The 57,671-nt window shown below is 70.0% G+C and carries 37 protein-coding genes and 4 pseudogenes (1 of these 41 running past the window's edge); 20 read left to right on the top strand and 21 right to left on the bottom strand.

Annotated features, from left to right (window positions below; all coding sequences use genetic code 11):
- Positions 1–1,013: 1,013 nt before the first annotated feature.
- The 5 genes and pseudogenes from ACFYW5_RS33495 to ACFYW5_RS33515 all read right to left on the bottom strand — a co-directional run bounded on the left by ACFYW5_RS33495 (position 1,014) and on the right by ACFYW5_RS33515 (position 8,438).
- Positions 1,014–1,541 (bottom strand): aspartate carbamoyltransferase, encoded by a 528-nt coding sequence (locus ACFYW5_RS33495; RefSeq protein ID WP_389420906.1) that lies wholly within the window; start codon positions 1,539–1,541, stop codon positions 1,014–1,016.
- Positions 1,528–1,977 (bottom strand): MarR family winged helix-turn-helix transcriptional regulator, encoded by a 450-nt coding sequence (locus ACFYW5_RS33500; RefSeq protein WP_389420907.1) that lies wholly within the window; start codon positions 1,975–1,977, stop codon positions 1,528–1,530. Before ACFYW5_RS33500 ends, ACFYW5_RS33495 begins: the two co-directional genes overlap by 14 nt.
- A 122-nt stretch (positions 1,978–2,099) precedes the next feature.
- Positions 2,100–2,468 (bottom strand): annotated as a pseudogene (locus tag ACFYW5_RS33505) (TSUP family transporter); the annotation flags it as partial.
- Positions 2,469–3,629: 1,161 nt separating this feature from the next.
- A pseudogene (locus ACFYW5_RS33510) lies at positions 3,630–4,799 on the bottom strand (esterase-like activity of phytase family protein).
- Between the two features lie 780 nt (positions 4,800–5,579).
- A complete protein-coding gene (locus ACFYW5_RS33515; RefSeq protein ID WP_389420908.1) occupies positions 5,580–8,438 on the bottom strand; it encodes a CHAT domain-containing protein in 2,859 nt (952 codons plus the stop codon).
- A 182-nt stretch (positions 8,439–8,620) separates the two neighbouring features.
- Between ACFYW5_RS33515 and ACFYW5_RS33520 the strand changes: the two genes are divergently transcribed.
- Entirely contained in the window at positions 8,621–9,013 is a 393-nt protein-coding gene (locus tag ACFYW5_RS33520) for a hypothetical protein (RefSeq protein WP_389420909.1), read from the top strand.
- Positions 9,010–9,909 carry a hypothetical protein gene (locus ACFYW5_RS33525; RefSeq protein ID WP_389420910.1) on the top strand — a complete coding sequence of 300 codons (900 nt, stop codon included), beginning with the start codon at positions 9,010–9,012 and terminating at the stop codon, positions 9,907–9,909. Before ACFYW5_RS33520 ends, ACFYW5_RS33525 begins: the two co-directional genes overlap by 4 nt.
- 123 nt (positions 9,910–10,032) lie before the next feature.
- On the opposite strand, the pseudogene ACFYW5_RS33530 reads toward ACFYW5_RS33525, so the two are convergent.
- A pseudogene (locus ACFYW5_RS33530) lies at positions 10,033–10,107 on the bottom strand (hypothetical protein); the annotation flags it as partial.
- Between the two features lie 14 nt (positions 10,108–10,121).
- On the opposite strand from ACFYW5_RS33530, the pseudogene ACFYW5_RS33535 reads away from it, so the two are divergent.
- A pseudogene (locus ACFYW5_RS33535) lies at positions 10,122–10,527 on the top strand (transposase); the annotation flags it as partial.
- A 157-nt stretch (positions 10,528–10,684) separates the two neighbouring features.
- Here ACFYW5_RS33535 and ACFYW5_RS33540 read toward each other — a convergent pair.
- Together ACFYW5_RS33540 and ACFYW5_RS33545 are read right to left on the bottom strand one after the other, a co-directional pair.
- Positions 10,685–10,975 (bottom strand): cupin domain-containing protein, encoded by a 291-nt coding sequence (locus ACFYW5_RS33540; protein ID WP_389420911.1) that lies wholly within the window; start codon positions 10,973–10,975, stop codon positions 10,685–10,687.
- A gap of 295 nt (positions 10,976–11,270) precedes the next feature.
- A complete protein-coding gene (locus ACFYW5_RS33545) occupies positions 11,271–12,086 on the bottom strand; it encodes a hypothetical protein (RefSeq protein WP_389420912.1) in 816 nt (271 codons plus the stop codon).
- Between the two features lie 1,000 nt (positions 12,087–13,086).
- On the opposite strand from ACFYW5_RS33545, the gene ACFYW5_RS33550 reads away from it, so the two are divergent.
- The gene (locus ACFYW5_RS33550) at positions 13,087–13,365 is read left to right on the top strand and encodes a GlsB/YeaQ/YmgE family stress response membrane protein (protein WP_310431078.1); all 279 of its coding nucleotides are present in this window, start codon (positions 13,087–13,089) and stop codon (positions 13,363–13,365) included.
- 489 nt (positions 13,366–13,854) lie between these two features.
- Here the strand turns inward: ACFYW5_RS33550 and ACFYW5_RS33555 are convergent, their stop codons facing one another.
- Positions 13,855–14,187 carry a hypothetical protein gene (locus ACFYW5_RS33555; RefSeq protein WP_389420913.1) on the bottom strand — a complete coding sequence of 111 codons (333 nt, stop codon included), beginning with the start codon at positions 14,185–14,187 and terminating at the stop codon, positions 13,855–13,857.
- Positions 14,188–14,543: 356 nt separating this feature from the next.
- On the opposite strand from ACFYW5_RS33555, the gene ACFYW5_RS33560 reads away from it, so the two are divergent.
- Positions 14,544–14,855: a trypco2 family protein gene (locus tag ACFYW5_RS33560; RefSeq protein WP_389420914.1), complete on the top strand. Its 312-nt coding sequence runs from the start codon at positions 14,544–14,546 to the stop codon at positions 14,853–14,855.
- Between the two features lie 84 nt (positions 14,856–14,939).
- Positions 14,940–19,154, top strand: coding sequence for a trypsin-like peptidase domain-containing protein (locus ACFYW5_RS33565; protein WP_389420915.1), 4,215 nt, complete (start codon positions 14,940–14,942; stop codon positions 19,152–19,154).
- A 453-nt stretch (positions 19,155–19,607) separates the two neighbouring features.
- Here the strand turns inward: ACFYW5_RS33565 and ACFYW5_RS33570 are convergent, their stop codons facing one another.
- The 4 genes from ACFYW5_RS33570 to ACFYW5_RS33585 form a co-directional block, all read right to left on the bottom strand.
- The gene (locus tag ACFYW5_RS33570) at positions 19,608–20,846 is read right to left on the bottom strand and encodes a PP2C family protein-serine/threonine phosphatase (protein ID WP_389420916.1); all 1,239 of its coding nucleotides are present in this window, start codon (positions 20,844–20,846) and stop codon (positions 19,608–19,610) included.
- Positions 20,847–21,043: 197 nt separating this feature from the next.
- Positions 21,044–21,841 (bottom strand): hemolysin III family protein, encoded by a 798-nt coding sequence (locus tag ACFYW5_RS33575; protein WP_389420917.1) that lies wholly within the window; start codon positions 21,839–21,841, stop codon positions 21,044–21,046.
- A gap of 60 nt (positions 21,842–21,901) precedes the next feature.
- Entirely contained in the window at positions 21,902–22,234 is a 333-nt protein-coding gene (locus ACFYW5_RS33580; protein WP_389420918.1) for a MerR family transcriptional regulator, read from the bottom strand.
- 786 nt (positions 22,235–23,020) lie between these two features.
- Entirely contained in the window at positions 23,021–23,449 is a 429-nt protein-coding gene (locus tag ACFYW5_RS33585) for an ATP-binding protein (protein ID WP_389420919.1), read from the bottom strand.
- A 916-nt stretch (positions 23,450–24,365) separates the two neighbouring features.
- Between ACFYW5_RS33585 and ACFYW5_RS33590 the strand changes: the two genes are divergently transcribed.
- The 5 genes from ACFYW5_RS33590 to ACFYW5_RS33610 all read left to right on the top strand — a co-directional run bounded on the left by ACFYW5_RS33590 (position 24,366) and on the right by ACFYW5_RS33610 (position 29,418).
- Positions 24,366–25,328, top strand: a complete 963-nt coding sequence (locus ACFYW5_RS33590) for an NAD(P)/FAD-dependent oxidoreductase (RefSeq protein ID WP_389420920.1) — start codon at positions 24,366–24,368, stop codon at positions 25,326–25,328.
- A 191-nt stretch (positions 25,329–25,519) separates the two neighbouring features.
- A complete protein-coding gene (locus ACFYW5_RS33595; protein ID WP_389420921.1) occupies positions 25,520–26,911 on the top strand; it encodes a serine hydrolase domain-containing protein in 1,392 nt (463 codons plus the stop codon).
- A gap of 79 nt (positions 26,912–26,990) precedes the next feature.
- Complete coding sequence (locus ACFYW5_RS33600; RefSeq protein ID WP_389420922.1) at positions 26,991–27,524, top strand: EF-hand domain-containing protein; 534 nt, start codon at positions 26,991–26,993, stop codon at positions 27,522–27,524.
- Positions 27,525–27,573: 49 nt separating this feature from the next.
- Positions 27,574–27,777 carry a hypothetical protein gene (locus ACFYW5_RS33605; RefSeq protein ID WP_389420923.1) on the top strand — a complete coding sequence of 68 codons (204 nt, stop codon included), beginning with the start codon at positions 27,574–27,576 and terminating at the stop codon, positions 27,775–27,777.
- A gap of 45 nt (positions 27,778–27,822) precedes the next feature.
- The gene (locus tag ACFYW5_RS33610) at positions 27,823–29,418 is read left to right on the top strand and encodes a radical SAM/SPASM domain-containing protein (protein WP_389420924.1); all 1,596 of its coding nucleotides are present in this window, start codon (positions 27,823–27,825) and stop codon (positions 29,416–29,418) included.
- 100 nt (positions 29,419–29,518) lie between these two features.
- Here the strand turns inward: ACFYW5_RS33610 and ACFYW5_RS33615 are convergent, their stop codons facing one another.
- Positions 29,519–29,899, bottom strand: a complete 381-nt coding sequence (locus ACFYW5_RS33615; protein ID WP_389420925.1) for a hypothetical protein — start codon at positions 29,897–29,899, stop codon at positions 29,519–29,521.
- A 283-nt stretch (positions 29,900–30,182) separates the two neighbouring features.
- Between ACFYW5_RS33615 and ACFYW5_RS33620 the strand changes: the two genes are divergently transcribed.
- The 6 genes from ACFYW5_RS33620 (at position 30,183) to ACFYW5_RS33645 (ending at position 36,911) form a co-directional block, all read left to right on the top strand.
- Complete coding sequence (locus tag ACFYW5_RS33620; protein WP_389420926.1) at positions 30,183–31,118, top strand: ArsR/SmtB family transcription factor; 936 nt, start codon at positions 30,183–30,185, stop codon at positions 31,116–31,118.
- Positions 31,119–31,712: 594 nt separating this feature from the next.
- Positions 31,713–32,834 (top strand): hypothetical protein, encoded by a 1,122-nt coding sequence (locus ACFYW5_RS33625; RefSeq protein WP_389420927.1) that lies wholly within the window; start codon positions 31,713–31,715, stop codon positions 32,832–32,834.
- A 595-nt stretch (positions 32,835–33,429) separates the two neighbouring features.
- Positions 33,430–34,050 carry an ABC transporter ATP-binding protein gene (locus ACFYW5_RS33630; protein ID WP_389420952.1) on the top strand — a complete coding sequence of 207 codons (621 nt, stop codon included), beginning with the start codon at positions 33,430–33,432 and terminating at the stop codon, positions 34,048–34,050.
- Positions 34,047–34,853 carry an ABC transporter permease gene (locus ACFYW5_RS33635; protein WP_389420928.1) on the top strand — a complete coding sequence of 269 codons (807 nt, stop codon included), beginning with the start codon at positions 34,047–34,049 and terminating at the stop codon, positions 34,851–34,853. Before ACFYW5_RS33630 ends, ACFYW5_RS33635 begins: the two co-directional genes overlap by 4 nt.
- 64 nt (positions 34,854–34,917) lie before the next feature.
- Positions 34,918–35,577 carry a hypothetical protein gene (locus ACFYW5_RS33640; RefSeq protein ID WP_389420929.1) on the top strand — a complete coding sequence of 220 codons (660 nt, stop codon included), beginning with the start codon at positions 34,918–34,920 and terminating at the stop codon, positions 35,575–35,577.
- Positions 35,529–36,911 (top strand): wax ester/triacylglycerol synthase domain-containing protein, encoded by a 1,383-nt coding sequence (locus tag ACFYW5_RS33645; RefSeq protein ID WP_389420930.1) that lies wholly within the window; start codon positions 35,529–35,531, stop codon positions 36,909–36,911. The genes ACFYW5_RS33640 and ACFYW5_RS33645 overlap by 49 nt, the downstream gene beginning before the upstream one ends.
- Positions 36,912–36,916: 5 nt before the next feature.
- Here the strand turns inward: ACFYW5_RS33645 and ACFYW5_RS33650 are convergent, their stop codons facing one another.
- Both ACFYW5_RS33650 and ACFYW5_RS33655 read right to left on the bottom strand, forming a co-directional pair.
- Complete coding sequence (locus ACFYW5_RS33650) at positions 36,917–38,005, bottom strand: polyprenyl synthetase family protein (protein ID WP_389420931.1); 1,089 nt, start codon at positions 38,003–38,005, stop codon at positions 36,917–36,919.
- A gap of 72 nt (positions 38,006–38,077) precedes the next feature.
- The gene (locus ACFYW5_RS33655) at positions 38,078–39,580 is read right to left on the bottom strand and encodes a polyprenyl synthetase family protein (RefSeq protein ID WP_389420932.1); all 1,503 of its coding nucleotides are present in this window, start codon (positions 39,578–39,580) and stop codon (positions 38,078–38,080) included.
- A gap of 307 nt (positions 39,581–39,887) precedes the next feature.
- On the opposite strand from ACFYW5_RS33655, the gene ACFYW5_RS33660 reads away from it, so the two are divergent.
- Positions 39,888–41,042, top strand: a complete 1,155-nt coding sequence (locus ACFYW5_RS33660) for an oxygenase MpaB family protein (RefSeq protein ID WP_389420933.1) — start codon at positions 39,888–39,890, stop codon at positions 41,040–41,042.
- Positions 41,043–41,109: 67 nt separating this feature from the next.
- On the opposite strand, the gene ACFYW5_RS33665 is transcribed toward ACFYW5_RS33660, so the two are convergent.
- Entirely contained in the window at positions 41,110–41,475 is a 366-nt protein-coding gene (locus ACFYW5_RS33665) for a MerR family transcriptional regulator (RefSeq protein ID WP_389420934.1), read from the bottom strand.
- 58 nt (positions 41,476–41,533) lie between these two features.
- Here ACFYW5_RS33665 and ACFYW5_RS33670 point away from each other — a divergent pair, with 58 nt between their 5' ends.
- Positions 41,534–41,863, top strand: coding sequence for a putative quinol monooxygenase (locus tag ACFYW5_RS33670; RefSeq protein WP_389420935.1), 330 nt, complete (start codon positions 41,534–41,536; stop codon positions 41,861–41,863).
- A 10-nt stretch (positions 41,864–41,873) separates the two neighbouring features.
- Here ACFYW5_RS33670 and ACFYW5_RS33675 read toward each other — a convergent pair whose 3' ends face one another.
- From ACFYW5_RS33675 to ACFYW5_RS33690, 4 genes are read right to left on the bottom strand one after another with little or no spacing between them, the layout of a single operon-like run.
- A complete protein-coding gene (locus ACFYW5_RS33675) occupies positions 41,874–45,752 on the bottom strand; it encodes an amino acid adenylation domain-containing protein (RefSeq protein WP_389420936.1) in 3,879 nt (1,292 codons plus the stop codon).
- Positions 45,749–53,383, bottom strand: coding sequence for an amino acid adenylation domain-containing protein (locus ACFYW5_RS33680; protein ID WP_389420937.1), 7,635 nt, complete (start codon positions 53,381–53,383; stop codon positions 45,749–45,751). Before ACFYW5_RS33680 ends, ACFYW5_RS33675 begins: the two co-directional genes overlap by 4 nt.
- Positions 53,380–54,489: a MupA/Atu3671 family FMN-dependent luciferase-like monooxygenase gene (locus ACFYW5_RS33685; RefSeq protein WP_389420938.1), complete on the bottom strand. Its 1,110-nt coding sequence runs from the start codon at positions 54,487–54,489 to the stop codon at positions 53,380–53,382. Before ACFYW5_RS33685 ends, ACFYW5_RS33680 begins: the two co-directional genes overlap by 4 nt.
- Before the next feature lie 51 nt (positions 54,490–54,540).
- Positions 54,541–57,510 (bottom strand): amino acid adenylation domain-containing protein, encoded by a 2,970-nt coding sequence (locus tag ACFYW5_RS33690; protein ID WP_389420939.1) that lies wholly within the window; start codon positions 57,508–57,510, stop codon positions 54,541–54,543.
- A 110-nt stretch (positions 57,511–57,620) separates the two neighbouring features.
- On the opposite strand from ACFYW5_RS33690, the gene ACFYW5_RS33695 reads away from it, so the two are divergent.
- A protein-coding gene (locus tag ACFYW5_RS33695; RefSeq protein ID WP_389420940.1) for an MFS transporter crosses the window boundary here: on the top strand, positions 57,621–57,671 show its start. 1,239 nt of this gene lie beyond the right edge of the window; the window shows 51 of its 1,290 coding nt (coding positions 1–51); the start codon lies at positions 57,621–57,623; its stop codon lies off the right edge, out of view.

Consider the following 57,671-nt stretch of genomic DNA (forward strand, 5'->3'; position numbering starts at 1 on the left):
CCTCGGACAACGTGATCGCCACAGCAGAAGGCCCCGAATGCGACATGACAACAGGGTACTTACTAACCAACAGGATTTCTGGCGCATGACACTAGGGCTTTGACCGTGAAGGTTTCCCCTCCCAGCCGACCGCACGAACACTGGATGATCGATTCCAAGGGATCAGCTGCACGCACCCCCACCCCGCCACGGTAGGAGTCCGACGGCGCCGACCACACCCCATCGACCCTGGCAAGATTTCCGTGCAGCTGGGCGTGACACCGCGCCGGTGACGCTCCGTCAGGGCACGCGGTATGGTCAGCGAGTGTGCGGCCTGTTTTGCCGCACCTTCATGCGATACGGATGACGAGTTGACGGCTTGCTGTCCGGACTGCGGTCGTGGTTCGGCGCGGGTGCACAGCCGCTGTACGCGTACGGTGGCCGATCGGGCTGTCGGTACGGCGGTTGTTCTGCGACAGCCGGCGCTGCCGACGGCGGACGTTCGCCGAGCAGGTCGACAGGCTCGCGGTTCGCTGGAGGCGCCGCCGCCCTCTGCTCCCGTACTTGGTGGAGATGGTCGGCGTGGTGCTCGTCGGCCGAGGCGGAGCCCGGCCCTTGCGCATTCTGAAGGCGCCCCTGTCGCGGCCCCGCGTACTGTTCCACCTGATGCGGACGCCTCTTCCGTCGACAGCGATCCCGGGGTGCTGGGCATGGACGACTTCGCAGTGTATGCGGACGTCTACGGCACTCTGCTGGTGGATGCTGACACCCGGCTGCCGATCGAGCTGTGGGCGGGGCGCGACGCCGGGCAACTGGCCGACTGACCGAGGACGCATCCCGGTGTTGAGGTGGTCTGCCAGGGCGGCTCGCTGGTCTACCGACAGGACATCGCCGACGGCGCGGCAGGGCCGGCCGAGCGGAGTGCGGTCGCTCCGCCACCGCGTCATCGTCGTCGCCTCACTCCGACGCCGCCGCCGCCAGCGACGGAGCGTCACCGGCGCACGGTGTCATGCCCCAGCTTCACGGAAATCGAATCAATGGCCGGACTCGGCGTGCGCGCCGTGGTCACCGAGCTGAGCCTCGAACCAGTCGCGAAGGGCGTCGACCAGCGCGGAATCGTGGGTGGTGTAGGTCAGGGTGGCTCCGTCGGCACGTTCCTCGTAGCGCACCTCAATACGGTCATGCCCGTCCCGCAGTTCGGCGAGGCCGGGCATGTCGGCGCCGTGGATCCGCGCGGGGTCGGCAAAGTCACCCCGGCTGAACGCCTTCGCCTCATTGCGCAGGTGAGTGCGTATCAGGCCGATCTGCTCGGAGTCACCGCGCTGGTCGGCCACGACATCCTGGACGCCCCCCGTCGCTGTGGACGTGAAGCGGTGGGTCGTCTGCTCGAGATCGAAGGGCATGACTGTCTTACCCCGTTCGGCCACCGAGGCCTGCCGCTCGCTCCGGCCCTCGCCCGACCCCTGCTGCGAGCCGCCCGCCACCAGCGTGACAGCCGTCACCGCGCCGACGAGCACCACACCCGCGCCCGCCACCAGGGCCCGGCGCCTACTGCTCTTCATCCAATGCCTCCACCATCACATCGAGGGCGTGCAGTACCACCGCTCTTTCATGGACCGGGATCGAACCGAGCAACCGGGAGAACCGCTCCCGTCGTGCTTGAGCCAGATTCTGCGCGGCCCGCTGTCCCGAAGGCGTGAGCCGCAGGACAACGCCACGTCCGTCATTGGGAGCCGGAGCCCGTTCCAACCAGCCACGAGCGGACATCTGCCCCACCAGCCGGCTCACCGTGCTCTTCTGCAGCCGCAACCGCCGGGTGAGTTCGACCTGCCGCATCTCGCGCTCCTGCGCGAGCTCGCCCAAGGCGTGTGCCTCGGAGACAGAGATGGGCTGGCCGCAAGGGGTAGTTTCCGGCTGGTGCAACCCGAAGGCGCGAACGAAGCTCCCCAGCGCCTCCTGGAGGACGGCCGGGTCATCAGCCCTGTGATCCCTGGACATGGTTCGACCGTACAACCAGAAGGTTCGATGACACAACCAGTTTCAGGGTGCTCGGGCAGAGTCGCTGATGCGGACGTAAGGAGCTGGAGAACCTGAGCTGTGGTGGAGCGTGGGCTTCGAGCCAGGGTCCGTACGGCGTAGAGCGTGCCGAGGGACGGCGGCCAGACCGCCGAGAAGGAGCCGCAGCGCCACCTCCGGCAAGCGAGGCTGGAGGCGAGCACTGAAGTATCCGCCGACCAGTCCACCCAGCGCGCAGGCGAACCCGAGCCATGAGCGGGATGCGCCATGCCGCGGGTGATCAGGGACAGCAGCGCATAGGCACTCCCACCAATGACCGAGGGGGCGAACGTCGCGGCGTGCATGGCCGGCGCCACCCGCGCCATGGGCAGATCTCGGGCGGCGAGGATCGGCCCGAGGAGGGCTCCGGCGCCGACGCCGTAAGTGCCGCCCGCGGCCCCCACCACCATGGCAAGGCTGGTGAGGCAGCCAGGGACGGCGCGCGCCACCCGCCCGTGCACGTTCTGCGGTCCACGGGCATCCGGCTCCCGGGGCCAGCATCCGCGAGCGAGGCTGAGTCACTGCGGGCGATTGGCGTGGTCGGGCGGCTTCGTCGCAGTCGGCACAACAACACGGCGCGGTCAGCGGGCCGACGAGGGCGCCTGCGGTGTGCGGACCTGTCCATACCCCACGCCCCCGCGCGGGGGCGGTACGGCTCCATGAGCCTCTTGCACCGCTCCACGAGGCCGGCGGTCGTCCAGACGGGACGCTCGCGGGCGGTATCCGGGTGTCGGTGGTCGAGGGGCGCATGGTGAGCGGCGCGGACAGTGCCGCGTCGGCGGACGGCATCGTCAGGTCGGTCCGGCGCGGGGCGTGCGGCCCGCGCGGTCAGGTCTGTGCCGTGCAGGCGCAGCACGTCGATCACGATCAGGTGGGCAGGCCAGTTCTGCCCTCAGATGCCCGTGGTACGCCTGTCCGGAGCGAACTGGGCGTTCTCGTTCGGGGGACGACGCGGCTATTCCAAGACAGCACGGGCATCGCTGCCACTGACCGGATCGGTACCCGACAGAAAGAAGCCCACTGTGTCTCTTCGGTCCCTCATTGCGCCTGCGGGCGCTGCTGCCGGCGCCCTCGTCCTGCTCATGGCCGTGTCCGGCGCCGCGTCGGCGGCGACCGGCCAATTCCGCTACTCGTACACCACCGTCGACGGATACGATCCCGCCAGCGGCGAGTGCATCAACCTCCCAGCGCCGGGTTCCGCACCCGGATCTGCTTCCCGAGCACCCAAGAACCTCACGAGGCCTGTCTTCTCCTGACGAGGCCGACCACAAGCACGTCCGTTCATACCGGCCGCTCCGGCACCCAACCGCCCCAGCTCCGTGGTCGGCGCGACACCGGTGGCGCGCCAGCGACGGGCGTCAACGACGGCGAACTGTGGCTCCAGGGCGGCCCGGCGCGGGGCGTACGGCCACACCTTGAGGTCCTGTGCCGTCCAAACGCAGGACCGGGCTGCCGGCTTCTGCAGCCGTGCTGCCCGCATCGGGGACTCGGCGGCCCGAACCCCGGTCATCCGTCATCTGGGAAAGCGGCTCGCGCTACGGGTTCATGACATCCCGCAGCGCGATCGCCCCTTCACGATGTGGCGTTGCGGGTTTTCAGCGGATGCCGAGTGCGACGATCTGGGTGACCTCGTCCTGGGCGAAGTTGTCGTCGCTGACCAGGAGCAGGGTGCGTTCGCCATTGGGCAGGGGCGGGCCCCAGGTCATGCCTTCGGTGTTGTCGACCGCGGACAGGTCCAAGTCGTGGAAATCCGTGACCAGCTTCTTGCGCATGGGCACGACCTTCGTGCCGGCCAGGGAGTCCATGTTCTGCACCTCGGTCGGGCCGCGAGTGGTGGCGTCGTAGATGCGGATCTTGAATTCTGCGCCCGACACCCAGGTACGTTCGAGTACGAGGTAGCGGCTGGCGTCTTCGGGGAAGGCCAGGATCGCGGGCACGCCGGTGTCCGGGCCCCATGGGCTGGTCGGGTCGGGCTCGGTGAAGATCTTTTCCAGGGGGTAGGCGAACTGCCCGCGGACGTCGCCCTGCCGGTTCTGCTGGGTGACGCGGACCAAGGCACCGTGTTCCAGGTCGGGCTCCGGGCCGTCCTGGAACAGCGGCCCCTCTACGGCACTGGTGAGCGTGCTGTTGTGGTCGCCGAAGGTGATCGCTTCCACCGCCTTGTTCCGTCGCAGACCCCAGTCCTGCCTGGTCGACTCGTACTGGCGGGGCAGAGGCAACTGACCGAGATGCCGGCCGGTCCGGGTAGCGAACTGGATCGTCGGCTGGATCAGCGGCGCACTCGACGACTTCGGCCGGTCGCCCTCCTGGGCCCACTAGTACCGGCAGCTCAGCGGGTCGACCCGCAGCTCTTCCGGGTCCACCACGTTGCCGTCGCCGACGTTGGCCGGCGGATACGTCGAGCCGTCCGGCTGCAGGAAGGGGTGCGTGCCGGTGAAGTCGACGGAGTGAACCCCGGCGCTGTCCACATCGATCCTGGCGGTGTAGAAGCGGGCGGGCTGCAGGGCTGAGCGGTCGTCGCTGACCATCACGTACTCGCCCGTACATGGATTGCGGTCGAGGCCCGACAGGCCGCCAACCGTCGTGTTCCGGAAGGAGAGTTTGTGCGGAACGATTTTCTCGCCCAGCAACCGTGCCTGCGCCCCGATCTCGGAGCGATTCGTGGGAGCGTCGGTGTCGCCGGGCTGGGCTGCCGCCGCGGAGGTCATCGTGGCCGCCAGCGCCAGGGCCGCGGCGCAGGCGCGACGGCTCAAAGAAGCTTTCATGACACCGAGCTTGACCCAGCGCCCCCGCCCCGCTCAGTCACCCATCAGGGTGACCGGACCCATGGCGTCGCCCTGCCGTGTGGCTGGTGGGGTCGGCGAGTTGAGGACGCACAACTGAGTTCGAGCTGTGCGACCAGGGGCACGACGGTGACGGCGCCTGGTGGTGTGCGTCGACGCCGGAATGGATGGCACGTCCCGAGGTCATGCCAGCCCGGCGTACTCGCCGATTCAGCCGTCGCCCAGCAATCCTCGGAGTCGTTGGGCAGGAGAGTGGTTCCCCGCCCTGGTGATGGGCCGTCCCGGCGATCTCCTCGCGGCGTGTTCCCGGCGCTGCCGCGATGCTGCGTGATCAGTGTCGGAGGGAACGGCTGGCCCCGGGGGCGAGGCATCCCGGCTACGCCGACGTCCGGGCCCCCGGGCTGGGTTTGGACAGCTCGTTGCGACTCGCCGTCCGGGTAAGGATGCGGCTTGCGCGGCCGCGGGACGCCGACGGTGGACTCGATGGCCGCGAAGTCGGCATGGGCCGCCTCGGGGTGGTCGCTGGACCGGGCCGGGTACGTGGTGGTGACGGCCGGGACGGCACAGGCCGGGCGGGACGACGGAGCCGGTCGAGTGTGCCGACCAGGCCACCGGCCTCGCCGAGGCCAACGCAGTCGTCCGACTCATCGTCAGCGAACGTACAGACAGTATGGAGCGCTTACCGGACGAAGAGCCCCGGTCGTACTGCGACCGTGCCGAACGCGATCGCCGTCCACTCCGTCGCCATAGTGGTCGCGCCCATCAGTGACCGGCGTGGACATACCCGGCCCACAATGAAGGGCTGGCCGGATACCGGTCACGCAGGTCGCGTACGGCCCGGTGCAGCGTCCGGGCCGACAGTTCGGTGCGGGGTGGGGCGCTGCCGCCGTGGGTGAGGCCGGCGTAGGTGGCGCGGGTGATCTCCACCGAGGTGGTGTCGTTGACCGGCCAGAGGGTGCCGATGACGCGTCGATATCCGGCGAGTTGGAGGGCCCCGGTGATGTGCAGTGGCTCGTCGGCGTTGTCCGGGTGCGTGTTGGAGGTGCTGCAGGCGGACAGGAAGGCGAGGTCGGCGTAGGGCAGTTCCATGGCGGAGAGGTGTTCCACGGTCAGCGGTCGGACGAGGTGGTCGTGGAGCAGCAGCATGCCGGCGCCGGGATTGTCCCAGGAGGTGAGGCCGTGGCAGGAGAAATGGGCGATGGGGCAGGCTGGCAGCGCGCGGACGACGTTCTCGTACGTGGCCTGCGCGCCGGACAGGACCAGGGCGTTCGGCAGCAGTTCCGTGAGGGCCGCGGCCTCTGCCGCAGCCCCCGGCAGCGAGGGGGCGCTCTCGGCGTCGGGCACCGCCACGACCAGCGTGTGCAGGGCTGTTCCGGCCGCCGGGGGACTGTTCCGGTCTGCCAGGGCGCGCACAGTGGTTGTGTAGGAGGAGACGGCCCGGTCCATCACCGTCGCCTTCCCGCCGCTGTCGTGATGACCGGCGGCATGGAGCGGGAAGTACGCCATCAGGCCGACGGGGCACCACCAGATGCGGGGCAGGGGCTGCGTATCGGAGGACGGGGCGGTGAGGCCCAGCGCGTCGAGCACGGGTGCGGTGACGTGGTCCCACAACCAGCGCAGGATCTCGTCCAGGTCCCGCTGGGCGTCCCGACGGGCGAGCAGTGACGGGTCGTTCGGGACGACGAAGACGGCACGAGCCAGGCGCAGGAGGTGAGCGATGACGTCGGCCTGCGTCAGGCCGGTCAACGGGACTGCCAGGACGGGCTGTTCAGCGTCCGCCCGCAGGATGAGTGCGTCGCATCGGCGCTCGGCGATGTTCACGAGCACTACAGGGCCCTGATCGGCGTGGTGGCGCAGCGCCTGGACGGAGGGCGCCCGCAGGAACCCTTCCAGCCCGTCGAGGCTCCGGATCCGGCTCATCAGGTCGTCCCAGGTCCCGTCATTCCCGTCGCGGGCACGGGCGTTGAGGGCGGTGCGCAGCCGCAGGAACTCGGCATGGAGCTGGGGTGACCGGTGCCGCAGCAACCTGATGTCACGGGCCTCCAGCGTCCGGCCGTGCAGGATTCCGCGCGACAACTCCAGGATCTCCAGAGCCCGTTCCGGTCTGCCGAGCTCCAGCGCGGCGGCAGCGGCACCGTCCGCCAGACCCTCGATCTGTCGGAGCCCGATGACGTTGCCCCTGTAGGACAGCCAGTCGGGGGTGAGTTGCGGCAGCAGGGCAACCGCGGCTTCGTAAGCGGTGAGTGCGGAGTGCGGGTCGCCGAGAGCGGCCTCCATGGCGCCCAGGTGCTGGAAGCTCTTGATCCGCACGCTGGGCGGTCCGGCGGCGGACGCGGCCTCGGCGAAGACATGCCGTGCCTGGCGTCGCCACGCGGCGGTGGCGCCGTCGCCGTGCCTGGCCAGGTCGCGCAGGGTGACGCCCAGATACCACAGGCGATCGCCACGTTCCCGGTGTTCGGCCGGTGTGGCGGCCGCCACGTGCTGTAACAGCCCCAGCGCCTCATGCAGTGCTACGGCGTCCGCGCCGCGCGCGTCCACGCTGGAGCGGTACAACAGGATCGCAGCCAGGGAGAATTGTGCCTCTGTGCGCCAAGGGCCGGGCCCGGGGGCGGCAGCCACGGCCGTGCGGGCGGTCAGTTCCGCCTGGCTGAGCGCGAGTTGATCGTTGGTCATGGCATGCAGGGAGGCCAGCGACTGAGTGAGGTCGATGAGAGTGTCGGCGTGCTCGTCGGCCGCCGACGGTGTCTCGATCGTCGCCCGCATCAGGTCGATGGCCCGGCGCATCAGGTCGGGGTCCCTGCGGTCCTGGGCGAGCAGCCTGACGGCGGATGCGAGACGTGTCCGACGCGTGTTGAACTCGGGATCGCTCCTCGGTGTGGCCGCGAGGCACTGTTCGCTCAAGTCGACGGCCTCGACCAGCAGTCGCGTGTCCGTCGTCGCGTCGTGCAGTGCCCTCAGAGCGCGTACGAGATCGAACTGTGCCCCGGCACGCTCGGAGGCACTGCCGGCCTCGGACAGCGCCTCGCGTGCGAGGCCGACGGCTTCCTGGAGCGGTTCGACGTGTGCGGTGGCACCCGCGAGATGCCGCAGCGAGGTGATCAGGGCCGTCCGGAACATGGGGCGGAGCTCGTCGCCGGGCGGGACGGTGGCATAGCCCTCGCGTGCCACCTGGACGGCCTCGACGGGTGCGTCCCGGTCCCCGCTCCGCTCGAAGTGCTCACCGAGCTGGACCACCAAATAGAATTGGTTCACTTGACGCATGCCGTCGCCATGCGGCGTCGCCGCCACGGCCTCGCGGAAGGCGAGCACTGACTCGGCCACGGGCTCGGGGGAATCCGTGCCCTGTGCGATCGTGAACAGTCGCTGCCCAAGGCTGTTGAAGACCCGGCCGCGGCCGTAGTGGCCCGGCGGCACCAGCGGAACGCAGCGATGCAGCAGGGCGATCGAAGCGGTAAGGTCCGCTTCCCGCGCCGTGCCGGTTCTGCGGTCGGCGCGGTCGGCGAGCAGTTCCGCGGCAGTGAGCAGCACTTCGAGATCGTACGGATCTTCGGTCGCCAGTTCGTGCAGCCCGGCCAGCACGTCGGACGGGTCGGTGCCCCGCCTCTCATGCACTTCGGCCATGAAGAGCAATTTGCGGCGCTTCCACTTGCTCATCGCGTCCTTGCTTCCTGCTGGTCCCCCGCGGCGTCCCGGCATCACACCGCCGCTCACCGTAGCGGGATGTAGGTGATCCTGGGGCCCTGGAGTCACCAACTCTGGGATCGTGTAACAGATATGGCCATCGCCAACGAAGGGAGCGCTCGGTGGACGAACTCGCGGAACGACTCAGTCGCGTGTGCACACTCATGGGCGCGGGCGAGCTGGAGGAGGCGGCGCGTGAGGCAGGCGCGACGGAACTCGTCGGGGCTGTCCTTGCGGCACTGCGCGGAGAGGAACCTGTGGCACGCTCCGTGCTGGAGCGTCGGCTGGACACCCTGGACGACCGGATGGCCGCGGCCGGCTTCGGCATCGTGACCAGGGCGGCGAAGGGCATGCCGACGCTGCCGGGGAACAGCCCCGGGCGTCCGGTGGTGCACCGGTGGACCTGTCCCGCCGCCCACCCTTGCGAGCGGTTGCCGAGCGCGGAGTTGCACCCGGAGGCCCCCGTGTGCGCGATGACTGGCCGTCCCTTCGTCTACGGCCGGGCCCGGCTGTGACCACCTTTCTGTCCGCCCTCGCCGTCAAGGCCGCCGAGAAGTGGCTCGCCCTGCTCGTCCTGCCCGGCGTGGTCTATCTCGCCGGTGTGGCCGCCGCCCTCGCATTGGGACACCCTCACGCCCTGGACCTAGCTGAACTCCAGGCGTCCAGCGACCAGTTGGCCACCCACCCAGGAGCCTCCAACGCCGGTGCGATCCTCCTCATGGCCGCCGGTGTGCTGGCGGCGGCCACGCTGGCCGGAATGTGCGCCAGAGCGTCGGCCCTCATCGTGGAGCTCCTGTGGACCAGTCGGGGCGACCGGTGGCCCGCGCGCCTTCTCGTACGGCGCCGCGTCCACCGCTGGCAGCGGGCCGACGCGGCGTGCGAGGCGGCCGGGACCCGCGCCGAACTCGCCTGGGCCATCGAACGCCGCGAGGCCATCGCCCTCGTCCGCCCCCGCCGGCCCACCTGGACCGGCGACCGCCTCCACGCGGCCGACCAGCGGGTGTACGACGCCTACGGCCTGGACCTCGGCGCCGCCTGGCCCCGGCTCTGGCTGACGGTGCCCGATGCGGTCCGGGCCGAACTCCTCTCCGCACGCCAGGCCTACGGCGCCGCTTTCGGGCTCGCCGGATGGGCCCCGCTGTACCTGCTGCTCGGCGCCTGGTGGTGGCCGGCGCTGCCCGCCGCCGCGGTCATCGCGGCCACGGCATGGATCCGGGTCCGCTCGGCGACGGCGGTGTTCGCTGATCTCGTCGAGGCCACCGTCGACCTGCACGCGATCACCCTGGCCCAGGAACTCGGCCTGACTGGCGAACGGCCACCCCTCACCAGGGACGTTGGCGACGCCATCACCACCACCCTGCGCAAGGATGCGCCGCCCGACCCACACCGTGATCCGCCGGGCGCCGTCTGACCGCGGCGTCCCGCCTCCCGGCAGATCAGCACACCGGCACCGCCCGCTACTGGTACTCCAGCAACTCCTCGACGCCGCCCGCCCGCTTTCCCGGCCCGGTCCGGACTGCTTGACGCCGCCGAACGAGGCAGCCGGGTTGAACAGAAGATCGATGTTGAGGCGAACCGGGCCGACCTCCAGGCGTTCACCGACGCGCAGGGTGCGGTCGAGGGCGGCAGCTCGCCCCGCTGTTCGGCATTTCGCGGGCGACCGTGTGCCGGGTGATCCAACGGCTCGGACCGTTGCTCGCGCTCGAGCCAGCCCCGGCCTTCCAGAAAGTGGCCGAGCGGCTGTGGATCGTGGACGGCACCCTCATCCCCGTCCGCGACCGCGAGGCGGGCGCGTCCGCACGAAACTACCGCTTGTCGACGAACGTGCAGGTCATCGTGGACACGGACACCCCGCTGGTGGCCGACGCGGACACCCCGCTGGTGGTGGCCGCGGCCCGGCCGGTGCCTGGTACCACCGCGGATGCGGAGGCCTGACGGCACTCCGGCCCTGGCCGATCACTGCGAGGAGCTGACGGTCCTCGGCGACGGCGCCTACATCAGCACCGGTCTGATCGTCCTGCACCGCAAACTGCGACGAGGGCTGTCGCCCGCATGCACAACCTCGCCCTCACCACATGAGACGACAGGCCAGCCGCACGCTCCAAGCTGCACGATCACAGCCTTCTGCAACACCTTTGGCCATGCACGGCCACGGAGCGCTCGACGGATTCGTCTCCTGGCGCAGGCTAGTTCCGCTTCATTTCGACCTCGACGAAGGCCAGCGGCGAAGTGCCGACGTTGATGACCTCGTGTTCGCCGCCCGCCGGGCGGACGTAGGACTCTCCAGTCCGTAGCTGCGAAGAGGTGACCGAGCCGTCGGGGGTGATCACCTCGGTTTGGCCGTCGGTGACGGGGACGACGACGTAGTCGTACTCGTGCACATGCCGACCGGTGCTCTGGCCGGGCTCGAAGTCCCAGCGGGTGACCCGCACTCGCTCGTCCTCGTGCTGCACGCTGGCGCGGGCCGTGGTCGTCATGGCCGGTCTCCTTGCTGTATTTGCCGGGTGGTCGGCGGACATTACTGGTAGCAGGCTAGCTTTCGGGTCCCCGCTGTGGCGGGAAGGGGAGGTTGCCACCTGTGGTCGCGGTGCGCTGGGCGAGCAGATCGGTGACCAGGCCGAGCGGGGCCAGGTGAGGCGGCCGTGGTGGGCGACGGCGTGGGCCCAAAGGATCACCTGGGACGGTGAGTAAGGAGACGCCGCGCTGCTGCCCGGAGAGACCTGTTCAACCTCATGACCGACCAGCTCTCCCCCGCCTCCAACACGGCGCAAACTATGACGGACTCCGAGCGTTCCCCGCGCCAGCGCCGGAAGCCTGTGCCGCCCGACAGCTGCCCACCGGCGTGAGGCAGTCCTCCAGCGCCGCGCGCTGACTGCCAGGGAGGTGATCGCCCAGCGGCGTTTTACGGGGACTGTGCTCGCCCGCGCAGACCCAGGCGCGCTCGTCCTCGTCGTAGGACCAGGAGGCAGCCCCCCACATCGGGTGTCCTTGGAGGAGACTGCGAGCCAAGGGCTCGCAGTCGTTCGGGGCATCGTGAGCGATGAGTGCGTCCTTCACCCGGGTGACAGCTTCGGCGGGGATGTTCGCATCGCCCAGCACGGGCAGCAGCAGAAGCAGCCGGACGTGCGGGTCAATGACTCCCTCCCCGTCCCCCGGGGCGTCCAGGAGAGCAGCGAGCTCGGCCCAACACAGGCCGGGGCCGATGCGGTCCTCGTCCGTGCTCGCGAGGACCAGGTCGCTCCTCCGCCAGTCGGGGTGGGCGAGGAAGTAGTCGGTGGAGGTGTACTCCTCACCACTGTTGTAGTGCACCAGGACGCTGTGCCCACCCGCCAACGGAATCCGGAACACCGGCCAGGCGGCCCTGTCACACAAGCGCTCCAGCATGGCCTCGACGTCCGCCGGGTCAACGCCGAATGACTCCACCAGCACATCGTCATACAGGTCGATCAGGTGGGCGGCGAAGAACTCCGGCTCCGCCAGCAACGGCACACCATCAACCACCGGAGAAGAGGCATACAAACGACGCGCCATGACCATGCCGTGATTCTCCCGCCCGATGATCGCGACTGTGCCATCGCCCCCGGTCAAGAACGTCCTCCACGTGGCGAGGCGGACGTCGAGCCGTCCATGGGACGGAGTGCGCCGAGTTGGATTGTTCCGGACCGGTTGTGGAAGACCGCGAAACCGCTGGTCCCACCATCGAGGGCGCGGCCCCACGGCGACGGAACGCAGGACACGCGCGATGAGTCGCTCCTCGCGACCTTCTTCTACTGCCTGGTCAGCGGATGCGCTCGGTGTCGGCCGCCACCCTGCTCCGGGATATCAAGGTCGGGCCGTCACCCGCACAAGGCCGCACTGCATCCTCTCGGCGACGCCGACCTCATCGATGTCACCCGCGTCGTCCTCGTCACCGCGCACGGCAGGGCTGAAAGGCGGGCGGATACGAATACCCGAGCCCGTGGAGCGAGGCCGGGTTCGGTGCACATCCTGTCGGACGCGAACGGACCGCTCCTTCTCGGCGGCATGCGGCAGCCCGGCTGGCAACACCCCCGACATCAAAGAGAACAAGGCCCCATGACCGAGGGTCACCCATCGAACCACGACCCCTACCGCGGCCGATACTTCAAGCCCCAGCCTCTACACGCGGACAACGCCTACGGCCGTGCCGAGCTAGCTGGTCGGCGACCACCAGCAAGGTGCCGTGCTTGGCCTGCAACTTCCCAGCTCGGACAGTTCCCGCACAAGAGCCACACCCATTGATCATCAGCGGGCAGCCGTGACGTGGCAGTGGCCGCACGGGTTCTTCGAGTGCGACCGCGAAGCGGGCCCGTGCGGCCTTGACCCATCCTGCCTTCTGCGGCGCCTGGCGTGCACATCTCGGTTTCTGCCTCCAGGCGCGCACGCGGGCAGAGGAGGAGGCCGGTAGAACCGGAGCTCCACGCTCTCTGGTCGCAGCCCTCCCATCTGATGCCTGCTCGTCTCGGGTCAGGAGCTGGCACAGCTGGGTGCGGAGAAGATGTTTGTTCGGGCGCGATCGGTGCAGACGATGAACTTACACATCCTTTATACGACGAAGTGGAGGGACACCATGGGCATCATCGCGTGGATCCTGATCGGCCTGCTCGCCGGCGCCATCGCCAAGGCTCTGATGCCGGGCAAGGACCCGGGCGGCATCATCATCACCATGCTCATCGGCATCGCCGGTGGTCTGCTCGGCGGCTGGCTCGGCAAGGTCATCTTCGGCGTCGATTCCATCGACGGCTTCTTCGACCTCTCCACCTGGATCGCCGCGATCGTCGGCTCCTTCATCCTGCTCGCCCTCTACCGCCTCGTCACCGGCAACCGACGTTCGCACCGCCACGCGTAACCCGCTGAAGGCATAACGCCTCCAACCACACTGAACGGCTCCCTTCCCTGCTCGCAGGACGGGAGCCGTCAGCGTGTGCGGACGAGCCCACCGGTGACACACCCGCCGATTGCCGTCGCCCAGAGCACCTTCGTCATGCAGCCGTCCGAAGAGGCGCCTGTGCAGCTCGGCGCGATCCGGTCGTGGGGGTGAGCGTCCCGTCGACGATGACGAATGCCCTCTCCCAGACAGGTGGGTGAGGACCAGCATGGCTTGCTTGGCGCACCCCGATTTCCGCCAACGCATGCGAAGTTCAAGCCTTCGGGCGTCCGGGAGTCACGAGAAGTGCTCGCCCAGCTCGTACGGGACCGCCGAGCATGGAGGATACGGAACCCACGATGCCCCGGCTGATGGTGTGCCGAGTGAGATCACCACACCAACGACGAGGGGCTTCGCCATGTCGCCCTACCCCACCAGCTCACGTCATCCCCCCGGCGCGATGAAGGAGGTTCAGTCACCTATGAACCACAAGTAGCTGCCCGGCGTCGCCGCACACCCTTCAAGGAACACGACAAGGTCGAGCAGAGCCGCTTTCTGCTGTTCGTCAGTACACGTTTGTGCCAGGACAACGGCTTCCTGGCGGGCGACTTGAGCTTCCTGTTCGTTGAACAACGTGTCACCGTACGGATCTACCCAGCCGAGCTTGCCCGAGGCATGCCGGTCCAGGGTGCTCAGCGCCCTCGCCAACGCTTCGCCGTGCTCGTAAGAGCCCCGCAGCAAGGTGTCCCTGGACAACCCCTTCCGCGCGGGCCGCCCCGAGTGCAGTTCCAGCTCAATCCCCATGACCCTCCTTCAGCCTCGGACACCGAAGCGTGTCAGAAAATCATTTGACAGGGACGACTACGGCGCCTTCGGTCCGGCCTGGGTGCTTAGGACGGCCAGCAGCGGCCCTTCCCAACACAGTGTAGGTTCCGCAGTTTCGTGAGCATTTCCGGGCGATCATGAGCACCGGTGACGTTAAGTCATTGTTGGGCCTGTCCGGCGGCCGGATCGCCGGAGGGGCCGACGGGATAGCGGCGTTGCCGGTGCGTGGGTGGACCGGCACTGCCTGGAACCCATCGCCCGCCGAGGCAGGCCGGGCCCGTCCGCCGCCCTTGTAGGATCTCGCCCTGACGTCGAAGTGGACGAGGGGGACGATCGTGGTTGAACTGGCCGAGTTGATAGGCGAATTGCGGAGTCAGCTGGCGGTCGCTATGAGCGACGGCGCGGACGAGGCGGTGCGGTTCGAACTCGGTCCCGTCGAGGTGGAAGCGACCGTCGCCGTCAGCCGCGAGGGGGGTGCGGACGCCAGAGTGCGCCTGTGGATCGTCGACTCCGCGGCCAACGGCAGGCACTCCCGCGCCGAGACACAACGGATCACCGTCACGCTGCTGCCGAAGGCCGCCGTGCCGGGGCAGGCCCGGACGGGAACGTTGCTCATCGGCGGTGAAGAAGTCGAGGGGGAGCGGTGAGAGGGTGGAGGAGCCGGCGGTGAGCGGGCGTCCAGGCGGGCGCGACGGCCGCACGGGGAAAGGCCCGTCCACCAGCCCGGCAGAGTGTGCGCCCGGGGTATCCCGGTGCTGACGGCGGCGCTGGTGGCCGAGGTCATCGCCGACGCTGCCGAGGGCAGCCGGGGGCGGCGCGGTTCGGGGTATCTGGTGACGCCCGGCCGGGTGCTGACCGCCGCGCACGTCGTCGGCGGGGCTTCGGGTGTCCGCGTCCGTTTCCAGGCGGACCTGCCTGACGAGCGACTCGTCGAGGCACGCGTCGCGTGGATGCATAAGGGCATCGACATCGCCGTACTCGCGATCGAGGACACCGCGACGGCCACGGCGTCCGTCTCGTACGGCCGGCTCGGCGAGCAGGACGTCGTGGTCCGCTGCACCGCTCTGGGATTCCCGCGCTTCAAGCTGCGGACCGACGAGGACGGTTCGCGCTTCCGGGACGCGGAGCATGTGCGGGCGAGCTGCGCAGCCTTGTCCAACCGGCGCGAGGGGACCCTCGATCTCAGCGTCGACTCTCCCCCACCGGACGGTTGGGAGGGGATGTCCGGCGCGGCCGTCTTCAGCGGCAGACACCTGATCGGTGTCGTCACCCGCCATCACCTGTCCGACGGCCCCGGGCGCATCGCGGCCGGCCGGGTGGACCGGTGGGCGCAGGCCCTGAAGCCGTTCGAACTCGAAAAGTTGGAACGGGCGTTGAAGACCCAGCTGCATCCGCAGGTATTGCCGGACGTCATACCTCCCACCCCTCAGGACCTCCTCCGGGAGTCCTATCGCGCTTACCTGGGTGGCTTCGCGCCGCCGGAGCTCAAGGACCGCCGCTCCGAGCTCGCGTCCCTCGTCGAGTTCTGCGGCGGCAGTGAGCCCTACCTGTGGATCCAGGGCCCGCCATGGGCGGGCAAGACCGCACTCGCCGCGTGGTTCGCCCTCCACCCGCCGCGCGGGGTGGTACCGGTCTGGTATTTCGTCACCGCACGCTACGCCGGACAGGCCGACAGCCGCGCCTACTCCGAAGCCCTCGTCGACCAGCTCGCCGCGGTCGCCGGACGCGAACCGTCAGTCCGGCCCACATCACCCGCCCATAGCGGAGAACGCAGCCTGCTGCTGCGTCAGGCGGCCGAACGCGCGCAGGAGAACGGGCGCACCCTGCTGATCGTCGTCGACGGTCTCGACGAGGACCAGTCGCTCCAGCCCACCGGGTCGGGTCCGAGCATCGCCTCCCTGCTGCCCGAGCGTCTTCCGCCGGGTGTCCGTGTCCTGGTCACCAGCCGGCCCGGTCCCGGCGTACCAGCCGACGTCGCAGGCAGCCATCCGCTGCGCACGTGCCCGGTCCTGTCCCTGACCGCGAACGCCGCGGCGCTGCACACCGAACACGAGGCCCGGCACGAACTGCGCACCGCTCTGAGCGGCGCCGGCACGGAACGCGACCTGGTCGCACTGTTCACCGCGGCGGGCGGACCACTGACGGTCCAAGACCTGTGCGCGCTCACCGGCGAGCCGGAGTTCGCACTGCGCCACCTGCTGGACAGTCGCTTCGGCCGCATCCTGCGGCGCGGCGGCAGCGTCCCGAAGGGACCGTCCGGGGACAGCACGGACCTCGTCACGAGCGACCGCGGCTACGTCCTGGCCCACGAGACCCTGCTCGCGGTGGCCCGGCGGGAGTTCGGCCAGGACCTCGCGCCCCACCGGGAACGACTGCACACCTGGGCCGCCTCATACGCCCGGCAGGGATGGCCGGCGAACACCCCGGTGTACCTGCTGCAGCCCTACGGCCGCATGACCGCCACCCTGACAGGCCCAGAGAACGTCCGCCTTGCCGTCGCGCTCGCCACGGACACCGCGCGCCACACCCGGCTGCACGCCGGCACGCAGAACGACGCGGCGTGCCTCGCCGAAATCGCCGCGGTCCACGACAGCGTGCGCCGGTCGGGCACGGAGGACTTGAACGCCCTGACGGCACTGGCGGTGGCGGGCGACCTGGTGGCCCGCCGCAACGAGGAACTACACCTGGACGTACCAGCGGTCTACGGGCGACTTGGCAGGGTCCGGTTCGCGACAGGGCTGGCCCGCAGCGTGTTCCACCCGCTGAACCGGGGCATCGCCCTGGCGAAGCTGGCCCGTGCCGTGGCCGACTCGGGTGACCGGCGTGCGGTGGGCCTGGCGGAGGAAGCCGTACGGCTGATCGACGGAGAACTCGGCGGACTCCACCCCCGTACGGCGACGCAATCCTGGTGGCGGGCGAAGGGCATAGAGGCCGGCGCGCTGGCGGCGACCGGTCAGAAAGAGCGGGCTGTCCTCCTGCTCTCGGAATTGCCCCGCCCCTCGACCTCCGACGACGCGACGGGTCTTGCCATGGCCGTGACTGTCGCCGCCGAACTCGTGCGAGACGCCGATGCCATGGACGGCCCCCTGCGCGCCGCGGAAGCCGTCCTCGGCGAGGTCGTCCACCGGGCGGCCCGCGCCCACCTCCTGGCAGGCATCGCGCAGGCGTGGGCGGACTGCGGCCGCCCGCAGGAACGAGAGCGTGTCCATGACGTACTGCTCGACCTCGTCGGGTCGCCTCCCACCGATCACCGGTTCGTGCCCATCGCCGTGGACGCCTTGCGGCACACGCGTCCCGAGGCAGTGCGGAAACTGCTGGCACGAGCCCTGGGGGAGGACGGGCCGCGCGCGCCCGGGTGGTTCGACCGTGTGCCCGACACCGTCTACGCCCTGATCGCTACGCGCAGCATGGAGGAGGTGCGGCGGCTCTTGCGGGGGAGGGAACGAGGTGACGCACCCCTGCCCGGGTCCCCCGACATGTTCGAGGAACGGACGATCGCGGAGTACCTGGCCGAGGGATGGGCGCGCGAGGGCCGGACCGAAGCCGCGTGGAACGCGCTCGCGGCCACATGGAGCGGCGGGGTCCCCTACGAAGCCGGCGGCGCGGCGCCCGTCGCCAGGCTCCTCGCTGAGGCCGGACGGAGCGAGGAGGTCGAGACCTGGCTGGCGACAGCGACGGACATACCGCGGAAGGCCGCTGCCGAGGCGTTGTCGGCCCTGGCTCTGCACCATGTGACGGGCGACCCGGAGCGTGCGCTGCGGTTGCTGGAACTGGCTGTGCACGGCTTCCCGGGCCAGCGGCGGGAACTCTCCCTCTATCAGCAGAACCAGTTCGTCGAGCTGGCGGCCGGGATGGCGTCGGTGGGACGCCGCCACGATGCCGAGCGCATGGTCGCCGCACTCACCGACAAGGCCGTGCAGGCGCGTGGCTGGAGCGTCGTCTCCCTCGCGGTCCGGCCGCAGAGTCGGCTTCGCGCCCTACGGCTGGCCCGGCGTGCTGCCTCGCTCCTGCCCGAGGACGTCGACTCGGGCGAGTCCCCCGGCGCAGCCACCGCGGTCGCCCAGGCTCTGATATGCGCCGGCGCGGTGCGCACCGCGCTGCGCGTGTTCGCGGAACACGCGCCCACCAGCGCACGTTCCGAGTCCTACATGTGCCGCATGAGGATTCGCCTGATACCGGCACTGTGGGCGCACGACCCGCGCGCGGCGGGCCGTATGGCCGACGAGGTGCTCCAGAGCCTGACCGAGGACGAGGACGAGTTCGTGCTCGTCGCCGAACTGCTCGCCGCCATCGGCCACCGGGACGCCGCACGTGCCTCGGCGGTGACGGCACTGCTCGCAGAGCGGTCTCCCTGCTCCTACCGCTTTTACCTCGACCGTTCACGGCGACGGTGGCAGCCCGCTTTCGGGTATCCCACCCCCCATTGGGTCGACCTGATGCTGGCCTGCCTGCTGAAGGCCACGACGGACCCCGACCACGCGCGTCGCGACTACCTCGACGCCCTGGCCGACGAACACGGCGACGCGTGGCTCCCCGCCCCGCAGGCAGGGGCCTTCTCACTCGCGTACGCGGCGCTCGCCGACCACGACACCGCAGCGGTCCAGGCCCGCCGCAGCCGCGGCGAGATCGGGCGCGCGGAGGTGCGCGCACGTCTTGCGGCGTATACCGCCTGCCTGCCGACCGATGCGGCGGCACCGCTCTTCGAGGGGTGGGACGACATCCTGCCCCTCTTCCACCGGCTGGCCTCCCTGCTCCTGCCCCCGCCGGCAGGCCCCGACATCCCCCGCGCCAAGGCCCTGCTGGCCGAGGCACTCACCGCCGACGGCTGGCACCACGCCGTCCCGGTGCTCACGCACCTGGCCCCTGAAGCGCTCCTAGGGGCCGGTGAGATGGTCCTCGCGGAACTCAACGGCCATCGGCAGGACGCGGCAGAACCTCAAGCATGACTGAGGTAAAGCGCGTGATCTTTTACGACCAGGTCGTCACTGAGTGGTTGGAGCCATCGCGCCAGTCGATGGTCCCTGAGGTGGTCGGGGAGCGCCGGCCTTCGGGGTGGGGTGCTTGCGAAGGTGGGTGAGGGCGGGGCCCGATCCGGGGTGTACTGCATGCGCCGGACTGCGAGGAGCCGCCGCAGAGCGCACCCCTGCTGGATGTGGAGCTCGCGTCGGACGTTGGGGAGAACCCGGGGACGCGACTGTGAACGCTGTGCGGGTGCGCTCAGGAGCCGGCACCGATCGTCAGGCTGGTGGTGGAAGTCGGCTGTCCCCCGCGACGCCTCCGGCCGGCCGGTGGCGCCACCCCGCACTCTGGCATCACATCCGCCCCGACATCTCCCCCACGACGGCGTTGCGCAGCAAGGGCCTCCCCTGGCTGGTTGGCTCGCCGCCAAACGCCCAAGGTCATCGCCCGGGCGTGGTGCGTGCCGTCCTCGACGGTTGAGAGGCGTCGGTGAGGTCCGCGCCGGTGGCCGCGTCCCGTTGGAAGTGGTCGGTGCCGTGCCAGTCCAGGCACATGACGGTCGCGTCGTCCTGCAGGTGGCCGTCGTGGGCCTCGACGATCGCCGCGATGAGGGTGCGGGCCGCCTCGCGGGGATGCAGCGCGCGGGTGCGCACGATCAGGTCGGACAGATCGAGGCTGCCTGCGTCGTGCTCCAGCATGCCGTCGGTCAGCATCACCAGCCGGTCGCCCGGCCGCAGGTCCAGCGACTGGACCTGGTAGCCGTGAGGGGCGTCGAAGCCGAACGGCATATCGACCGCCGGAGTGATCTCCCGCACCTGGCCGTCCCGCATCCGCAGCGGCCAGGGGTGCCCGGCGTTGACGAACTCGGTCTTGCCGTCGAGCAGGCTGATACGCAGGAGCTGACCGGTGACGTAACCCTTGTGGCCGTGCTCGCGCATCGCCTGGTCGGCCTGGCGGGCCTGCTCAGCGAGATCGGCACCGGCTCGCCGGGCCCGGCGCAGGGCGCCCACCGCAAGGGTGGCCAGCAGCGCGGCTTCGACATCGTGCCCCATGGCATCGGTGACGGAGAGCTGGACGGTGTCCCGGTCGATCGCGTAGTCGAAGGTGTCGCCCCCGACGTGGTCGGCCGGCTCCAGCGCCCCGGCCACCGCGAACTGAGCCGCCTCACACGCCAGCGACGCCGGGAGCAGCCGGTGCTGGATCTCCGCGGCCAGACTCAGCGGCTTGGTCCGGCGGCCCCACTGATACACGTCGGTGAAGGACCGGTTCGCGATGACGATGTACGCCAGCGCGTGCGCGGCCTCGCCGATCTCCCGCATCACTTCCGCGTCCGGCGCCGCGGGCAGGAACAGTTCGAGAAGCCCGATGGCGTCCCCGCGGTTGGTCACCGGGGCCACGATCCGCACCAGACCGTCCTCGCCCTCGCCCTCCACGCCCGGTCGCTGGGTACGGATCACATCGTCGTACAGGGTGCCCCGCAGCGTGATGCGCCGGGCGGGCTCATCGGTATCAACACTGCCTGCCGTCCCCAGCCGTACGACCGAACTGCCGGTGAAGTCGGTGATCAGGAACGACACCGATGCGGCCCCGAGGTGCTCCTGGAGCATGCTCGCGACCACGTCGAGCGACTCGACGGGCGCCGCGGCCTCCGCCGCCTCCAATGTCCCCGCCAACGTCATCGCCCCGCCCCGGCCACTCCCGCCCCGGGGAAGACGAACAACCCGCCCGCCCTCCGGCCCTCCTACGGTCACAGCGACTCCTCAATTGCTCGATGGCGCTCAGGACTTCGCCCAGAAGAACGCGGAAGACAGTACGAGCCCGGTAACCGGACAGGCCATATTGCACCACGGGGCCGGACCTCTGTCCGCCGACATCGTCAGGTGGCTGCAAGGAGGATGGCCGTGTAGTGCGCGGCGAAGGCGGCGATGGTCAGGACGTGGAAGACCTCGTGGAAGCCGAACCAGGCCGGTGAGGGGTCAGGACGCTTGAGTCCGTAGACGACGGCGCCCGCGGTGTAGAGCAGACCCCCGGTGATGATGAGCACGACGACCGCGATGCCGCCGGCGTGCGCGAAGTCGGGCAGATTGAAGACGGCTACCCAGCCCAGCGCGATGTAACACGGGGTGTACAGCCACCGGGGAGCCCCGATCCACAGGATGCGGAAGGCGATCCCGGCCAGCGCGCCCGCCCACACCACCGTCAGCAGCACCCTCTGCTGGCCTTCGGTCAGCAGCAGTACCGTCAGCGGGGTGTAGGTGCCCGCGATGATCAGGAAGATGTTCGCGTGGTCCAGCCGGCGCAGAACCGCCTCCCCGCGCGGACCCCACGTTCCCCGGTGGTAGACCGCGCTGGTCCCGAACAGCAGACAGGCCGACACCGCGTACACCGAGCAGGCCGCCACCGCCGCGCCCGTACGCGAAACGAAGATCAGGACGATCCCCCCGATGAGCGCCAGGGGGAACACTCCGGCGTGCAGCCAGCCGCGCATCCGTGGCTTCAGCACAGCCGCCGCCCGCTCCACCCCGCCTTCCAGGCCGCCCCCAGCGGCAGTCGGCCGGTCTGTTACGACGGGAGACGCATCGCTCGCCGGAGTACGCAGGGTGTCGGGCGAGTTGCCCTGGCCGGGCTGGGGCTCCCGTCCGTGGGGCGGCTGCTCAGTGTCTTCGGCGATCATGCGCTCATCTTCTTGAATTGGCGGAAGCGTGCGGTCGGGCGCGGCATCGCGGACCGCGTATCAGGTGACGACTGTGTGCAGGGCTGCGCTACGGCGGTGTTCGGCGTTGATGCGCTGGGCTTCCTCGAGCTGGTCCTCGAGGGCGACGATGCGGCACGCTGCCTCGATCGGAGTTCCATGGTCGACGAGTTCCCGGGCGCGGGCGGCGATGCACAGCTGGTAGCGGGAGTAGCGGCGATGTCCGCCCGCGGAACGCAGCGGAGTGATCAGGCGGTGGTCGCCGATGGCGCGCAGGAAGCTCTGAGTGGTGCCGAGTATCTCGGCGGCCCGGCCCATGGTGTAGGCGGGGTAATCGTCGTCGTCGAGACGGCCGTACAAGTCGTCTGCTGTCATCTGACCTCTCTGTGGCACACGCGGAGGGCCCTGGCGCCGTACGGCGCCAGGGCCCGAAGGAACTGCTACACCATCTGCCGGCCCTGTTACTGCGCCGGCCTTCCATTTCCGCACACCCGGCCGAACTTCTGCCGGGAATGCTGGGATCGCGGTTGCTCGACCGGAGACCACCTCACTATCGATGTCCTGCGGTACCCGGACTCAACAAGCCGCCCGGGCGATCCTGATGGCGCCCAATTCCTCCGTTCATTCCCTCAATGGGTACTGCTCTACTGCGTACTACGGGTGATGCGACCTGCTCCGTGGCCTGTCACAGTGCCACTCTTTCGGCAGCCAGCCCCGTCGCCCGTCCTGCATCTGCTCTGGCTTGGAACCCCACTGCCGAACCTCCCGGTGCGCGCGTCCGCAGCCAACGCCTTCACCGAGGTACTGCTCACTGACTTCACTGCGGGGTACTGCTCACGGAGGCCCCTGATCACTGCGGGCCACCCGGTCCGGTCGTCAGTCCCGTCGCCCGTCCTGCACAACCCTGGCTTCGGAACTCCACCACCGCACCGTCCTGCGTACTGCAACTGCGGGTACTGCTGCCGGCAGTTCATCTCTGCCAGGCCTTGCTGTCTCTCTGTGCTACGAGAGAAACCATAACCACATCACCACCCAATGTCTACTCCAGCCAAGACAGATTTTCTGCGTGTCCGAAGGGGAGGTAATCGACCTCGATCAGGTGTCGCGGTCTCGTTGCACCGCGGGTCCCTGGCCGGACCCCAAGGGGGAGCCCAGTGTCGGCTACTGGGTGTGGCGACTGGTGGTGTGTCCACCGGGGCCGTCGGACAGGGCGATGCGGGCCGTAATGTGCTTGCCGACCGGCTCCTGCTCGGTGAACAGGGCTTCGGTTACAGCCTCGACGATCTCCAGGCCATGCTGACCGATCCGGTCCGGATCGGCGGCCCGGGCAGCGGGCACGGTGGGGTCGCTGTCCCACACGACGACGTCCACGGCGCGGGCATTGATGCACAGCTCCAGCAGGACAGGGCCGGGAGCGTACTTGCGGGCATTGGTGACCAGCTCGCTGACCACCAGCTGAGTGAGGTCCCTCGCGCGAGCGGGCACGGGCAGGTGATGATCGATCCGGGCCTTCTCGAGGAAGGCGGCAGCGTGATGGCGGGCTTCGGCGATGCAGCCGTCGTACCCGCTCAGGGCGTAGCCTGCGCGCATCAGGTATCCGTTCGCGGCCCTACAACCGTCACCGTCGCCATGAGATCCCACTGGCCTCGCCCTCATTCCCCGTATACGAGTGCGCGAGTACCCACCCTCCCTGCATACATGGCAGAGACACGTTCGATATGGGGCCAGTGGTGCACGGAGGCGAGGATCAAAGCACCCGCTCGTCGCCGCCCCCGCACGCGAAACTCCCCTCGCAGCCGCCCCCGCGAAGACATCGAGAAGCAGAGCCGCACCGGTCCCGTGTGGACACCGCTCGCTGGAGGTCGACCCCGCCCCTGGACCTAGCTATAGCCGCACCACAGCGTCTGTGCGCACCGACTGCCTGTCCGCCCCCGGCCCGCGGGCAGGCTTACGTCGAGGACCACTCCCCCGACTGGAACGACGGCCACCGATCCAGCGGCGGTTCGGTCAGCCGCAGCAGCGCCAAGTTCGAACGCATTCGCCGGGAGATGGGCGCCCCTCCCCGGCATCACCGCCAGCCCGACCAGGTTGCGCACTTTGCTGCCGCACCTGACCAAGACCCTCCATCCCGGCACCCACAACCGCTACTTCTCCCAGCGCTCCACCGCCGTCGGCGCCCACCGGGCTCGCCAAGCAGGCCGCCCCCTGCCTCTGCTCAGGGTGTGCCCTCCCTACCCAACGCCCGCCGCTCCAGCCTTCACCTGCCCCGCCTGAGAAGCACCCGAACCCAAGCCCAGCGCCCGCTGGACACCCCGGCGGTTCTCTGCGGCATCCGGGCGGCCGCGCTCAGTCAGCGAACTCGACCACGCCATCGCCGAACCGTGTCCCGCGACCGAAGCCCAGCCCCGGACGGGCCCCACTGCCCAGAGATCGGGGCACGGCGAGCATCCGATCCACTACTCTTAGTGTTCGCACAATTACCTCAAGTGAACAGGGAGATGGGTGCATGCTTGACGCGATCATCGTGGGAGGCGGGCCTGCCGGCTTGTCGGCGGCTCTGGTGCTGGGGCGCTCCCGGCGGCATGTCGTGCTCTTGGACGCGGGACAGCCGGCGCCCGCGAGCGTGGTGGATCCCGTCTGGCACAACGTTTTCACCCGCGACGGCACTCCTGCGTCGCAGCTGCGCGCATACGGGCTGGAGCAGTTGGCCGCGTATCCGCACGTGCGGGCCCGTTCGGCAGAGGTGACCAATGCAGGGCGATGCGCCCAGGGCAGCGGATTTGAGGTCCGCCTCTCGGATGGCGGTGTGGAGCGGGCCCGGCGTCTGGTGCTGGCCACTGGACTTGAGTGCGTGCTTCCTGCAGTAGAGGGGGTGAAGGAACGCTGGGGAATCTCGGTCTTCCATTGCCCGTTGTGTTATGCCCGGAAGGCGGATGACAAACGGGTCGCGGTGATCGGGAAGGGCGCGGGTGCGCTTCGTACGGTCCGGCAGCTGGCTCGCTTTGCGGCCCAGGTGGTGTGGTGCCGTAGTGACCCGTCCGAAGCGGGAGAGCCTCTGGCTCAGCTGCCGGGTGTGGGGCCGGTCGTGGTGCGGGATGAGCCGGTACTGCGTGTCAAGGGTCCGGGTACCGAGGTCGAGGCGGTGACGTTCAGCGAGGGCGAGCCGGAGCAGTGTGAGGCGGTTTTCGTCCCGCAGGTGCTCCGTCAGCGAGCTGTTTTGCATGAGCAGTTGGGCTGTGCCGTGTGGCCTGACGAGACCGTACTGGTGAATGTGTTCGGTCAGACCACCGCTCGCGGCGTGTACGCCGTGGGGGAGATGGCGCGAACGGCAGCAGCGCCGTCTGCTCTGACCACGGTGATCACGTCGGCTGCCAGTGGAACGGTGGCCGGCAGTGCTCTCGATCAGGACCTGCTCACGGTCGACTGCGGCCTGCCGGACCCATTCGCAGGTATGGAGCCGACGATGTAATGCGTTGCCCAACGATTGCTCATCCCATGAAAGAGCTGAACGGGTGAACATCTCGGGATGAAATTGCCGGTGGCATATCCTCCTGCCATGATCGTTACCTGTTAGGCGGGTGCACGTGTGAGCGCACATTGTTCAGTGCGCTCAGATTTCATCGGGGTGCGCTCGGGGCTTCTCAGTGGAGGGTTTTCTTTATGGCGGTCACTCAGGAAAACCTGGAAGAAAACCTCAAGCAGTTGGCTGAGGAATACCTGGTACCGGGGGCGTCGGCAGCGGTCCTGTGCGACGGACAGGTGACGGCAGCCGCCACCGGAGTTCTGGGGGTGCGCACGAACGTCACAGCGACCACGGACTCCCTGTTCCAGATCGGCTCCATCACCAAGACCTTCACCGCCACAGCCCTGATGCGTCTGGTGGACCGCGGCAAGGTCGATCTGGACACCAAGGTCGCTGACCTCCTGCCCGACCTGCGCCCCCAAGGCGACGGGGCTGAGACGTTGACGTTGCGTCACCTGCTCAGTCACACCAGCGGGCTGCCCGGGGACAACATGCTCGACCTGGGGCACGGCGAAGATGTGCTCGAACGCTACGCAGCCGCCTGTTCCGGGCAGACGCTCGTCCACCCCGCGGGGGCGACCTGGTCCTACTGCAACGCCGGATATCTGCTACTGGGCCGCATCATCGAACTGCTCACCGGGTCCACCTGGGATGACGCGATGCGGGAGCTACTTTTCGACCCGCTGGAACTCTCCCGGACCGTCACCCTGCCCGAGGACGCCCTGCTGCACCGGACCGCGATCGGGCACTTGATGCCCCAGGACGGGCCCGCCAGCAGCGTTGCCGATGCCCGTCCGGTCACCCGCTGGGCGCTGCCCCGGACACTGGGCCCGGCAGGAACCGTGTGCACCACGCCTACCGAACTGCTCACCCTGGTGCAGCTGCACCTCGCCGGCGGTGTGACTTCCAGCGGTCTGCGGATCCTCTCCGAGGACTCGGTGGTCGCCATGCGCACCCCGCAGACACAACTGCCCAGCCGCTGGGGCATGGCCACCCACTGGGGCCTGGGGCTGTCGCTCAGCAATGTCGATGGCGCCATGGTGTGCGGACACACCGGAAACGCCATGGGCCAAAGCGCCTTCCTCCAGTTCGTTCCGGAGCACGGTGTAGCCATCGCTTTGCTGGCCAACGGCGGCAGCGCTCAGCGCATGTACCGCGCCCTGGCCGGCCCCCTGCTGCAAGAACTGGCGGGTATTCAGCCCGCTGCTCCGCTCACTCCCCCCTCGCCACCCCTTGCTGCTGATCTTGGTCCGCATCTGGGTGTCTACCAGAACATCGGCATGCGCATCGAGGTGCAGCAAGACGATGCGGGCAACGCCGTCCTTGACAGCCGCACCATCGGCTCACTCGCCGAAGTGGCCCAGCAGCCCCCGCAACAACTCCCCCTCATTGCGGTGAAGCCAGACGAAGGCCTTTATCTGGTCCACCAGCCACTCTTCGACGACTACATGACGGTGTACTTCTACCAGCTCGCCACCGGTGAGAAGTACCTGCACATGGGACTTCGCGCCCTTCCCAAAGTGGCGTGAGGAAAAAGAAGAACCGGCACAACGCCAAACATTCCTCCTTGACGGCCATCGGCCGCCAAGACACGAAACGGAGATCATTTTGGCGACTGCAATCCAGGAAAAGAAGTTCGGCAAGGCGTTCGATCTCATGGACGTCGACGGCAGCGGTGTAGTCACGTCCCAGGACGCCGAGGCCATCGCACGCCGCAAGATCGAGCAGGCGGGCCTGTCGATCGACGCCCCGCAGATGCGCGACCTGCGCGACGCCCTCACCGCATACTGGCGAGCGCTGGACACCAACGGCAACGGCCAGCTGACCCGGGACGAGTACATCGAATCCGTCTCGCGACTCGCGCAGGACCCGCAGCGGCTGGAAAGCATCCTCACTCCCGGCAACCGCGCCCTGATCAGCGCCTTCGACACCGACGGCGACGGACGGATCAGCCGCTCGGAGTACGAGCAGATGGAGCAGGAAAGCGGGCTCACCCCCGAGGACCGGGAGCGCGCCTGGCAGGTCCTGGACCGCGACAACAGCGGCTACGTCACCCTCGACGAGCTCAACCAGGCCAACATCGACTTCTTCGTCAACGACGACCACGGTCAGGGTGCCAACGAGATGCTCGGCCGCATCTGAGCCGGCGCCCCACCCCGACACCCCACCCCAGAACCGAAGGAGAAGACACATGAGTGCTGCACAGGAAAACGCTCTGCCCATGCCCGAGGACTTCCTCAGCGAGCTGCAGCTCAGCGACGACGTCGTCGCCGCGCTGATCGACGAGGCCGGCGGGATGGACCACCAGGGCGGCCAGGAGGCCCGCAACTGCTGCTGCTGCTGCGCCTCCAACGTGGTCCGCCCCACGACCACCGCGGTTGCTGCCGCTCTGTGACCCACCCCCTGCTGAATCGCCCGGCGACACACTGAGGAATCCGCTTTGAAGCTGCCCGCAGACCTGGTGCTGCTGAACTGGCGCTGTTCCCCCCACTGCCGGGCGTGCCCGTCCGGCGAGGACCTCCCGTCCTCGCCGGACGGCGTGGCGGCAGCCCTGCAGGAAAGGCAAGGGCGAACACCCCTCGTCTACCTGGGCATCGAGGCCCTCGCCGAGCCCGGCCTGCTGCCTGACCTGGTGGCCACCGCGGCCCGCCACGGCACCCACCCGATCCTGCTCACCCGCGGCGGCCCCGACCTGCCCCTGCAGGACATCGCCCGCACCCTGGCCACCCTCAAAAACCACGGCTCCTTCGAGATCGTCTGGGCCCTGGACCTCCCGCACTATCAGCAGCTTGACGACCATCACGTCAACGCTGTCCTGGAAACCCTTACCGGACCCGGCACACCCGCCCTGCACCTGCTGTGCGTACTGCCCGAAGGCGCCGCGCCGCCCCTGGAGCTCCTCGCCAAGGACACCCTCAACCAGGGCTCACAGGTCGTCACCAGGCCAGGCCGGACCCTTGCCGACTACCTGAGTCGCTGCGCTCCAGGCGTGCTGGACCTTTCCCGCCCCGCCGCAGAATCTGTCCTCCCCCCGCAGCGCACCCCCTCGTCAGCAACCCGGACCGACTACCCGCTGGCCTTCAACGCCCTCATCTTCGAGACCACCTACTTCTGCAACGCCAAGTGCACCCACTGCTACACCAGTTGCGGCCCCGACTCGCCACGCACCCGGCTCAGCGTCGCCGATGTCACCCGTGTCATCGACGAAACCGCCGACCTGCCCAACGTCGCCAGACGCTGCCACTTCGCCGGCGGCGAAGCCACCATCTACTGGCGCGAACTGATGGCGATGCTCCGCCACTCGGCCCGGCGCGGCTTCATCAACACCCTCACCACGAACGGCTTTTGGGGCAGCTCCCCGGACCGCGCCCAGCGCAAAATGGCCGACCTCGCCGACGCAGCCGTCCACACCGTCGAGCTCAGCGCCGACGCCATGCACCAGGACTTCATCAAACCCGCCGTCCTGGGCAACATCATCCAAGCCGGGCGCGACCACAACATCGACATCGTCCTGCGCGTCTGCACCACCCGCGACAACCGCATCAGCGATGTCCTGCCCCTCATCGACCCAACGCTGCAGAACGACCTCGTCATCCTCGCCGAGCCAGCCATCGGAACGGGACGCGCCGCCACCGAAGTCCCCGAAGCCAAACGCTGGCAGATCCCCGGCCTCCCGCTGGGTGCCTGCGCCGACGTCCTCAACCTCGTCGTCACCCCCGACGGCGGCGTATTCCCCTGCTGCAGCGGCAGTGAACTGTGCCCCACCCTCACCCTCGGCAACATCCACGACCAGTCGCTGACGGCGATGATGCAGAACAGCCGCTCCAACGTGCTCCTGCGCACCCTCGTTCACGCGGGCCCCAGCTACTTCGCCCAGCTCATGGCCGACTCCCCGCTCGCTGAGCGACTCCGCCCCGCCTACGGAAGCTACTGCGAACTCTGCACGCAGATCTTCACGGACACGGACATGACTGCATTCGTCCGTGACCACGTCCAGCGCAAGACCCGCGAGAAGCTCGCCGCACTCAAAAGGTGACGCACCAGCCGCCCCCGCCTCCACGACGACCAACGATTCCTGTCTGGCCTGCGGAGCGGGGACGGCCGCTCCCGCGGTGGGTGCGGGAACGGCCGGTGGGTCACCAGCAGAGGGAGCTGACGTTGCCCACCTCATTGCCCTTGAGCAGGCCACCCCAGATGTAGTTGCCGTCCAAGAGGTACACCCACTTGTTGTGGGTGTAGCCGTTGGCGGAGACCATGCCGCCCTTGAGCCAGCACACGCCGGTGAGGTTCTGGTTCGCCCCGACGGTGTAGGCGATGGGGTGGTCGGTCGACGGCCCGGTCCGCACATTGCCCTGGACCCAGGTGGTGACCGTCTCGAACTCGGCGCTCACGTTCATCCGGTCGGCCTGCGGGGCTTGCGCCGCGGAGGCCGGAGCCGCCATACCGGCGGCGGCCATCACGCCCACCGCTGCCGTCATCATGACCTTGATCAGCGGGCGCGAACTCGTCCTGTACATCTTCTGATTCCCCCTGATGGATTCCGGGAGGCCCCGGGCCGGCGGCGTCCCTCGTGCGGCCAGCGTCGCCCGCAGTGGGGTGCCGTACAAGCCTTTCGAGAATCCCCGAAACGTCGCTGCGGCCGTTCGCCGCAGTGGCCGGAAACCGACGTCCGGGGAAGGACATCCGGCCGGACGGTGTTGTGCCGGTCGGAGCACGAACCACGCTTTACCTTCACCACGGGGGTTCCTGTTGACCGGCAGTCGTCTCTTACTGGGTCCGCTGGACGAGGTGCACGTGGAAGTGGCCAGGACCCCCGGCGCCACCCTCTTCCCCGTACTGCACGAGGTGCTGGGAGGTGCGCGGCACGGGGTGCCGGGGCGGTGGCGGGCCGCCGTCGAAGCCGCCCTGCCCGCCTCGGCCGACAGGATCCGCCCCCTGTTCGGGCCCGGACACCGCTGGCTGCCCGACGTACTGGCGCTGACCGGCGATGTGCGCGCCACCCGTATGGAGACCGTGCTGTCCCAGCTGCGGGAGGTCGACCCGGGTGACCTCGCGGCCGAGGTGACCGGGCAGTTCGGTCACGCGGTGCCTCGGAGCTGGCAGCGAGTGCTGGACGACCCCGCGCGCTTCCTCGCCGCCTACCACGAGGTGGCCGACGCGGCCTGGCGGCGCCTGGAGCCGCTGTGGGCGCGGACGGACGGACTGCTGGGCAAGGAGACCGAGCGGGTGGGTTCCGCCGTGGTCAGCCGGAACCTCGACGCGGTGCTGACCGGCCTGAGCCCTCGGGTGCGTTACGTGGACGGGGCGCTGGAGTTGCCGCAGTGCGCGAGGGAGGTCTTCGAACTCGCGGGCCGCCGGCTGGTGCTGGTTCCCGTGGTCTCCGCTACGGCCGCCTCGATGCACAGTCTCGACCGCGACGACGTGGTCTGGTTCAGCTACCCGCTGCCGGGGCTAGGGCGTCTTGGCCCACCGGAACGGCAGCCCGAGCGTGTGGACGGTCTCGCTCAGCTGCTGGGACCGGTCAGGGCGGGCGTGCTCCGCTCGGTGCAGCCCCCCGCCACGGTCAGTGAACTGGCCCGCGCGCTGAACATGGGGGTCAGCACCATCACTTACCACTGCGAACATCTGAAGGCGGCCGGTCTGCTTCAGCGCGAACGCTACGGCCGTGAGGTGCGTCAGCGGTTGACCGGCCGCGGGGCCGCGCTGGTGGAGCTGCTCACGCGTCCGGCCGGGTAGCCCCGACCGGGAGCCGCTGGAGCAGACCCCAGGTGGACCCCGCGACCACCTGACGCCGTACCCCCTGCCCGTCCGGCGCGGTGATCGCCTGTCCCCGCGGGTCGGTGCCGTGCCCTGGAGCGTTCGGGCGGGGGTGAAGGCGCGGGCGGCTTCGTCGACCGTGCAGGACCTCGGGGTGAGGTTATCGAGGGTGCGCAGGGCGGGCGGTGGCGGTGTCCAGGGTGCGGACCAGTCACTCATTCCATAGGGCACGGTTCTGGGCGAGGAGACTCTTCACACTGAGGCCGGGCCAGAGCAGGACCGGCCATTGCCAGACCTTGCAGTCCAGGTCACCGACGCGGCGGGCCGCGGTGATCGCAGCGCGGCTGAGTGGTCGCCGGGAGATTGTTCTCGGGAGGACGCCGGCAGCATGCCGGTATGCGCCGCTGTGCCTCTACTCCCCGCTGTCCTGATCGGTGTCGGTACCGTCCTTGATGCAGCGGGCGAAGTTGAGCTTCGGCACCTGGAACATCGCGGACGCCCTGACCCCGCAGCACGCTCTGGGTAGCCGGGTTGCATACTGCCCTCAAGCGGATGTTGGGCCAAGGGGGAGTTGTGAGGACGGTCTACGACGGTGCGATGAGGGTCAGTTATCGACAGTTCTACGTGGAAAGCCGCCTCGACTTTCCTGACGAGGAGGAAGTCGCGCCTTGCGCCGGCCAGAGCAACGGGCTGTGCGGTGCCGCGAATCCAGGCTACTTGTTCCTGACGACGGGTCTGCATACAGGACGTGTGGGCCTGACCGTGGAGGTCCACGAGGTCGAACCGCCGCTCGATGAGCGGTGGGAGGAGATCGTCGAGGTCTCTTTCCGTCCCGGCTCCACGCGGACCGCCGTCGTGCCATGGGGCGATGGCCCGATCTGCTTGCTCGATTTACCTATCGCCGACTACCGGGTCCGCTACTGCGGACAAGGCATGGACGTGACACCGGACGACGAGCTCTCCGTATTGGAGGGAGGCCCGCTGGTCGATCACTACCTGCTGCAGTTCTGGCCGGCAAAGCCCGCCCCTGACCGCGTGATCAAGCAGACCACGCAGAGCGCCGCGTACTGGCATGACCACGCGCGCACTCTGCCGCCCCCGCCCACTCCCGAGGAACGCGCCGAGGCCGAGCGCTGTCGCCGTGAGGCGCGAGAAAGGATCGTCCGCGAGGCGGAGTGGCAAGCCGAAGCAGGCGATTGGGGTGAGCGGCCGCCGAGTCCGACGCTGCGCGAGGTCGGCGGCAGAAAATTGGGCCTCATTCCCCTGGACCGGGACCTGATGGACGCCGTGGATACCGCCGACCCGGCCACTCAACGAGCTATCGCAAAGTGGGCCGTTGGCCAGGCCCTTGTCAAAGCTGAACTCCATACGCTCCAGGAGTTCGGGCGCGCTATCCAGGCGCTGCATGCCGGAGAGAAGCTGCCCACCCCCTTCGACGACCAGAACAGGGCTTGGGAGTGGTTCTTCACGCAGAAAAGCCTTCCGCACACCTTCGTGCACTCTCTGCACGGCCCTGAAGATGACCTGAGGCAGCAGGCCATGGCAATGCCGGCACTGTTCGCCGCCGTGCAGGAGGATCCGCTGCGCGCCGCGCTGGACACCTTGTACGCGGCCGCCGCCACATACGGCAGTGCCTACACCGACCTCCTGGCAGAGGTACGCGACGCGTTCCCGGACCTGAACTGGCCATTCTGAGGCCGTGTCTGGGATGGTGCGACCCGAAGTCTCCCCCATTGCCGGTCTGTTCGTGGAGTGGGCTGCCGGATGGGGAGAGTCACAGCCGCGCAGCATCCGGATGGTTGCGACGACGCACGAGGCGGCGACCCAGTGGCTCCACGGCCCTCGGGCCGGGTCAAGGGCGGACCGGATCTGCTTCGCGACGGTTCAGGGGACATTCCATAAGGGCGGCAGAGCGGGAGAGTGGGCAGCGTTGTTCGTTGACCCCGTCACCTTCCGGGTCGTGACGTACACGGTGCGAGCGCGGGATGAGGTCCCGAGCCGCTCACTCGAACAGCTCGGGACCGTCCATCAGCTGCGACGTCTACGGGCACGCCTGCACAGTTGGCACGTCAGCAGGCTTGCTGGCACATGCCGCTGATGTTGGCCCTGCACGGCGGGCGACCTTCACAGCATGATCGGTCGTGTCCTGTGATGCTCATCGTCGTTGCACGACTGAGTCGGGGCCCTCGCATCCCTGATGTCCGGCCATTGCCGGGGGGCTCGCGGCAGGTTGACGTTGAAGAAGACGGTGGGTGTGAAGGGCGGAGTGGTGAGCGCGGTTGGTCCGGTGCTGGACGTGCGGGATGTACACAAGGGATACCGGCGACGTCCGGTATTGCGCGGAGTGTCGCTGGATCTCCGTCCGGGTCAACTGGTGGGCATCGTCGGCGAGAACGGGGTCGGCAAGAGCACTCTGCTGCGAATCCTGGCCGGGGACCTCCCTGCGGACAGGGGCGCCGTGGAGCGGGCGGGCCGGCTGGGCTGCTGTCCGCAGGAGGCCGTGCTCCACCAGGCGTTCACCGTCGAGCAGCACCTGCAGTTCTTCCGGGCCGCTTATGGCATCGCACATCTGACCCGGGCCTACGAACTGCTGGAGGAGCTGAACTTCAGCGGCTACCGGCACGAGCGGGTGGAAACACTCAGTGGCGGCACACGCCAGAAGCTCAACCTGGTTCTTGCCTTGATGCATGATCCGCAGGTGCTGCTCCTGGACGAGCCGTACCAGGGCTTCGACTGGGAGACCTATCTGCGGTTCTGGGACCTTGCGGCAGCTGTGCGGGCCCGGGGCTGCGCGGTACTGGTGGTCTCCCACCTCGCCTACGACGCCTCGCGTCTGGACACCCTGTACCGCCTGGACGGCGGGGTATTGCGGGAGACGGACCAGACCGACACGATCGCGGTGGCCTCGTGAAGCGCTGGCGGACCTGCTTCGGCACGGCGGTGCGGTTCGCGCTGGTCGAGCAGGCCCGTAACCGGCTGGCGCTGCTCATCGTGCTCCTGTTCGTTCCGCTGTGGACCACGTTGGCCTACGCCGTGGTCGCGCCGACAGCGCTGCGGTTCTACGTCCGGCCGGTCGGCCGTTTCGTGGTCATGGACGGCAATGTGCTGACCCAGGTCGTCGGGGCGTTGCAGGCCCTCACTCTGGTCGTCGCGTTCATGATGTTCGTCGCCACCGCTCGCTCCGCCATCTTCGACCGGCGCCTGGTGCAGGCCGGGTTTCCGCGTTCCTGCCTGGCCCTGGCGAAGTGCACCTCACTCGTCCTGGTGGCGGCCGCGGTCGCCGTCTATGTCACCACGTGGACGCATCTGTTCTGGCGGCCGGAGCAGCCGGTCGTGTTCGCCGCCGGAATGTTCACCGGTGCGCTGATCTACGGCAGCATCGGCATCGTGCTCGCCGCCGCGGTGCGCAGTGAACTGGCCGGCATGTTCCTGGCCATCATGATGAGCTCGATCGATCTGCTGCTGCAGAACCCGCTGATCAACCCGGAATCCGACAGCACCCTGGTGCGGTACCTGCCGGCACACGGAGCGGTACAGACCGCGGTGACGGCCGCCGGCCTGCACGCGATGCCTTGGAGCTGTCTGCTGCTGGGCTTGGGGTGGGCGCTGGGCATGGCGGCAGTCGGTATGACCGCCTTCGCCCGGCGCACCCGCGCCACCCGGTCGGCACGAGCCTCCGTACCAGGAGTGCTGGAGACCGCTTCCGCGCCGTGACCAGGGCTGTTCGGTGTCGTTGTGCCGGTGGACGTCAACAGGTGTCGCGAGACAGGGGGCATGAGTGGCCGAGCAGCAGACCGCGGTGGTGCGGCAAGCACAGTCGGCTCTTCCTGCCCATGTCCGGGAAGCGTCCGGCATGCCGGCCCGGACCGACGCGCGCTGGGCGTGGCTCCTCAGCGACGGCTTCGAGCCGAGGAACTGGATGCTGGCCCTGGCGCCGCTGATCGGATGGCGCGCCGACGGCGTCACGGGAGCCGGATGGGGCCTGTTCGCGGCCCTGTTCACCAGCGTGCTGCCCTCGGTGCTCCTCCGTCTGGGCGAACGCCGCAGTTACTGGAGTGACCGGCATGTACGGCAGCGCCAGGATCGTCTGGTGGCCGGCCCCGTCGTCCTGGCCTCGGTCATCACCGGAACAGGGCTGCTGCACGGGCTGTCAGCCACACCTGCCGTACGTGCACTGGTGACGGCGATGCTGGCCGTGCTGCTGGTACTGATGGTGATCACCTTCTTCTGGAAGGTGTCGGTGCATTCGGCGGTCGCGGCCGGTGCCCTAGCAGTACTCGCTCTGCTCTACGGGCCGTGGTGGGCCCTTTCCGCCCCGCTGGTGGCGTTGATCGGCTGGTCACGGGTGCGGCTGCGGTGCCACACCGTCGCCCAGGTGGCCGTCGGAGCGTGCGTGGGCGCGGTCGTCAGCAGCGCGGCATTCACTCTCCTGCGATGACACAGCCAACACAGATGCGAACATTCCTTCCCCCCAGCGCCGCCGATCTCTTCCTGCGCGACCTGGAACAACGCGCCGAGCACCCGGACGCCGCCTCGACCATCGGTGCGGTCCTGCATCTGTCCGGCACCGTTCCCGAGCTGAGTGACCTTCAGGAGTACGTGGCCGCGCGCCTGCCCCACCTTCCGTGCCTGACGTACCTCCTGCACGGGGACGGCCGACAGGCTCAGTGGGTACCTGTCGTTCCCGACCCCGCACATCACGTCGGCGCACGTCGCGTGCCCAGAGGGCCAGAAGCTCTCGAAGCGGCGGTGCAGGAGCTGATGGGCGTCCCTTGGCCCGAGGGCGTCCCGGCCTGGCGCCTGGTCCTGCTGCACGGACACGTCCCCGACGGGTTCGCGCTGCTGTACCTGACCCATCACGCCGTCCAGGACGGCGGCACCATCGTCGCCGTCTTGGAGTCCTTCTTTGGTCCGGATTCACCCGCCGAGCGGCCCGCTCCGGTAGCGCGGACACGGTCCGTCGAGCCCCGGCCCGGGATGCGGCAGCTATGGCGCAGCGCCGCCATTCTGCTGCGGCATGCCAGGAAGCACCATGTGTGGACCTCGCCCGCGCGGCCGCTTTCCAGCCGCCGTCGCATGTCGTGGGCGCACGTGCCTGTGACGTGGCTCAAGGCGGCGGCCCGTGCGGGCGGCGCCGGCATCAACGACGTCTACCTCACTGCCTTGGGCCACGCGATCGCCGGGTGGGCGAGCGCGGCCTGGCCGCGTGCCGCCCGGGCTCCCATTCCCGTCATGGTTCCCGTCAGCCTGCGCACGGCGGACGAGTGGGCTGCCCCTGGCAATCGCCTCTTCCTGACGCGGGTCGACCTTCCGGGCGGCCTTCCTCCCCTCGCCCGGCGGCTCGCCGACACCAGCGCGGTCACCGCTGCTTTCAGGCTGCCCGGACACCGAGCCGTACTGCGCGCGGCCCTAACCCGCCTGCCGCCCGGGCTTCTCGGGCGCCTCGTGGCCGTGAGTACCGCTCCGGGCCGGCTCACCCTTGCTGCTTCCTTCCTGGTGATGCGCAAGCGTCTCCGTTATGGCGACGCGGCCGTGAACCGGATCGATCCCGTCATGTGCTGTCCGCCCGGGGCGCCCCTGGCGGTCGTCTTGCTCGTCTACGCGGGTGAGGCAAGTCTGTGCTTCCGCATCGACGAAGCCCTCCCCGGCGCCGACACCCTGCCCGGACTGTGGCGGCAGGCCCTGGTAGAGCTGTCGACCGCCGGCCGGCCGATGATCAGCCCCGGAGCCGTTACGGCAGCAGGAGCCGCACCGCCCCGGGGCGGTCTGTAGAGTGATCACAGAGCCCGTTCGACACTCCACAGCGGCAGGTGTTCGAAGAGGGCGACGGCCTCCTCACGCCAGCGGGGGCGCCAACCGGCCGCTTCGGCCGAAGCCAGTTCCGCATAACGGCGCATGTCCGCCCGTAGCTTCTGCTCGACCCCGTGGCTGGTGGCGATCTCCCGGACAGCGGCCACCGTCTCCGGCGTGCAGGAAGAGTCGCCGAGCGCGGCTTCCACCACCGCCCGCTCGGTGCCGCTCACGGCCGCCAGCAGGGCAGCGATGGTGTAGCTGCGCTTGCCGTCGCGCAGGTCACGACCGGTGGACTTACCCATGGTCTGCGCGTCGCCGAACAGGTCGAGGTAATCGTCCCGCATCGTCTCGTAGATTCCCACGAGCCGCGTGTAGCGGCGCAGCTCCGCCTCGAAGCGGGCCGGCTCCTCCCCTGCGGCCAGCAGGCCCAACTGCAAGGGGGCCAGAATCGAGTAATGGGCGGTCTTGTAGTCGGAAACGGCGTGCAGCAGTTCCTCGGACGGGATGTCGGTGAAGTCCCGCTCGATGTCGGTGATCTGGCCCACGATCGCGGCGGAAGCCGCCGCGGTCAGCACACCGACCATGGCATGACGGACCGACAGAGGAGCGGGCGAGTCGAGGACAACCTGCAGGGACAGGACCAGCGCGAGGTCGCCGGCGAGCACGGCAAGCCCGAGCGCTTCCTGCGGACGGTCGGGGAACCTCTCCCTGTAGGCGTAGTAGGTGGAAGGGCCGCCCCGGCGGACGAGGCCGTCGTCGATGATGTCGTCATGGATCAGCCCGTGCGTTTGCAGCAGTTCGATGCTCAGCGCGGCCTCCTCCAGACCGGGCACAGGATTGGACGTCACCAGCCGGGCCGCCTCGTAGATGAACGCCACCCGCAGCCGTTTTCCGCCCCGCACCGACACGTCCCGCAGAAGTTTGAGGCATTCAGGGGTGAAGCTGCTGGACGGCGGGGCATCGAAGCTTCCTGCGAGGTTGCGGAAGTACTGCTCGAACCGTGCGTTGAAGCGGTGTTCGTAGGCGGCGAAGCGCTCTTTGACCTGGTCGGTGGGGAGGGCGGTGTCGGTCATGAGGAGGGTTCCGTCCCTGATGGCGGGCGCGCGCGAGACCGCGGCGCCAGGAGTGGGGTAGGGCTGGTGGGTTCAGGACGTGTACTGGGTGGCGGTGACAGCCAGTCCGCGCAGCGCCCGGGACGCAGTCGGCGGCAAAGGGGACGCATCCAACACCCGCATGACCTGCTCATAACGTGACGTGATCATGCGTTCGGTACGGTGCCGCGCGCCGGTTTGCTCCAGGATGGCCCGCACCTCGGCCGCCCCGTGCTCGTCGAGATCGGCCCGGCCTACCAGGCGGCGCAGACGATGCTGTTGCGCCGGGGTGGCCGCACGCAGACCCGCAGCGAGGAGAACGGTGCGCTTGCCCTCCCGCAGGTCTCCCAGGCCAGGCGTACACGCGCCGTCCGTGCTGCCGAAGACGTCCAGCAGGTCGTCCCTGAGCTGGAACGCCTCTCCCAGAGGCAGCCCCAGCGCGGTGCACAGGTCCAAGGTGGTGTCATCGGCGCCGGCGACGGCGGCTCCCAGCTGCAAGGGACGCTCGACCGTCGCAGTGGCGGTCTTGTAACGGACGATCCGCAGCGCCGCGTCAATGTCGTCATCGGGACCGGTGCCCATCACGTCCAGGTACTGGCCATACATCACCTCCTCCAGCATCGCGTCGTACAGCCCGTGCACCGCCCGGCGCCGCTGGACGGACAGTTCGGCGGAGTGCAGCAACTCCTGCGCCCAGATCAGAGCGAGGTTGCCGACCAGAAGGGCACCGCCCGCGCCGAGCCGCTCCGCCCGCGAGGACGAACCAAGGCGCGTACGCAGCGCACGGTGCACGGCGGGGCGGCCTCGACGGGTGGCGGAATCGTCCATGATGTCGTCGTGGATCAGGGCGAACGCCACGAACAGCTCCAGCGACGCCGCCACTTTCAGGACCGCAGCCCTGTCCTCGCTCCCGCCCGCGGCATGCCAGCCCACCACACACAACAGGGCCCGGATACGCTTGCCGCCCGCGGCCAGGAAGTCCCGCAGAGTGTCCGCGACCTCCGGCGGATGGCTCCTGCCGAGCGCCGCGCGCGCCTTGTCCTCCAGGAAGTCTTCCAGCACCGCATCGACCTGTTCCCGCACAGCACTCAGATCGATCTCCTGAACGTCAAGCACACCCGAAGTCACCGGCCGGCCCTCCCGGCAAGACGCACCGGCGAATGGCCATGACTCACGGGCAACGGGACTGTGCCGCCATTTCGGACCGATAGGGGGCGGCTGTCTTCGGATCCCGTCCGGCCATGCGGCCGGACCACCCGTTTGATCTTCATGCCTGATCAACGACCAAGGCGGCCCCAGAGCACGCCCTGACCACCATGGACCGTTCTGGACATCGCAGACCCCGGCGAGATCCCGCTTGCCCTGAGCAACCGCTTGACGCAGCAGAGCAGCCGGGTGCCCCGCAAGCGGGTCGGCGTCCTTGTCGGACCCGGCGCGCTTCGGCTCGCACAGTGTCCAGTCCACCAGGGCCGGAAGGGAGTTGGCGGGCACGTCCAAGGCCTGGCCGCCGGGGCAGGACGCCAGCACGGCCCCGGCGGTGTCGATGTCGACGACCACGAGCGGCCGTTCTGCGATGTTTCGTACTGGCGCGGCTGCCTGGTCGAACCCGCGGTCGGAAGCGTACAGGGGAGGCGATGCGCGGATGCGGAGTGAGTTCCTCCAGTACGCGGGGGGCGTACCCCTCCCGACCTCGAATGGGGGATCGCGGGTCCGGCCTGAGGCCGGAAAGATCACTTTCGCGTTGCCTGGTCTGCGCGCCTTGCGCCGTCCGCCCCTGCCGGCGTCGCCCGGCAAGACAGTGTGTGGTGCCTGCCCGAACCCGGCGACGGAATGATGAGTCCCGCAAGCAAGAGGGAGTTGTGCTGTGCCGCTGACAGCCGCCAACGTCGTGACCGAGATGGAAGCCGCGAGCAAGGCCGGAGACCCGCCCGCCGACCAGCTGGTGTCCGAAATGATCGACAACAGGGAGGTCGACGGGGTCAACCACCTGTTCCGCACCATCAACGAACTGGGGCCGGACCAGGACCTGAGCGGGCTGCCCGAGCGGCTCGCCCAGTTCCTGCGCGAGGCGCAGGCTCCGCCGCCGGGCTGGAGCGAGGCCGATGTCCGGGCGGCGGAGGGCTTCTTCGCTCACCACCACGGGGAAGCGTCCATGCTCCAGGGCACGGTCGGCCTCATCGGCACCTACCTTTCTCCTACCGGAGCCTTCACCCTGCGCTCCACGGGACGGCTGGGCGGCGTAGAGGGACCGGGCCGCCGACTGTCGCAGTCCTCGCGGCTGTTCATCGACATGGGCAAGGAAAACGCCCTGCGGGACCGCAGCCTGGCCGCGACCGTCACGAAGGTGCGCCTGGTCCACGCCTCCGTACGACAGCTGCACAAGAAGAGCGGCGAGTGGGACTACGCCAAGTGGGGAGAGCCGGTCTCCCAGAAGTACACCACCGGCGCCGCCTGCGTCTTCAGCGCCCAGATCCTCCAGGGCATGCAGAACCTGGGCCTGCACGTCGCCAAGGACGACGCCCACGGCTTCATGTGCGCGTGGCACTACATCAACCACTACCTCGGCACCCCGGAGAAGTGGCTCCTGCCCAAGAACGCCGACGAGGTCGAAGCGATCTGGAACGCCCAGCGCGACAAGGAGTGGAAAAAGACCGACGACGGCGTCTACATGACCGCCCAGGCCATCAAGTTCTACCGGGATCTCATCGGCCCCGGGGCCAGTGACGCCTACATCGCCCTGACCCGCGTCGCGCTCACCGACAAGTACGCCGACATGGCCGGCGTCCCGAAAAGCCCCCTCGACCTCGCCGGCAAGCCTCTGGCCGCCGGACACGGCCTCGCCAGCCATGCGCTGGGCGGCCTGGCCGGCGGCACCGCCAAGAAGACCGTCGGCGTGAACCCGTACAAGGAGATCCTCGGAGTCGCGTCCAAGGCCTTCAACCAGGTGGAGCGCTACGCCCTCACCCACGGCGAGGACGACCAGCCGCAGATGCATCAGGAACTGAACGACAACCGCTGACCATGGCTTGCGGCTGAACGTGCAGAACGGCGAGGGCCTGACCGCTCGTGGTCCAGGCCTCGCCGCTTCAACGACGCGCCTCGATCTGTTCGCGGGCCCGAGTGGCGGAGATGAGCCCGGCCAGGGAGGTGCGGGTTTCCGTGAGTGCGGAGATCCGGTCGTCCAGGCCTTCAAGGTGTTCTTGGAGGGTCTCCAGCTTGCATCCGGCGACCGTGCCGTCTTCCCGGATGCACGGCTGCAGGTCGCGGATGACGCGGCTCGGCAGGCCGGCATCCAGCAGCGCTCGGATGCGGCGGACCATGGCGGGGGCGTTGTCGCCGTAGCGGCGGTGGCCGCTGTCGAGGCGGTGGGACTCCAGGAGGCCCTGCTCCTCGTAGTAGCGCAAGAGGCGGACTGAGGTGCCCGTAATGGCGGCGAGTTCGCCGATCTTCATATGGTGCTCCTCACATCCCCTTGAACCTCACACTGGTGTGAGATCTTAGCGTGAGGCCATGACGAACACAGATCGCCCCATAGCCCTCTACGGATTCCTGCGCCCCAAGCCGGAGCGCGCGGACGAGGTCCGGCGCATCCTCTCCTCTTTCGTGGAACCCACCCGGCAAGAGCCCGGCAACCTGCAGTACCACCTCCACGAGCAGGAGGACGGCCGCTTCTTCCTGTACGAGGTCTGGCGCTCCCAGGAAGACCTGGACCGGCACAACGCGACGCCCCCGCTGCGCGCCTTCCTGGAGAACCTGTCGACCTTCCTGGAGGAATCGCCGGAGGGCTACTTCGACACCATGCTCAGCCCGTACCCCGAGGCAGAACCGGTCCCCGCCTGACGAAGCATCATCAGGGCGACAGCCTCGGCCCGAGCAGGGCTGCGATGCGCTTGAGAGGCTCGGCATCGAGCAGTTCATGGTGACCGCACCTGATGTCGTGCGAGGTCACCGACCCGGTGCAGTACGGCTGCCAGGCCGCGGGATTCGCCCCGCCGTTCTCTTCTCCCGTGGCACGGAAGAACATGACCTCGGTGCCGCCCCCGAGAACGGGCGGTCGGCCGACCCGCAGGAGCTCCAGCGCGGACGCTGCCGCCGCGCGCACACCGGTGACGACCGTGTCGCCGAGGACGGCCAGGGAGGCGGGAGGCTCCCCCGTGGAGGAGAAGCCCAGGGTCCGCAGGACTTCGCCCTCTTCCTCGCCGGGTGGGTCCCAACCGTCCGTCGGCAGGTAGGTGTCCAGGAGGGCGAGGAGTTCCACCCGTTCGCCTTCCTCGGTCAGGCGGGCGGCGATCGCGTGGGCGAGCTGTCCGCCGAGGGACCAGCCCAGCAGCCGGTAGGGGCCGTCCCGCTGGACGGAGCGCATCGACTCCACGTGCCGGCGCACCACTTCGTCCGGCTTGAAAGGCCCCGGCCCCGGCTCCGCGAGGTCGGCCGCCTGGAGCCCGTACACCGGTAGGCCGGGGTCGAGGTGCGGGAGCAGGCGGGCGTACGGCCAGGCGAGGCCGCTCACCGCGTGGACGCAGAACAGCGGCCGCCGGTCCGCCCCCTGCCGTAGTGGCAGGAGCGGGCCGAGTCCGGCGTCCGGATGGTCGTCGCCGAGCCGTCGGGCCAGGGCCGTCACGGACGGTGCCTCGAACAGCGCGCGGACGGACAGCGCCGCTCCCGTCATCGCCCGGACCCTGCCGATGAGCCGGGTCGCGAGCAGGGAGTCCCCGCCGAGGTCGAAGAAGGACGCCCCGGGGTCCGGCGCGGGCACGCCGAGCGTCTCCGCGAAGAGCCAGCTCAGCATCTCCTCGCGAGGGTCGAGGGGCACCGCAGTGGCCCGGGGCGGAGGCGGCGGCGCGGGCAGGGCGGCACGGTCGAGCTTGCCGCTCGGCGTCAGCGGGATCCGCTCGGTCTGCACGAACACGGACGGCACGAGATAGTCGGGCAGCAGGGCGCGCGCATGGCGCCGCAAGTCACGGTGATCCAGGGTGAGTTCGGGCCGTACGGCGACGACGTGGGCGACCAGCCCGCGGCCCCCAGCGCGGTCGTCGCACACCGTCACGACGGCCCGCGCCACCAGGGGATGGCGCAGCAGCGCGGCCTCCGCGTCGGCGGGCTCCACCCGGTGCCCCCGGATCTTCACCTGGTCGTCCAGCCGCCCCAGGAACTCGATCGCGCCGTCCGCCCGGTATCGCACGCGGTCGCCGGTGCGGTACATGCGCTCACCCGGCTCGCCGAACGGGCAGGCCACGAAGCGCTCCGCGGTCCAGCCCGGCCGGCGCAGATAGCCGCGGGCCACGCCGGCGCCGGCCAGGTGGAGTTCGCCGGGCACGCCGACGGGCACCGGGTTCAGCCGCTCGTCCAGCACGTAGGCCCTGGTGTTGCGGATGGGGCGGCCGACGGGAGGCTCGCCTTCGGCGCTCCCGTCGCCGGCCTGCCAGGTCAGGGCGAAGACGGTGGTCTCGGTGGGGCCGTACACATTGGTCACCGCGCAGCCGGGTATGTGGCGGTGAATCTCCCGCAGCAGGGCGCCGGACAGCGGTTCGCCGCCCAAGTGGACGCGCCGCACCGCCAGTTCGCCGGTCAGGGCGGGCAGGAGGCTCGCCAGGGCGGTGGGCACCGTGGTCAGGAGGGTGCCGCGCCAGCCGTCGCGTTCGACGAGCGCCAGCAGGTCGTCGACCAGTTCCACGCAGCCGCCGAGCGCGAGCGGCAGGACGGTGTCCTCGATGTGCGCGTCGAAGGCGAAGGAGATCGACCCGAGGACCCGGGCGACCGAGTCGACGCCGAACTCGGCCTCGTACGCGCCGATCAGGTTCACGACACCGGCGTGTTCGACGACCACGCCCTTGGGTGTGCCCGTGGTGCCCGAGGTGTGGATGACGTAGGCCGCGTGGTGCGGGAGGATCGGCCCGCCCCGCTCACGGTCCGCGATCCGGGCCTGGTCGCGTGCCGCGAGGTCGCGGGCGGTGGCCGGGTCGTCGACGACGATCAGGGGGGCGCCGGGCGGCAGCAGGGACCGTTCGGCGTCGGCGGTCACGACGAGGCGGGGCCGCGCCTCGGCGAGCACCCGGGCCAGCCGGTCGGCGGGCTGGCGAGGGTCGAGGGGCAGATAGGCGGCCCCGGTCTTGAGTACGGCGAACAGGGCGACCAGGGCGTCAGGGGTGCGCGGCAGGAGCAGCGCGACGGTCGACTCGGGGCCTGCCCCCGCGTCGAGCAGGAGGCGGGCCAACTGGTTGGCCGCGGCGCCGAGTTCGGCGTACGTCGTCGTGCGTCCCGCGTGGACGATCGCCGGGGCTCGCGGGTTCCGGTCGGCCTGGGCCTCGATCAGGGCGGGCAGTGCGGTCGCGGGGGCGGGGGCGGGGGCGGCGGTGTCGTTCCACTCGACGAGGAGCCTGTGGCGCTCCTCCTCGGGGAGGAACGCCTCGTCGGCGAGGTCGTCGGCGTCACGGTGCGGGTCGTGCGCGATCAGCGTGAGGAGTCGCGCGAACCAGTCCGCGATCCGCTCCGCCCGGTCGCGGGTGAAGTGGGCGGGCTGGAACTCCAGCCGCACGCCGAGGGTGTCACCGGGCGTGCAGACGACGGACAGAGGGTAGTGGGTGGCGTCGAATCCGTCCGCGACGGTGCAGCGCACGCCGGCGTCGAGTGCCGCGTCATGCTCCCCGCCGCCCGCCGGATAGTTCTCGAAGGCCGTGGTGGTGTCGAACAGCGCCTGGTGGCCGGTGAGTCGGTGGATCTCGGAGAGTCCGAGGTGATGGTGCTCGAAGAGTTCGATCTGATCGTCCTGGACGCGTTCCAGCAGCTCCGGCAGCGATTCCCCGGCGCGTACGACGACTCTGGCGGGCAGGGTGTTCACGAGCAGTCCGACCAGGCTCTCCACGCCTTCCACGTCCGCCGCCCGGCCGGAGACGGTCATGCCGAACAGCACGTCGTCCCGGCCGGTCAGCCGGCGCAGGACGAGGCCCCAGGCCACCAGCACCACGGTGTTGAGGGTGACGCCGCAGTCGCGGGCGACACCGGTGAGGGCGGCGGACGTGGCAGGGGTCAGGGTGCGCAGGACCCGCTCCGGTACCGTTACGGCCCGTCCGGCCGCCTCCGGCGCGACCAGGGTCGGCCCGTCGACGCCCGCCAGTGCGACGCTCCATGCCTCCCGCGCCTCGTCGAGCCCGGTGTCGGTGAGCCAGTCCAGGTAGGAGGTGTAGGAGGGCGCCGGCGGCAGTTGCTCGGAGGCGGCCTCTCCTGGCCCGTACAGCCGCCACAGTTCGTCGACGACGAGGGAGGTGGACCAGCCGTCGAGGACCAGGTGATGGCTGGTCAGCGCGAGGCGCCAGCGACGGTCGTCGAGGCGGAGCAGCAGAAAGCGGATCAGGGGCGGGCGGGCGAGGTCGAAGCGCCGGGCGCGCTCCTCGCGGACGGCGTCCGCGGCCGCGTCGCTCTTCGCGTCCGGCGGCAGTCCGGTCAGGTCGGACAGCCGCCAGTCCAGGGGCGGATCGGGGCTGATGAACTGCACCGGCTCCCCGGACGGCGCGGCGCGGAACCCGGCGCGCAGTCCGTCGTGACGGCGCTGCAGCGCACGGCAGGCCTCGCGCAGTCGTACGGCGTCGAGTTCTCCGTCGACTTCGAGGGTCAGCTGGGTGGTGTAGATGTCCTGCCCGTCCGCGTCGTACGCGGTGTGGAAGTACAGGCCGCGCTGGAGCGGTGCCAGGGGGAGCGCGTCCGGGGTGCCGGTGGCGGAGTGCCCGCTCATGCCGTCTCCTCCAGGTTTCGCAGGGCGGCGAACCACGTGTCGGCGAGCTCTTCCCCTTGTTCCCGGGTCAGCAGGCGGCGCGGGAAGGTCCAGGTCACATGGAGTTCGGGTCCGGCGCTGCCGTCGAGCGCCGCGGCGGAGATCTCCAGCAGGTGCGTGAGTGGCATCTCCGGGTCGCCGCCTCCCGCGAGGGCGGGGGCGTCGGCGGCCAGCGTCCAGTCCGCGTCGGGTGAACGCTCGAAGCGGCCCAGGTAGTTGAAGATGACCTGGCGGCGAGGCAACCGCGCGAGGGCGGGCGCGGCGTCGGGGTGGAGGTGGCGCAGGATGCCGAAGCCGAGGCCCTTGTCGGGCATCGCGTCGAGTCTGCGCTGTACGGCGCCGGGGGTGTCGTCCGGTTCCAGTCGCACGGGGAAGAGGCTGGTGAACCAGCCGACCGTGTGCGACAGGTCGAGGTCCTCGGCGATCTCCTCACGGCCGTGGCCCTCGACGTCGATCAGGAAGGGGGCTTCGGCCGCCGTCGCCGGGTCGTCGCCGAAGTGCGCCGCGCGCCAGGTGCGCAGGGCCCGGCCGAGGGTGCTGAGCAGCACCGAGTTGACGCCGGTGCCGAGCGCGGCGGGGGCCTTGGTGAGCACGGCGGCCGTGGGGCCGGCGGACAGGACCCGGGTGACGGTGGTGCGGCTGCGCATCACGTCCCGGGCCGGGTCGAGCGCGGCGGAGCGCAGGATGTCGTCGGTGTCTCGGGCGGCGCCGGTCCACAGGGGAAGTTCGGCGGTCCGCCGGGCGGCCTGCTCCTGGAGCAGGGTGCCCCATCGGGCGTAGGAGATGCCGGTGGGCTCGTCGAGGAGGGCGCCGGTGGCGAGGGCCCGCAGGTCGTGCAGCAGGACGCGCCAGGAGACTCCGTCCACGACGAGGTGGTTGACGACGAGGAGGAGGTGGCCGGTCCGGGTGTCCCCGGCGTCGAACCAGACGGCTTCGAGCATGTGCCCGTCCCTGGGTGCCAGACGCCCCGCGGCCGCTTCGGCGGCCTGGGTCACGGCGGCCTCGCGCTGGTCGGCGTCGAGGTCTCGGACGTCGATGCGCCGGACGTGCTCGCTGCCCCGTACCGTCCCGCGGGGCAGAACTTCGAGTGTCCACTCCGGTGTGCGCCCGAGGCGGATGCGGAGTGAGTCGTGCCGGTCGAGCAGGGACTGTACGAGCCCGGCGACGAAGGGGAGGTCCAGCGCTGCGGGGACGCGCACCAGCACGGACTGGTGGAAGGCGTCGACCGGGCCGCCCCGGTCGCGCTGCCACTGGATGATCGGGGTGAGGGGTACGGAGGCCGGGGGCGTGCCGGTGTCGGGCCGGTGGGCGCCGTCACGGTCACGCGCCTGCGGTGCCGCCTCGGGCGCCGGGTGTGCGGAGGTGCCGGGCGTGCGTTCGCGGGCGTGCGGGGCGAGTCCGGCGACGGTCTTGTGCCGGAAGATGTCCCTGGCGGAGACGGTGAGACCTCGTTTACGGGCTCCGGCGACCAGTCGGATGGAGAGGATGCTGTCCCCGCCGAGGTCGAAGAAGGAGTCGTCCAGCCCGACCTCGGGCAGGCCCAGGATGTGCGCGAAGAGCTCGCGGAGCACGCGTTCGACCTCGTTGGTGGGTTCGCGGCGGGCGGCGACGGCCGACTCGGCCTGGGGTGCGGGGAGGGCGGCGCGGTCCAGCTTGCCGTTCGGCGTCAGCGGCAGACCGTCTTCAAGGACCATCACCACCGACGGAACCATGTAGTCCGGCAACAGCTCCACCGCCCGCTCCCGCACACGCTCCGCCAGCCGTTCCGTCGATCCCGAGGCCGGTACGACGTGAGCCAACAGGCGGCCGTCGCGCACCGAGGCGACCGCCTGCGCGACACCGTCACATCCCGCCACCACCCCCTCCACCTCACCGAGTTCCACCCGGAACCCACGCACCTTCACCTGCTGATCCGCCCGCCCGACGAACTCCAACTCCCCGTCCGCCGCCCACCGCACGAGGTCCCCGGTGCGGTACATCCGCTCCCCCGCACCCCCGAACGGACACGCCACAAAACGCCCCGCCGTCACACCCGGCGCACCCAGATACCCCCGCGCCACCCCGACCCCCGACACATACAACTCCCCCACCACACCCACCGGCACCAACCGAAGACCGGCGTCCAGCACGAACGCGCGGTATCCGTCCAGAGGGCCGCCGATGGGCGGGCGTGCGTGGTTGTCGTCGTCGATGCGGGCCGCGAGCGACCAGACGGTGGTCTCCGTGGGGCCGTACACATTGGTGACCTCGGCGGCGAGCGAGTGCAGCCGGCCGGCCAGGGCGGCGGGCAGGGCTTCGCCTCCGACGAGGACGCGCAGACCCACGACGGCCTCCGGGACTTCGGACACGAGCCCGGTCCACAGCGACGGGGTGGCCTGCAGGGCCGTGACGCCGTGCTCCCGGATCAGGTGGGCGAGCGCCCGGGGATCGCGTACGTCGTCCTGACCGGCCAGGACTACGGCCGCACCGTGCAGCAGCGGGAGCAGCAGTTCGAGCTGGGCGATGTCGAAGGAGACGGTGGTCGGGGCGAGCAGTCGGTCGTCCGGGCCCAGCGGCAGATGGCGTTCCATGGCCGTCAGCAGCCGGGCGAGATTGCCGTGGCTGACCGCGACGCCCTTGGGACGGCCGGTGGAGCCCGAGGTGTGGATGACGTAGGCCAGGCGCTCGTCGGCGCGGGCGGCGGGCGCGAGTTCGGCGGCCGGCAGGTCGGCCGAGGACAGGCCCGGCGAGCAGGTGGCGTCGGTGAGGACGGTGACCGGTGAGACCTCGGCGAGGATCGACTCGGTGCGGGCCCGTGGGTGCCGGGGGTCGAGGGGGAGGTAGGCGGCGCCCGTCTTCAGGACGGCCAGGAGTGCGACGACGAGGTCAGCGGAGCGTTCCATCGCGATCGCGACCAGCTGCTCGGGCCCCGCACCCGCGGCCAGCAGGTGACGGGCCAACTGGTTGGCCCGCTGGTCGAGTTCCCGGTACGACAGGCTTGTGGCGCCGAAAACGACGGCCGTGGCGTCAGGAGTGGCCGCGGCTCGGGCTTCGAACCGGTCCGTCACGGAGGCGGGCTCCACCGTCAGTTGCCGCCCGGCGCCGCGGGCCAGGAGGGGCGCGCGCTCGGCCGGCCCGAGGAGGTCCATCGTGCTGAGCGGACGCCGTGGGTCCGCGGTCACCTCGGTGACGAGGTGTTCCAGGCACCCTGCGAGCCGTCGCGCCGTCGCCTCCTCGAAGAGGTCCCGCGCGAACAGCAGCCGCCCTTCCAGGCCGCCCGCCCGCTCATGGACGTCGAAGAGCAGGTCGAAGTCGATCCGGTCGTCGCCCTCGATTTCCAGCAACTCCGTGTCCAGACCGCGGAACTGCCCCTGGGCGACCGCGTTGTTCTGCAGGCTCAGCATCACCTGGAACAGCGGATGCCGCCCCGCCGAACGCACCGGATTGACCGCCTCCACCACCCGCTCGAACGGCACATCCTGATGCTCCAACGCCCCCAGCACACCCGACCGCACCCGCCCCAGCAACTCACCGAACGACGGATCCCCCGACACATCCGACCGCACCACCACCGTGTTCACGAAACACCCGACCAACTCCTCCAATCCCACATCCGAACGCCCCGCCACGGGACTACCGACCACCACGTCCTCCCCCGCACCCGTCCGCGACAACACACCCGCCACCACCGCATGCAGCACCATGAACAGACTGGACCCGTGGTCACGGGCGAGCCGTTCGAGGGCGGCGCACCGCTCGGGCGGGATGTGCAGGCGTACGGAGCCCGCGCGGCCGGAGGCCAAGGCGGGCCGGGGCCGGTCCAGGGGCAGGGCCAGCTCCTCGGGCAGGTTCCTCAACGTCTCTCGCCAGAAGTCGAGCTGACGCTTCTCCAGGCCGTCCGCTTGCAGAAGTTCGCTCTGCCAGAGCGTGAAGTCGCGGTACTGGACGGGCAGTTCGGCCCACTCGGGAGCGGTGTCGGCCGCGCGGGCCGCGTAGGCCGAGGCGAGGTCCCCTACGAAGGGAGCGGCCGACCAGCCGTCGAAGGCGATATGGTGCACCGCCACCACCAGCACGTGCTCCGTGGGTCCGACGGCCAGCAGTTTCGCGCGCAGGGGCACCTCGCGCGTCAGGTCGAAGCCCGTAGCAGCGAACTCGGCGATACGGGTGCTCACTTCGTCGTCAGACACGGATTCCAGCTCCATGGCGGTTACGTCACCAGCCTCCAGAACCTGCTGGTGCGCCACTCCGCCGGTCACGGGAAGGACCGTGCGCAGGCTCTCGTGGCGCTGGACCACATCCCGCAGGGCCGCCCGCAGTGCCGGCACGTCCAGCTCTCCGGACAGCCGCAGGGCGGTGGTGATCACGCGCGTGTCCGTGCCTCCCGTGCCCTCTTCGAGCTGACCCTGGAACCAGAAGCGCAGTTGCGATGGGGATAGGGGAGCCTGCTCGGAGCGGGGACGCCGGGTGAGCGGCGGGCGCGTCTCGGCCGGGCCGCCGCAGCGGGCGGCCAGACCGGCCGGCGTGGGCGCCTCGAACACCTCACGCAGGTCGACCTCCGCGCCGAGGGTCGCGCGGATTCGGCTGACGAGGCGTACGGCGAGGAGCGACTGGCCGCCGAGGGCGAAGAAGGAGTCGTCGACCCCGACGTCCGGCACGCGGAGGATGTCGGCGAACATCTCGCACAGCGCCTGCTCGACCTCGTTGACGGGTTCGCGACGGGTGGTGGCGGCCGACTCGGCCCGGGGTACGGGGAGGGCGGCGCGGTCCAGCTTGCCGTTCGGCGTCAGCGGCAGACCGTCTTCAAGGACCATCACCACCGACGGAACCATGTAGTCCGGCAGCAGCTCCACCGCCCGCTCCAGCACGCGTTCCGCCAACCGCTCCCCGGTCTCCGGCTCAGGCACTACATAGGCGAGCAACCGGCCGTCCCGCACCGAGGCGACCGCCTGCGCGACACCGTCACACCCCGCCACCACCCCCTCCACCTCACCGAGTTCCACCCGGAACCCACGCACCTTCACCTGCTGATCCGCCCGCCCGACGAACTCCAGCCCTCCGCTCGCCGTCCACCGCACGAGATCCCCGGTGCGGTACATCCGCTCCCCCGCACCCCCGAACGGACACGCCACAAAACGCCCCGCCGTCACACCCGGCGCACCCACATATCCGCGCGCCACCCCGACCCCCGACACATACAACTCCCCCACCACACCCACCGGAACCGGCGCCAGCCCCTCGTCCAGCACGAACACTCGGGAGCCGTCCATCGGACCGCCGATGGACGGCTTCTCGCCCTGGCCGAAGGAGGCGGTGGTGAGGTGCTCGTACGTCGTGAAGGTGGTGTTCTCCGTCGGGCCGTAGCCGTTGGTGACGGTGATGTGCGGGAAGAGCCGCAGCGCCTCGGCCACGGCGGGGCCCGAGGCCTGCTCGCCGCCGATCCAGACGTGTTTGAGGGTGCCGAGGACAGAACTTCGCTCCGCGACGAGGGAGTTGAAGAGCGAGGTGGTGAAGAAGGCCGCGCTCACACCGTGGGTGTCTACCGCGCGCTCCAGTGCGGCGGCAGATGTGTCCCGCGGTGGTACGACGACGACCGTGCCCCCGTTGAGCAGCGGCACCCACAGTTCGTAGGTCGACGCGTCGAAGGAGTACGCCGAGTGCGCGAGGACGCGGGAGTGGTCCTGAGTCGTCCAGCAGGTGTCCGCCGCGAAGCCCAGGATGTTGCCGTGGGTCACGGCAACGCCCTTGGGGCGTCCGGTGGAGCCGGAGGTGTACATCACGTACGCGACCTGGTCGGCTCCGGCCACTGGGGCGGCGTACGGCGTCTCGGGCGCGTCGTCGGCCGCCGCGCCGAGCCGGGGTTCGTCGGCTTGGATGACGGGGAGAGTCGGTGCCGTGTCGCGCAGGGCCGCGCGAGTGTGCGTCGCGGTGTCGACCACCATGACGCGGGGTTTCGACTCCTTGAGCACCGCGCCGAGCCGGGAGTCGGGGCTGCGCAGGTCGAGGGGGAGGTAGGCGGCGCCGGTCTTCAGGACGGCCAGGAGTGCGACGACGAGGTCAGCGGAGCGTTCCATCGCGATCGCGACCAGCTGCTCGGGCCCGACGCCCGCGGCCAGCAGGTGACGGCCCAACTGGTCGGCTTGCTCGTCGAGTTCGCGGTACGACAGCTCCCGTGTGCCGCACACCAGTGCCGTGGCGTCGGGTGTGCGGGCCACCTGTGCCGTGAAGCGGTGCACCACCGACCGGTCGAGGGGTGCCTGCGCGGTGCCGGTGCCCCGGGCGAGGACGGTCTCGCGCTCGGCGTGCCCCAGCAGGTCCACGGCGTTCAGGCGGAGTTCGGGGTCAGCGGCCACTTGGTCCACGAACCGTACGAAGCGGTGGGCCAGTCCTCGCGCCGTTTCGTCGTCGAAGAGGTCCCGTGCGAAGAGGAGCCGTCCCTCGATCTCCTCGCCCACCTGGCGGAAGTCGAAGAGCAGGTCGAAGTCGGTGGTGTCGGCGGGTGCCGGGTACTCCCAGTGTGTGTCCAGGCCCGGGAACTGGCCCTGGGCGACCGCGTTGTTCTGCAGGCTCAGCATCACCTGGAACAGCGGATGCCGCCCCGCCGAACGCACCGGATTGACCGCCTCCACCACCCGGTCGAACGGCACGTCCTGATGCTCCAATGCCCCCAGTACCGCCGCTCGCACCCGGCCCAGCAACTCACCGAACGACGGATCCCCCGACACATCCGACCGCACCACCACCGTGTTCACGAAACACCCGACCAGCTCCTCAAGTCCCGCATCCGAGCGCCCCGCCACGGGACTACCGACCACCACGTCCTCTCCCGCACCCGTCCGCGACAACACACCCGCCACCACCGCATGCAGCACCATGAACAGACTGGACCGGTTGTGGCGGGCGACTGCGGACAGGGCGTACAGGGTGGGGGATCCGATGGTGAACTCGATCAGTCCGGCGGGGTGGGTGCCGGTTGTCCGGCCGGGGCGGTCGAAGGGCAGGGGCAGTTCGTCGGGCAGGACGTGGAGCGTGGTGCGCCAGGAGTCGAGTTGCCGCTCCTCGAAGCCCTCCGAGGCCAGCAGTTCCCGCTGCCACAGGGTGAAGTCGGCGTACTGCACCGGCAGTTCGTCATGGACGGGCGCGGTGCCGCGCAGCCGTGCCGTGTAGGCGGTCGACAGGTCGCGTACGAAGGGGCCGACCGACCAGCCGTCGAAGGCGATGTGGTGGACCGCCACCACCAGCACATGCTCCACCGGTCCGACGGTCAGCAGCTTCGCGCGGACCGGCAGCTCGTACGACAGGTCGAAGCGGCCCCCGCACACCGCGGCGATCGCGTCCGGCAGTCCCTCCGGGGTGACATCCGCGCGGCCCAGTACCAGGTCGCACGACCGGTCGGGGCCGAGCACGCGCTGGTGAGGTACTCCGTCGGTCACCGGGAAGACGGTGCGCAGGCTCTCGTGCCGGGCCACCACGTCCCGCAGGGCCGCTTCCAGGGCGGCCGTGTCCAGCTCACCGGACAGGCGCAGCAGCACGGGGGCGGCCGGTGACGCGTGACGGTCGCCGCCGTGCTCCTCCTGGAACCAGAAGCGGGCCTGGGAGAAAGACAGGGGGATCATGCTGCGCTCGACCTCCGGACTCGGTGGGTGGCTGTGCCGGCGCCGGGCTGGTCGGCACTGGAAACCGCGCGGAGGTCGCCGATCCGGCGCAGTCCGGCGAGCACGGCCTTGGTGTCGACGCCGAAGTCGATCAGGCAGGCGATCTCGTCGACTCCCGCGGCGCGCACGGCGTCGACCGTGCGACGGGCGTCGTCGACGGTTCCGAACAGGCCCCGCTGGTCGAAGTACGTCTCGAAGGAACGGGTGAGGAGGAAGTCGATGTCCTCGACGTCCAGGGAGTCCAGGTCCAAGTCGGGGTCGGCCTCGGTGAACGAACGGGTCACCAGGTGAATGGAGCTTCTGAGGTAGTCACGCAGGGGCTCGCGCACGGTGTCCCGGGCCTCGGCGCGGGTCTCGGCCAGATAGGTGTGGAGCATCAGGACGACATGGCCGTCCCAGCCGTCGTGAGTGCGGCGGGCCGTCCGGCGGTACTCGGCGATCTTCTCGGCCAGCTCGTCGAGGCTCTGGTGGAGCAGATGCGTCAGCACCCCGGCGCGGGCCCGGGCCGCGGCGCGGAAGGTGTCGACCTCGCCCGCACTCGTCACCCAGACCGGCAGCTCCGGCTGAACGGGCGGGGGAAAGACGCGGACGGTGGTGGGCGCTCCGTTGCCGTCGGTCACGTCGAGCGGTTCACCGCGCCACAGCCGTCGTACCTCTTCGAGGCGCTGCAGCAGCACCGTCTTGCGGTCGGCGTACGCGGCGTGGCCGAGGGCGAAGTCGGCGGGATGCCAGCCGGAGGCGAAGGAGACGCCCACGCGTCCGCCGGAGAGGTTGTCCACCACGGACCATTCCTCGGCGATACGGGCGGGGTGGTGGAGGGGCGCGACGACGCTTCCGGCGCGGATGGCGATGTGGTGCGTCGCGGTGGCGAGCGCGGCGCCCGTCACCGCCGGGTTGGGGTAGAGCCCGCCGAAGGGGTGGAAGTGGCGTTCGGGCGTCCATACGGCCGTGAAGCCGTTGCGGTCGGCGAACCGGGCTCCCTCCAGCAGCAGTTCGTACCGTCCGCGGGGGTCGCCGGTCGGCGTGCCGGCGCTGTCGTCGGCGAAGTAGAAGAGACTGAAGTCCATGGCGGGGGTCCCCTGTCGGTCGGTTGCGGTCCGGTTCACGCCGGGCGGGCCTCAGTCGGGGCGGCGCATGCGCCGCAGTGGTGGCCGGGAGGTGGGCGCGCCGTCCAGGTGCGGCGCGAGATCGGCCACCCTCGGCGCGTCGAACAGCGTGCCCACTGCGATGTCGATCCCCAGGTCGGCGCGGATGCGGCTGACCAGGCGGGTGGCGAGCAGCGAGTGGCCGCCGAGGTCGAAGAAGCTCTCGTCGGTGCCGACCTCGTCGAGGCCGAGCAGGTCCGCGTACATCGCGCACAGGGCCTTCTCGCGGTCCGTGCGCGGAGGGCGCGGGGCCGACCGGCCGTCGGACCGCGCGGTGGGCGGGGCGGGCAGGGCCGCACGGTCGGTCTTGCCGTGCGGGGTGAGCGGGAGCCGGTCCATGACCACCACGGCCGACGGCATCATGAAGTCCGGCAGGAACGCGGCGGCTTGGCGGCGTACCGACGCGCGCAGGCGGTGCTCGTCGGCCGCGGTGCGCGGTGTGCCGACGTACGCCGCGAGGTCGCCGTCCGCCGTGCCGCGCACCGGGGGTTCGGGGGTGGGGCCGCCCTCGGTGAACTCGGCGTCGAAGGAGGTGTCGTCCGTGGCGGAGGACCAGCGCAGCGCGACGCCGTAACCGAGATCCTCGCCGAGTCGGGCGAGGTGTTCGGGGTCGGCGGTGGCGCGGCGCGGGCGGCCCGGGTCGTGGACGAAGCCGGTCAGCCGGGCGTTGGGCACGCCGGTGACCGTGAAGCGCGCGGGCCGCCGGGTGCGGGCGAAGCGTGCGATGGCGTCCGGGGTGCGGGCGTCGACGCCCCAGCGCAGTACGGGTCCGGTGTCAGGTTGGTCCGGGGCCGCGCCCGTGCCCAGGACCACGTCGTACCGCAGAGCGGTCAGTTCGTTGATCCGCTCGCCGCGCTTCAGCCGCACGTCACAGGTGGTGAACCGGCCGGAGTGGGCTGCGTGGACGGCGAAGTAGTCGGGGTCGACGAGGAGTTCCGGTACGTCTTGTACGCCGCCGAGGCGGACGCGGTCGCGCAGGCGGAGGTTTCTGACGTCGCCGACGAAGAGCCGCCCGCCGGAGGCCAGGGCCTGCCCGGCCACGTCGAGCACGCGGGAGAGGTAGGCGCCGCTCGGGAAGTACTGCACCACGGAGTTGAGGACGACCACGTCGAAGTGGCCCGCGGGGATGCCCGTGGGGTCGTGCGCGGTCTGCTGCCGCAGCACCACCCGGCCCTCGGGCAGCCCGAGCCGGTCCACCCGTGGGCGCAGCCGTCGGATCGCCGCGGCGGAGAAGTCGAGTCCCCAGTACTCGGCGGTGTGCGGGGCGAGTTCGGTGAGGAGCAGACCGGCGCCGACGCCGATCTCCAGCACGCGTGTGGGGCGCAACTCCAGGAGGCGGCGGACGGTGGCGTCCCGCCACTCCCGCATGTCCTCGATCGGGAGGGGGGTGCCGTCACGGCTGTCGTGCCAGCCGGAGAAGTCGTCCTCGCCGGGGTCCGCGACGGGCCCCGCGTAAACGGCGTCGTGGACCTGACGCCAGTCCTCGACGCGTCCGCGCTCGCCGCTGTCCGGGCCGGCCGGGGTCTCGGGGACCACGTACGCCACGATCCGGCGCTCGCCCCGGCGGTCCTCGCGCAGCACGACCGCGGCCTGGGCCACCCCGTCGGTGGCGGCGACGCGGGCCTCGACCTCGCCCAACTCGACGCGGTGGCCGCGCAGTTTGACCTGGTCGTCGACGCGTCCGACGAACTCCAGCCGTCCGTCCGAGGTCCGGCGCGCCAGGTCTCCGGTGCGGTAGGCGCGGGTTCCCGGCGGTCCGAAGGGGTCGGCGACGAAGCGTTCCGCGGTCGGGCCGGGGCGGCCGCGGTAGCCGCGCGCGAGGCCGGCGCCGGCGATGTACAGCTCGCCGGTTTCGCCCGCAGGGACGGGCCGCAGCAGGTCGTCCAGGACGTGTACGCGTGTGCCGCGCACGGGGTCGCCGATGGGCGGGACGTTCCCGTCGGGGCGCAGTGCCTCGCTCATCGTGGCGCAGACGGTCGTCTCGGTGGGGCCGTAGCCGTTGATCAGTGTGCGGCCCCGCGCCCAGAGTGCGGCGAGTTCGGCGCCGCAGGCCTCGCCCGCGACCACGAGGGTGGTGACGCCGGGCAGGGCCTCGGGCGACAGGGCGCCCAGGACGGCGGGCGGCACGGTCAGATGGCTGATCGCGTGCTCGTCGGCGAGCCGGGCCAGCTCGCGGCCGGGCAGCAGCCGGGCAGCCGGGGCCAGGACGAGGGCGGCACCGGCCGTGAGGGTCATGCCCAGTTCCCAGAAGAAGGCGTCGAAGCCGGCCGAGGCGAACTGGAGGACCCGGCTGCCGCTGTCCACGTTCAGGGTGGCCGCCTGGTGGGCGACGAGCTTGGCGTACCCGGCCCGGGTGACGGCGACCGGTTTGGGGGTGCCCGTGGAGCCGGACGTGTAGATCACGTAGGCGAGATGGTCGGAGCGCGGGCGTCGCGCCAGGTAGGGACCGGTGTCGGGGCGTGCGGGGGCTTCCCCGTCGTCGTTCTGGACGTCCATCCGGGACACCGACGGTATGTCCGGCAGGCTGATGTGCGCGGCGGTCAGCAGCAGCGCCGGACGCGCGTCGGTGAGGATGTGGGCGATGCGGGCGGCGGGGTAGCGGGGGTCGGCCGGCAGGAACGCGGCTCCCGTCTTCCACACCGCGAGCACCGCGACGATCAATTCGACGGACCTGTCCAGGGCAGCCGCGACGACGTCGTCGGGGCCGGTCCCGCACGCGGCGAGGCGGCGGGCGAGCCGGTCGGCTCGGGCGTCGAGTTCGCCGTAGGTCATCCGCTGCCCCTCGAAGCGCAGGGCGATGGCGTCGGGGGCGACGAGCGCCCGTTCCTCGAACAGGTCGAGAGCGGGGCGGGGTTCGGGGAGCACGGGTGCCGCGGGGCGGTCCGGGTGGCGGCGGACGTCGTCCAGGAAGCGCGTCAACGTGTCGGGCGGGTCGTCGGTCATCGGATTCCTCGCGTGGGCAGGGGGCGTCGCGTCCGGCCCGGGTGGGCCGTATGGCTCGTGTAGCGTGAACTCCTCTGTCCGCCAACGCAGTTGAGGGCGTCCCGCACACCATGACCGCTGAGGGAAGACCGCTCGTCGACGCAGCCGCGGGCACGGCAGGG

It is taken from the genome of Streptomyces sp. NPDC002779 (assembly GCF_042888685.1).
GTDB lineage: Bacteria > Actinomycetota > Actinomycetes > Streptomycetales > Streptomycetaceae > Streptomyces.

Bases quoted from the DNA above. Each gene is read 5' to 3' on its own strand.
- ACFYW5_RS33495 (WP_389420906.1), bottom strand. From the start codon at position 1,541: ATGAAGAGCAGTAGGCGCCGGGCCCTGGTGGCGGGCGCGGGTGTGGTG.
- ACFYW5_RS33500 (WP_389420907.1), bottom strand. From the start codon at position 1,977: ATGTCCAGGGATCACAGGGCTGATGACCCGGCCGTCCTCCAGGAGGCG.
- ACFYW5_RS33515 (WP_389420908.1), bottom strand. From the start codon at position 8,438: ATGGCCGAAGTGCATGAGAGGCGGGGCACCGACCCGTCCGACGTGCTG.
- ACFYW5_RS33540 (WP_389420911.1), bottom strand. From the start codon at position 10,975: ATGACGACCACGGCCCGCGCCAGCGTGCAGCACGAGGACGAGCGAGTG.
- ACFYW5_RS33550 (WP_310431078.1), top strand. From the start codon at position 13,087: ATGGGCATCATCGCGTGGATCCTGATCGGCCTGCTCGCCGGCGCCATC.
- ACFYW5_RS33555 (WP_389420913.1), bottom strand. From the start codon at position 14,187: ATGGGGATTGAGCTGGAACTGCACTCGGGGCGGCCCGCGCGGAAGGGG.
- ACFYW5_RS33570 (WP_389420916.1), bottom strand. From the start codon at position 20,846: ATGACGTTGGCGGGGACATTGGAGGCGGCGGAGGCCGCGGCGCCCGTC.
- ACFYW5_RS33575 (WP_389420917.1), bottom strand. From the start codon at position 21,841: ATGATCGCCGAAGACACTGAGCAGCCGCCCCACGGACGGGAGCCCCAG.
- ACFYW5_RS33580 (WP_389420918.1), bottom strand. From the start codon at position 22,234: ATGACAGCAGACGACTTGTACGGCCGTCTCGACGACGACGATTACCCC.
- ACFYW5_RS33585 (WP_389420919.1), bottom strand. From the start codon at position 23,449: ATGCGCGCAGGCTACGCCCTGAGCGGGTACGACGGCTGCATCGCCGAA.
- ACFYW5_RS33590 (WP_389420920.1), top strand. From the start codon at position 24,366: ATGCTTGACGCGATCATCGTGGGAGGCGGGCCTGCCGGCTTGTCGGCG.
- ACFYW5_RS33595 (WP_389420921.1), top strand. From the start codon at position 25,520: ATGGCGGTCACTCAGGAAAACCTGGAAGAAAACCTCAAGCAGTTGGCT.
- ACFYW5_RS33605 (WP_389420923.1), top strand. From the start codon at position 27,574: ATGAGTGCTGCACAGGAAAACGCTCTGCCCATGCCCGAGGACTTCCTC.
- ACFYW5_RS33615 (WP_389420925.1), bottom strand. From the start codon at position 29,899: ATGTACAGGACGAGTTCGCGCCCGCTGATCAAGGTCATGATGACGGCA.
- ACFYW5_RS33650 (WP_389420931.1), bottom strand. From the start codon at position 38,005: ATGACCGACACCGCCCTCCCCACCGACCAGGTCAAAGAGCGCTTCGCC.
- ACFYW5_RS33665 (WP_389420934.1), bottom strand. From the start codon at position 41,475: ATGAAGATCGGCGAACTCGCCGCCATTACGGGCACCTCAGTCCGCCTC.
- ACFYW5_RS33670 (WP_389420935.1), top strand. From the start codon at position 41,534: ATGACGAACACAGATCGCCCCATAGCCCTCTACGGATTCCTGCGCCCC.
- ACFYW5_RS33675 (WP_389420936.1), bottom strand. From the start codon at position 45,752: ATGAGCGGGCACTCCGCCACCGGCACCCCGGACGCGCTCCCCCTGGCA.
- ACFYW5_RS33680 (WP_389420937.1), bottom strand. From the start codon at position 53,383: ATGATCCCCCTGTCTTTCTCCCAGGCCCGCTTCTGGTTCCAGGAGGAG.
- ACFYW5_RS33685 (WP_389420938.1), bottom strand. From the start codon at position 54,489: ATGGACTTCAGTCTCTTCTACTTCGCCGACGACAGCGCCGGCACGCCG.
- ACFYW5_RS33690 (WP_389420939.1), bottom strand. From the start codon at position 57,510: ATGACCGACGACCCGCCCGACACGTTGACGCGCTTCCTGGACGACGTC.